Consider the following 49,196-nt stretch of genomic DNA (forward strand, 5'->3'; position numbering starts at 1 on the left):
CGTGTCGGCGCGGCTATGGTCGGGGCTGCTCGACCGGATGCGCGGCGGCCAGGCGCTCGCGGTGCTCAACGCGCTGCTCGGCGTCGCGACGCTGATGCCCGCGCTGTTCGTGCATCCGGCCGCCGCATTCGCATCGGGCTTGCTGTTCGGCGCGACGTTCCTGTCGGCGGTCGCGTCGACGACGGCCTTCGTGCGGCACAACCTGCCGCCCGACGGCTGGGCGAAGGGGATCAGCGCCTTCACGACGGTCTTCGCATTCGGGCAGATCGCGGGGCCGGTCGCGATCGGCTGGGTGTCGGACAGCGCGGGGCTCGCGCGCGGGCTCGTGTATTCGGCGCTCACGCTGTTCGCGGGCGCGGCATTCGCGGCCGGGCAGCGCGCGCTGCGCAGCACGTCCGCGTAGCCAAGCACCCGTCACCGCACGCATGCGGTGCGCGACACGCGATGAAACGCGCGGCTGAAGTAGATCAGGCTGTCACCGTCGTCGCGCACGCGGATCGACGTCGCCTCGATGAACATCACCGAATGCGAGCCGACTTCCTTCATCTCGGCGATCGTGCCCTGCAGGCTCGCGAGCGCATCGCGCAGCACCGGCACGTCCCGTTCGCCGCGATCCCACACGGGGAGAGCGAAGCGCTGTTCCATCGGCAGGTCGGTGAGCCCCGCGAAGTGTCGCGCGAGCAGCTCGTGCTCGGCCGGCAACACGTTGATGCAGACCTGACGGTTGCGCTCGAAGGTCGCATGCATCGCGCTCGACCGGTTCAGGCACACGAGCAGCGTCGGCGGCGCGTCGGTGACCGAGCACACGGCGCTCGCGGTGATCCCGCAACGGCCGTGCGGCCCCGCGGTGGTGATCACGTTGACGGCCGCGCCGAGATGGGCCATCGCCTGGCGGAAGGCCTTTTGCGCGTCGGTCGGTTCGACGCGCGCCGGTTGCGGGATATCGGTCGTGGCGGACATGGGCACTCCAGATTGGATGAAGGCGGCGATCGCGGGTGCTGTCGATGCAGCATCGCTCGGCCGACGATGACCCAAGCGTACGCCGCGAAAATGCGGCCGACCATTCGCACGAACGATGACGAAGATGGCGTTCGCGCCAACGCATCTAAAGGTTCTACCTAGATGCGCGGCACGCTGCGCGAAAAATGAGCGGTTGTGCGTTCACGCGGTACGTGAAGGGGTATTCAGCGGATTTTCGGCTCGCTATGATGTGCTGCATACCCCCGACGAACGACGCGGGCTTCACCCCTGCGTCGCGCGTGATACCGATACCGATATTTTGCGAGACACCCCGATGACGTCACCGGCACCGATCGTATACATCGTCGACGACGACGGCGGCATGCGGACGTCCCTCGCGTGGCTGCTCGAATCGGTCGGCATCGCGTCCGAAGGGTTCGCGAACGCGGCCGATTTTCTCGCGCGCTTCGACGTGAACCTGCCTGCGTGCCTCGTGCTCGACGTGCGGATGCCGGAGAAAAGCGGCTTCGACGTGCAGGCCGAACTGAATGCGCGCGGCGCGACGCTGCCGGTGATCTTCGTCAGCGGACACGGCGACATTCCGATGTCGGTGCGCGCACTGCAGAACGGTGCGATCGATTTCGTCGAGAAGCCGTACAACTCGCAGCAGATGCTCGAACGCGTGCAGCGCGCGCTGCGGCTCGCGCAGCAGCGGCATGCGGTGAGCCAGCGCCACCGCGAGCTGCGCCAGCGGCTCGACGCGCTGACCGCGCGCGAGAAGGAAGTGCTGCGCGGCGTCGTGGACGGCAAGGGCAGCAAGCAGATCGCGTCGGACCTGTCGATCAGCGTGAAGACCGTCGACGTGCATCGCGCGAGCATCAAGGAGAAGCTCGGCGCGACGTCGATCGCCGCGCTCGTGCGCGACGTGATGGTCGTGTGGGGCGACGATGGGGAGGCGTCTCGATAGCGGTCGGGGCTGTGCGCGGATCGGCTTGCGCATCCGGACCACGAGAAGCATGCAACGCACGCGACGCAGCCGACGCGCACGCACACCGCGCACACGCACCGCGCGCCCGATGCGTGCGTACCGTTCAGCGCATGTACAACCCGCCGTTGATGTCCCAGCATGCGCCGTTCGCGAAATGCGCGTCGCCCGACGCGAGCAGCACCGCGGCATCCGCGACGAAGCCGGCCGAGCCGAGCTTGCCACCCGGCAGGCTCGCGAGCACCTGACGCAGCTTTTCCGGCGCGACGCTTTCGTACACGATCGGCAGATCGAGCGGCCCCGGCGAGATCGCGTTGACGGTCACGCCCTGTGCAGCGAGATCGCGCGCGAACACCTTGGTCAGCGTCAGCGTACCGCCTTTCGCAGCCGCGTAATGGGCGCCCGTCGCCGAGCCGCCGTTCTGTCCGGCCAGCGACGCGATGTTGACGATGCGACCCGCGCCGCGCGTCGCGAAATACTGGCCGAACACCTGGCAGCCGAACAGCACGCTGCGCAGGTTCACGTCGATCACCTGGTCGAACTGCTCGGCCGTGATCTCCATCGCCGGCACGACCTTCGATGCGCCCGCATTGTTGACGAGCACGTCGATCGTGCCCCAGCGCGCGACGAGCGTATCGCGCGCGGCTTCGAAATCGCGTTTCGACGTGACGTCGAGCGGCAGCGCGATCGCGCGTTCGCCGCTCGGATCGAGCTCGCGTGCATGCGTGTGAATCGCGTTGGCGGCGATGTCGGCCAGCGCGACGCGATAGCCGGCCGCATGGAAGCGTTCGGCGATGACGGCGCCGAGCCCGCGCGCGGCGCCGGTGACGAGAGCGACTCGATCTGACATGGTGTGGGGTTCCGTGGTTCGCGGGCGCGCGACGGTGGCAGCGGCGCCCGTATCGTGGTTCATGCGGCGAGCGCCGCTTCGAAGTGTGCCGCGATTGCGCAGATCCGTTCGTCCGCGCCCTTGCGTCCGACGATCTGCAAGCCGGCCTTCAACGGCGAACCGGCGAGCGGCAGCGGCAGGCTGAGCGCCGGATGGCCGCTCAGGTTGAACGGGCGGATCAGCGACGACATCGCGATCACCGATACGCCGTCGCGGGCCTGCTGCAGCGTGATCGGCAGCGCGGGCAGCGTCGGCAGCACCAGCACGTCCGCGTGTTCGAGCGCGGCGTCGATCTGTGCGGTGAAGCGTGCGCGCACGGCTTCGGCTTCCTTCAATGCCGCAGGCGCGGTCGTTGCGGCCGCACGCAATCGCGCATCGAGGTCGGCGCCGAGCTTGCCGGTCGCGACCAGGTGACCGAACGCACGCGACGTTTCCGCGTTGATCACGGTGAGCCCCGCCGCGAACGCGGCCGGCATTGCATCGAGCACGATCGTATGCGAACGCAGGCCCGACGCGCGAACGGCCGCATCGAGCGCGGCGGCGATCGCCGGATCGGTTTCGACGGCGAGTTGGGCGACCGTGCAGCCTTCAACGGAAGCGGTCGCCTGCGCGCGATCGAAGTCCGGCGCGATCGCGGCCATCACCGCGACGAGCGTGCGGATCTCGCGCGCGAACGGCCCGACGCAATCGAGCGTGGTGTCCGCGGGCGCGACGCCGCGCCGCGACACGCGGCCGAACGTCGGCTTCAGCCCGGCCACGCCGCAGCACGCGGCCGGCCCGCGGATCGAGCCGCCGGTATCGGTGCCGAGCGCCGCGTCGACGGCGCCGAGGCCGACGAGCGACGCGGAGCCGCTCGACGAGCCGCCGGGAATGCGCGCGGCATCCTGCGGATTGACGGGCGTGCCGGTGTAGTCGTTGATGCCGGTCATGCCGAACGCGAGTTCGTGCATGTTCGCCTTGCCGGCGATCTGCCAGCCGGCGTCGAGCAGCAGGCGGACCACGTCCGCGTGTCGGACGGCCGGCGGCGCATCGGCGAGCGCGCGGCTTGCCGCGCGGGTCGGATAGCCCGCGATGTCGATCGTGTCCTTGATCGCGATCGTCGGGCCGGGGCCGCCGAGCGTGAAGGTGTCGATGAAGCCTGTCATGGTGCGATGGCGTGCGAATACGGTGGAAGGGTTCAGGACCGTGGCGCGGCGGCGAGCGGCCACGGGCCGTCGAGCACGCGTTCGGTGCGGAAATGGCGGATCAGCCAGGCGGCGCCGTCGGCGCACGGCGCGAAATCGATCGTGAGCCGCGCGGCGATCAGCTCGGCCGAATCGTCTGCGTAGCGCGACGCCTGGAGCATGATCCAGCGGCCGCGTGCGCTTGCATGGTCGACACCGATCTCGATCGACTCCGACGTCAGGAAGTGCAGGTTCGCCGAGAAATGCGGATCGGGCGGAAGATAGCGGCCGAGCATCGCGACGATCGCGGCCGGGCCTTCGAGACGGCCGAACTTCCGCGCGTACCGCGGGCCGATGCCTTCCCACACGGCGTCGGACGTGAACAGTTCCGCCAGCGACGGGCCTTCGCCCGCATCTTCGGGTACGTCGCACAGCGCCATGTAGCGCGTGATCGTCGCGCGCACCGCGCGCTCGGCGTCGAGCGCCGCGACGCGCTGTGCGAGCGCGTCGATCGCGGCCGGAGACAGATCGGTCATCGCGCGCCTCACGCCGCGGGCTTCGTGGCCGGCGGCACGGTCAGCGCGCGGCCGACGCGTGCCTCGATCTTGCCGTAGCGCCACAGGTTGTATTCGCCGACGGGCGTCGTGCGGTACAGGTTGCACACGGCGACCGTCGTGTCGAAATCGGCGACGTCGGCCATGATGTAGAAGGTCCACGGTGCGCCGTCGGCCTGGCCGACCACGAGGCGATCGTCGTCCATCACGCCGAGCACGCGCACGCCGGGCATCGCTTCGACGGCCGCGAGCATCGCACCGTACGCCTGCCACACCTCGCCGATTTTCTCGCGCGGCAGGTCGAAGAAATTCTGCGACACGCCGCAGCAGAACAGCACGCGCAGCGGCAGCGGATTCGAATCGGACATAATGGGTTCTCCAGAGGAATCGGTCGGGTGCATGAGCCGGCCGGCGACGGTGCGGCGGCTTCATGCGCGTTCATCGAAAGTTTCGGGCGATGCAGGTTACAGATAGCCGGGAAACGGCGTGACGCCGGTGAAGACCGCGCCCGCGCCGTCGAAGTTGCCTTCGGCGAGGAACGCGTGCTGCGTGACGACCATCGCATCGCGCAGCAGCCGCTGCAGCGGATGCGACCGGTAGATCGCGGCCGTGCCGCCGAGGCGGTACGCGCGTTCGACGACGCTCGCGCCTTCGCGCGCGATCTGCGTGGCCGCGAGCCGCAGCAGGCTGACCTGGTCGGGCGTCACCGGGTTGCCCGCGAGAATCGATTGCCACACCGAATCGGTCGCATCGTAGAAAAACGCGCGCGCCGAGCGCAGTTGCGCCTCGGCCTTCGCGAGCTCGATGCGGAAATACGCGCGATCGGCGAGACGCGGCGCGCCGGTCGTCGTCTGGCGGCCGCCCGACATCCGGTTCACGACGTCGAGCGCCGCGCGCGCGAGGCCGAGGTTGACGACGGCCAGCACCTGCGCCGCATACGCGACGGTCGGATAGCGGTACAGCGGCTCGTCGACGGTCGCTTCGCCGCCGCGCACGAAGGTCCACGCCTCCGGCACGAAGCGGTCGTTCACGCGCAGGTCGTGGCTGCCGGTGCCCTGCATGCCGACCACGCTCCAGTTCTCGACGATCTCGACATCCGCGGCGCGGAACACGGCGGTGCGCGGCTTGTTCGGCGCGGCGTCCTGCGCGCCCGGCACGGCGATGCCGACGCCGAGCCAGTCGGCGCCCTTGCAGCCGCTCGCGAATTTCCACGTGCCGTTCACGCGCCAGCCGCCCGGCGCGGCCTGCGCAGGCTGCACCGGGAACAGGCCGCCCGCGAACACCTGGTCGGGGCCGCTCGCGTACAGCTCGGCCTGCGTGTCGAGCGGCAGCGCGGCGAGATAGACGTTCGCGGAGCCAAAGCTTGCGACCCACGCGGCCGAGCCGTCGGCGGTCGCGATCCGTTCGATCATGTCGAGGAACGCGGTCGGCGCGAGCGCATCGCCGCCGAAGCGGCGCGGCGTGCCCGCGCGATAGATGCCGGCCTGCTTGAACAGCGCGATCACGTCGCGCGGTACGTGCGACAGCCGGTCGAATTCGTCGCGGCGCGCGGCGACGGTTTCGATCACCGCGTCGAGCGGCGACAACGGCGCGGCCGCGGGACGGGCCGCGGGCGGCGAGGTCGGCGCGGATTCGATGGCGAGGGCGGCTTGCGGCATGAAAGTCTCCTGGGGATGGGGCGATTCCGGCATTCGCATGTGCGTTTCATATGCAAACAGACCCTAGTCTAGAAACGCCGAAAACACGCAGCAATTGGTGCGTTGGGCCGCGCGACTGGTGACGCTCCGTGCCGGCCTAAAGAAATCTTCAGATGCGATCGGCGCGCGCCGGTGCTATGTTGGGTTTCCGGCCGCGCGATGCCGCGCGCCTTCCTCCGAATCCGATCATGAGTTTTCCCGACGAAGACGATTTCCACCGGCTGCTCGACGCGCTGACCACGTGCGTGCTGCTGCACGACGCGCGCACCCGGGCGATCGTGTGGGCGAATCGCGCCGCGTGCATCGCGCTCGGCTTTTCCGTCGAGGAATTGCTGCCGCTGAAGGCGCCGGACATGACGCGCCCCGAGCCGAAGTACCGGCGCGAGATCGCGGTGAGCGCGTGGGATCGTGCACTCGTCGACGGCCCGCAGGTGTACGAATGGTGCTATCGCTCGCGCACGGGGGTCGACATGCTGTCCGAGGCCACCGCGACCTACGTGCCGCTGCGCGGGCGCGACGTCGTGATGGTGCAGTTCCGCGACATCAGCGCGGAAGAGGCGGTCCGCCAGCAGTTGCGCCGCTACGAGGCGCGGCTGCGCGAGTTCATGCAGGATCTCGACGAAGGGATCGCGGTCGTGACGCCGCACGGCGGCGTGCAGTTCATCAGCGAGTCGGGCCGCCGCGTGCTGGGGCTCGCGCCCGACGAGCCGCTCGGCGAGGTGCTCGACTACTGCTCGGCGGCCGATCGCGACCGGCTCGTCGCGCAGTTGCGCGACGCGCCGTCCGCATGCCCGTCCGCGCCGCAGCGCTACCGGATCGTGCGGCGCGACGGCTCCGCCTGCTGGCTGCGCATCCTGTGCCGGCAGGTCGAGATCGAAGGCGATCTCGACGGGCTGCTCGTGCAGTTTCGCGACGTGAGCGACGAAGTCGCGATCGAGGACGCGCGGCGCGCCGAGGCGCGGATGCTCGAATACGCGGGCCGCTACAACGCGATGGGCGAGATGGCGACCGTGATCGCGCACGAACTGAGCCAGCCGCTCGCGGCCGTGCGCAATTTCATCGAAGGCGCGGTGCGGCGGCTGAACGGCAACGGCGCCGTCGACGACGCGATCTGGGGGCTGCGCAGCGCGGATCGGCAGGCCGAGCATGCGGCGCTGATCATCAAGAGCGTGCGCGAATTCATCGTGAAGCGCGAGCCGGTCGTCGCGCGCGCCGACCTGCGCGACATTCTCGCGGACGTCGCGTACTTCATCGAGCTGCGCGCGAAGGAGGCCGGCGTGACGGTCGCGATCGTGCAGGCCGACGCGCCGCTGCCGATCCGCTGCGAGCGCGTGCTGATCGGGCAGGTGATCCTGAATCTCGCGTTCAATGCGATCGAGGCGTTCGCCAGTTGCGAGCGCGCGCCGCGCACGCTGACGCTCGGCACCGCGAACGTGGCCGGCCATGCGGAGTTGCGTGCGATCGACAATGGCCCGGGCGTCGACGCCGGTGCGCACGACCGGCTGTTCGACGGCTTCTCGTCGTCGAAGGCGGGCGGCAACGGGATCGGGTTGTCGCTGTGCAAGAGCATCGTCACGCGCCACGGCGGGCGGATCGCCGCGAGCCCGGCCGCGGGCGGCGGGCTCGACTGCCGCGTGACGCTGCCGCTCGCCGACGGGTGAGCGCAACCGCGTCGGCGCGTGGCGGCGGGGCGGCGACGCGCGACGCATGGTCAGCGCCCCAGCGCCCGCGCGGTCTGGCCGCCAATGCCGAAGTCGGTGTTCGGAATGTCCTTGATGATCACGCGCGTCGCCTGCAGCGGCGCGTCGAGCACGTTCGCGCCCGCATCGGACAGCGCGGCGATCAGCGCGCGCTTCTGTGCGTCGGTGCGCCCGGCGATCAGGATCGCGACGATCACGGGCAGCGACGGCGGCGCGCCGTCCGCGGCGCTGCGGCCGCCGAGGCCGATATGCGTCGCGGGCAGTTCGGTGAGCAGTACGCGCACGGATTCGAGCGGTGCGCCGATCGCGTCGACGGTCGCGTGGCTGAGGCGCGCGATCAGCTCGGCCTTGCGCGCGTCGTCATGGCCGGCCGGCAGGAAAACTTCGAGTGTGGGCATGGTCGTCCGGAAAGGTGAAGGTGACTGGCTCACCGTTGCGCGAGCGACGGCGAAGCGGTCGCCGCTGAAAGGTGAAGGTGACCGGTTCACCTTTGCGCGGGCGACGGCGAACCGGCAGCCGTTCACAGGTGAAGGTGCCCGGCTCACCATTGCGCTGGCGACGGTGAACCGGTCGCGGCTTACAGCAGGAAGCCGATCGCGCTGAGCGCTTCGGTCGAGTCGATCAGGCGCACGACCTTCTCCGCAATCCGCATCTCGCCTTCGGCATCGACGTGCAGCTTGTGCGTGACGTCGGCCGCGAACAGCGTCGCGACGCCGCGCTTGTATGCGACCACCACCTGCGCCGATTTCAGCTCGACGGTATCGGCGCTGCCGCTTTCCAGCGTGAAGCGCGATACGGTGCGCACCGTGCGCGCCGCGTCGGTGGCCGACGCCGAATAGCCGGACACCATCCGCTGCACGCGCTTCTCGCGCATGTCCTGGTCGTCGAACACGTAGTTCAGCGTCGCCGCGAAATCGGTCGCGTCGGGATCGATCGGCACCACGTAGTGGCCGGTCGGATCCCACAGGTCGAGCCACGCGCGATAGTCGCGGCGGTCGAGCATCTCGGCTTCGCGCCACACGAATTCGACCGCGCGGGCGAAGGTCTGCTCGGAAAAGAGGGCGTTGCGGTCGTCCATCATTGCTGCTCCATCATGTTGCGCCATTGCCGGTAGGCTTCGCGCATGCCGGTCTCGTCGGTCGCATGCGCGGTCTTTTCGCCGTTCGCGGCGGTCGTCTCGCGGTTCAGCCCGCGGTTGACCAGGATCGGCACGTCGGGCCCCGCCTGCGCGCCGCGCTGCACGCGCTCCCACGCTTCCGCATCGTCGGGGCTACCGAAGCCGAACGGGCCCTGGAAGTGCTCGTGGATGCGCAGCCGCTCGCGGTTCGCTTCGTCGGGGCCGCCGTCCATCGCGAGCGCGACGTGGCGGATCTCGGTTTCGTTCGCGGAGATCGGCCGCAGCACGCGGAAGAAGGCCATCGACAGCGCGAGGTTCGGGAACAGGTTCAGGTTGAAGCCGACGCCCATCAGCGAGCGCACGATGCGGCGCACTTCGTCGGGCGAGTGACGTTCGGCGAGTTTCGCCGCGAGCGGCGCGAAGCGTTCGGCCAGCGGTGCGCCGTCGTCATCGTCGAGATCGATCAGCTCGGGCATCAGCACCGCGAGGCTGTGGCCGTTGCCGAGCGCGCGGCAGAACGCGTGCTCGCTCGTCATGAAGCTCGTGATCGCGGCGGCCGTCTCGTCGTCGATCGACTTCATCCACGACTTGTGCACGACCGGGAAGTGATAGAGGTCGGTCGTGTTCTCGAGCTGGATCTTCCAGTTGCCCTTGAACTTGAACTTGTGCTCGCCGTTCGCCTTGATCGGGTAGCCGGCGCCCTGTTTCACGAACAGGTCGATCCACGGCTTCGCGCCGCCGAGGAAATCCTCGAGCGGTTCGATGTCATCGTTGAAGCTCGCGAAGATCAGCCCCTGGTACACGCCGACGCGCAGCTTCACGAGCGGCAGGTCGCCTTTCTCGCACACGCCTTCGTAGCCGTCGCCGTACGGCAGCGCGCGCAGCGTGCCGTCGAGCGCGTACGACCAGCTGTGATACGGGCACGTGAAGCCCTTCGCGTTGCCCTTGTGCGATTCGCACACGGTCGCGCCGCGATGGCGGCAGCGGTTCTGCAGCACGTTCACCTCGCCGGTCTTGTCGCGCACGACGATTACCGGCTGGCGGCCGATCGTCGTCGTGATGAAGTCGCCCGGGTTCGGCAGTTCGCTGTCGTGCGCGACCCAGATCCAGGTGCGGTAGAAGATGCGCTCGAGCTCGGCTTCGAACAGCGCGGGATCGTGATACATCGCGGGCGCGATGCGGTCGGGCTGCGCGAGACCATGCAAAGCGCGGGTGTCGATCGTCTGGTAGGGAATGTCGCTCATCGTCGTCGTGGGGAAAGAGTCGCGAAAATCGGGCCGCGCTGGGCGCAGCGTCCGGAGACCAGTCTCGTCTTCTGCCGCATATCGGTCAAATTGATCTAAAATTGATAATCAAATAAATGTGGCAAATGATGGAGGTCACGATGACGTCGGTCGATCATCTCGATCTGAACCTGTTGCGCGTATTCCAGGCGATCGTCGAGGAACGCAGCCTGACGAAGGCCGGCGAGCGGCTCGCGCTGTCGCAGCCGGCCGTCAGCTATTCGCTCGGCCGGCTGCGCACGCTGTTCGACGATCCGCTGTTCGTGCGCACGCGCTCGGGCATGCAGCCGACGCCGGTCGCGCTGGAGCTCGCGGGCATCGTCGGCAAGGCGCTCGACATGGTGCGCGTCGCGCTGCGCTATGCGGAGCGCTTCGATCCGGCCACCAGCACGCGCACGTTCCGGGTGTCGCTGTCGGATGCGGGCGAGATGGCATACCTGCCGGCGATCTGCCAGGCGCTGCGCGAGCGCGCGCCGAGCGTGACGTTGAGCGTGCAGCCGCTGCCGGTGGAGGAGATCGAGGAGGCGCTGCGCGCGAGCCGGCTCGATTTCGCGATCGGCAACCTGCCTGAGCTGATGCCGCGCACGCGCCACCAGGTGCTGTTCGAGGAAACCTACGTGTGCATGACGGGGCGCCGGCGCGGGCTGCCGACGGCCGCCGCGCTGAGTCTCGAGCAGTTCGTGCGCGCCGCGCACGTCAACGTGAAATCGGTCGAGCACAGCCACCACGCGCTCGACGACGCGTTGCGCGCGCAGGGCGTGGGTCGCAACATCGCGCTGGAGGTGCCGCACTTCGTCGCGCTGCCGAGCGTGCTGTCGGTCACCGATCTGTATGCGACGCTGCCGAAGCGGCTCGCGCAGATCCTGAACCGCGACAACGCGTTCCGCCTGTATGCGCTGCCGGTCACGCTGCCGCCCGCGCCGGTGACGATGCATTGGCACGAGCACTTTCACGAGGACGAGGGCAATGCGTGGATGCGCGCGCTGCTCGCCGAGATCGTCGAGCGTTTCGACGAATGACGGTCGGGCGGCTCGTGCCCGACGCAACCGCGGTGGCGGAGTGTCCGTCGGCCGCGCATCTTTACATGAGTCGATCAGTAGATCGGCGCGGCAATACGGTGGCGCGTTCGGCGCATCAGAGATCGAGTACGAGCACCGCCGAGCGCGCGCGCGACACGCAGCAGCAGATCACCGTGTTGCTCGCGCGCTCGGCCTTGCTGAGGCAGTGATCGCGATGATCGGGTTCGCCGTCGATGACGGGCACCATGCAGGTGCCGCACACGCCTTCGCCGCATGAGGTATCGACCTCGATGCCGATCTTCGCGAGTGCGTCGACGATCGACGTATCGGGCGCGACGCGCACCGATTGGCCGCTGCGTTGCAGGCGCACTTCGAAGCCTTCCGCTGGAGCGGCATCCGCAGTGACCGTCGCGGAGGGTTCCGCCGCGAAGCGTTCGAGATGAATCGCGTCTTCCGGGATTCGCTTGGCCGCGGCTGCGACAACGGCATCCATGAACGGCCCGGGGCCGCACGTATAGACATGCGCTTCCAGATCAATCGACTCGATGCAGCGGCCGAGTTCGGCCGCGAGCGCATCGGGCTCGACACCGTAATGGAACGTCACGTGCGACGCGAACGGTTCGGCCGACAGTTCGTCGACGAACGCCGCATGGTCGCGGCTGCGCGCGAAATAGTGCAGTCGATAACGCGCGCCGCGCTGGTGCAGCGCATACGCCATCGACAGCAGCGGCGTGATGCCGATGCCGGCCGCGATCAGCACGTGCTCGCTCGCGTCATCGGTCAGACGAAACAGGTTGCGCGGCGTGCCGATCCACAATTCGGCGCCGACGCTCACGTCGTCGTGCAGCGAACGCGAGCCGCCGCGCGACTGCGCTTCCTTCTTCACCGCGAACAGATAGCTGCCGCGCTCGTCGGGGTTGCCGCACAGCGAATATTGCCGCGTGATGCCGGATGGCGCGGTGACGTCGATATGGGCGCCCGGTTCGTACGCGTCGAACGGCTGGCCGTCGACGCGCGAGACCCGGAAACAGCGGATGTCCTGCGCCGCGTCGATCAGTGTGTCGATCCGGACCTGGTGGCGGTTCGCTTGCATGGGAAATTCCGTGGGGTAGAGAAACGCGGCGCGGCGGAGCCCCGCGCCGTCATGCGATCGAGAATAGGGACGGGCATCGCATAAATCAAATCGATTAAAAATCGATGCCGGAATAAGCGGGATGGATGATGGTGGGCGTATGGATCGTCGCCGGTCAGCGGTGCGGCAATCGCGCGGCCGGTGCGCCGACCACGCGATCGGTGAACCGCGCGACCTCAGCGGGCGGCAATCGCGTTACCGCCGTCGACGGCAGCATCAGCCGAAGCCGATGCCGACGCGTGGCTGCGTTCGCGCTCGAGGCTGCGGCGATAGTGGCGGCAGCCGACGGCGAGCAGCAGCGCGGCGAGCGTCGCCGCCGCGACGTTGACGATCGACATCGAGTGCCCGACCGCGGCCGGCGCGCCGAACACGCGATCGGTAAACAGCGCGACGACGGTCGTGCCGATCCCGAGCGCGATCAGGTTCGACACGAGCAGGAACAGCGCGGAGATCTGCGCACGCATCTGGTTCGGCGCGAGCGTCTGCATCGCGGCGGTCGACGTCGGCATCGGGAACGACGCGAAGAACATCGCGACGACCAGCATCGCGAGCGACGCCGGCAGGCTGTCGAGCTGCGTGAACAGCGTCGCGGGAATCACCATGCAGGCGGCGCCGATCGCGCCGGCGCGCATCGGCGCATCGCCGCGGCCGCGCCGCAGCAGCCAGTCGTTGAGCCAGCCGCCGCAGAACACGCCGGCCGTGTTCGCGACCAGCAGCACGATGCCGAGCGTGTAGCCGGCTTCGACGGCCGTCATTCCGAAGCGGCGGATATAGAACGCGGGCGTCCAGCTCAGCAGGCAATACAGCGTCATCGCGTAGAACGAGAAGCCGAGATAGTGGCACGAGAAGGTCGCGCTGTGCATGCCGACGAAGCGCAGCGAATCGCGCATCGACACGCGCCGCACGGCGCCCGAGCGATCCTGCGCGAGCCCCTTGCGCTGCGGGTCGCGCACGGTCGCGGCGAACAGCAGCGCGACGAGGATGCCCGGCAGCCCGACGATCAGGAACGTGACCTGCCACGCATGCACCTGCCCGACCACCGGCAGCGTGAATGCGCTCGCATGCTTGAGCAGCGCGATCACGTAGCCGCCGATCAGGAACGCGATGCCGCCGCCGATGAACGAGCCGAGCGAATACACGGCGATCGCGCGGCCGAGCTTCTCCTTCGGGAAGTAGTCGGCGAGCATCGAATACGCGCCGGGGGACAGCGCGGCCTCGCCGACGCCGACGCCCATCCGCGCAACGAACATCTGCACGAAGTGCTGGCTGAGCCCGCACGCGGCGGTCGCGATGCTCCACAGCGCGATGCCGAGCGAGATGATGCGCGGGCGCGCATAGCGGTCGGCGAGATACGCGACGGGCAGCCCCATCACCGCATAGAACAGCGAAAACGCGAAGCCGTTGAGCAGGCTGAACTGCGTATCGGACAGGTGCAGGTCGCGCTTGATCGGTTCGATCATCAGCACGAGGACCTGGCGGTCGACGAACGAAAAGACGTACGCGAGCATGCAGATGACGACGACATACCATTCGTACGTATAGCGCTTGCCGTCGGCAGCGCGGGCCGTGGATGCGGACATGCGGGTTCTCCAGGAGCGGGCGGTGGAAAAGCGCGGCATCGGCCTCGCGGGCCGGGCGCCGTCGCGGCGCGAAAGCGTGCGGATGACACGATCGGTGACGCAGCGTAGTCGGCCAAATTCGGCCGCCATAGCCGGAGTGACAGCCGCGCCACACGGATATTTACCGACCCGGATAAAGAAAACACCGAGGCCGTGCGCGCGGGCCGCCGCGCAGCGCGCGCGCGGCGGGGCCCGTGCGCGTCATGCGGCGCGTCTATAAGCGTTATAGAGCGCATTGCGTCGACGTCCGAAATTGTCGTTCCTAGACTCGGGCCGGTTTTGATCGGCAGCGTTCGCATCCGAAAGCGAACGCGCTTCACATCAAGCGGCGCGATGCCGACAGGCGCCGCAACTTCTACGGGACGACGCAGATGAACCATTCGAACGGGCGAGCCTTCCGGCTTGCCGTACCGCTCGCCGCGCTGCTCGCGTGCAACGCGCTGCCTGCCGTCGCGCAATCGAGCGTGACGCTCTACGGCCGCATCGACACCGCGATCGAATACGCGAACGCCGGGCCGAACCACGTGACGCGCATGGGCAGCGGCAACCTGTGGGCGTCGCAGTGGGGGCTGAAGGGCGTCGAGGATCTCGGCGGCGGCTACGCGACGATCTTCAAGCTCGAGGACGGCTTCAACGCGGCGAGCGGCGCATTGTCGAACAGCAGCGCGCTGTTCGGCCGCGAAGCGTGGGTCGGCATCACGGGGCCGTTCGGCGGCGTGCAGTTCGGCGAGCTCTACACGATCCTGCATACGACGCTCGTCACGTACAGCCTGCCCGGCCTCGGCGCAGGGCTCGCATGGGGCAACGCGACCAACAACTTCGTCGGGCCCGCGTTCCTGCGCGTGCGCAACTCGATGCGCTACACGTCGCCGCGCTACGCGGGCTTCCTGTTGCGCGCGATGGCCGCGCGCGGCGCCAACGGCGCGGCCGGGCAGCCGGCGACGCTCGGCGATACGTATGGCGCCGGCATCAACTACGTGCGCGGCGGATTGTCGGTCGACGTCGACACCATGCAGCAGAAGTTCAGCCCGGTCGCCGCATCGACGCTCGGTGCCGCGAGCACGGCCGCGAACGGCAACTACACGCTCGGCGCGATTTCGTACGACTTCAGCGTCGTGAAGGTGGCCGCGCTGTACCTGCGCCATCGCGGCGGTCCCGACGTCGCGACCGCGATCGACAGCCAGAGCGCGTATCCGCACAGCGACATCATGGAGCTCAGCGCGACGGTGCCGATCGGGCGCGCGTCGCTGCTGCTGAGTGTCGGCCATTACCGGAAGGTCGCCGACAGCGACGGCAACGCCGATTCGTACGGCATCCGCTTCGACTATCCGCTGTCGAAGCGCACGGTGCTGTACACGGGCGCCGCGATGGTGCGCAACGGCGCGCATGCGCGCTTCGTCGTCAACGGCGCGGCGGGCGGCGGCGTCGCGGTCGCGAAGCCGGGCGCGACCGCGAGTTCGCTCGTCGCGGGCATCCTCACGTCGTTCTGAGCGTGCCGGCGGGCCCGTGCCCATGCTCGCTCGAGCCGCTACGCGCAAGCAGGCGGCTGCGGCGCGAGCCATGCATCGAACGGCGCCTGCTCGCCGATATTGAACAGCTCGAGCAGCAGCGCACGCAGCCAGCGATGGCCGGGGTCCGCATCGAAGCGCCGATGCCAGTACGCGTTGACGGCCCATTCGCCGGCGCCGGCGATCTCGTACAGCACGCACGGCTGGCGCGCCGCGAACGTGATCGCGATCGTCTCCGGCAGGATCAGCGCGTAATCGCCGTCCTGCAGCAACGCGGGCACCACCATGAAATCGGGCAGCGCGGCGCGCACGCGCGGCATCAGTTCGTGCCGTTCGAGCAGTTGCATCGACTGCGGATGCGACGTGACCGCGACGAAGCGCAGCGCGTCGGGCGCCGTGCTGTCGAGCACGAAATCGTCAGGCAGACCGACGCGTTGGGCGGTGCGGCGCGGCATCAGCAGCACGCAGCGCTCGTGCAGCAGCGCGGTGCGCTGGAAGTGGCTCGACGCATCGGCGAAATGCCCGAGCGCGAAGTCGATGCGCCCGGATTCGAGCGCGACGTTGAGCTGGCACTCGTCGACGTGCAGCGTCTCGATTACCGCGCCCGGCGCACGCCGGTCGAATGCGGCGAGCAGTGTCGGCAGGAACGCGCTCGCCGCGAAATCGCTCATGTGCAGACGAAACACGCGCTGCGTGCTGTCGGGCGTGAAGCGCGAGCCTTCGTCGAGCACGTGCTGCAGGATCGCGAGCGCCTTGTCGACCGAGATCGCGAGCCGTTGCGCGCGCGGGGTCGGCTCGACGCCGGTGCCGGTGCGCACGAACAGCGCGTCGCGAAACATCAGCCGCAGCCGGCCGAGCGCATAGCTGACGGACGGCTGCGTGACGCCGAGCCGCAGCGCCGCGCGGCCGACGTGCCGCTCTTCATACACCGCGCGAAACGTCTTCAACAGGTTGAGATCGAGATCCTGCACACGCAGGCCGTCGGCGGCGTCGCTGTCGTGCGGCGCGGGTTCGGGGCGGGCCGTCGGCCGACCGGGGGCGGAGTGCGTCATCGAGCTTGCCTCGCGGTGACGGAAGGCGCGTGGCCGTAACGCTGCGCATACGCCTTCGCGAAATGGCCGAAGCCATGGATGCCGTGCGCGAGCAGCACGTCGGTCACGCTGCGCGCGTCGCCGCGTTGCAGCGCCGCGTGCACGGCGACGAGCCGGCGCTCGCGCACGTACGCGGCCGGCGTGGTGTGCAGGAACGCGCGGAATGCATGCTGCAGCGTGCGCGGCGCGACGCCCGCGACGGCCGCCAGCGCGGCGAGCGCGAGCGGTTCGTCGAGGTGCGCATCGACGTGAGCGCACGCACGCCGCACATGGGCCGGCAGCGGCGGCGTGCCGCGCAGCAGCGTGTCGCTGTACGAATGCGGCAGGTGCGTGAGCAGCAGTGACATCAGCCACGCGGTGAGGTCGGTGCCGAACATCGGCGACGCGGTGCCGATGCCCGGCTGCGCGCCGATCCGGCACAGGTACTCGAAGGTCGGCAGCACGAGCGCGGCGCCCGTGCCGGCGCCGCCGGCCGCCACGTCGAATTGCAGCGGCCGCGCGAGCGGCGCGCGAAGCATGTCCTGCAGCTTGCGTTCGAGCGCGCCGCGTTCGAGCCGCAGCACGAGATTGCGGCAATCGGGGCTCGTGCGCAGGCGGCTCGCGAGCGCGGGCGACGACACGGTCAGCGCGCCGGGGCCGGCGTACGCGACGACGCTGCCGGCCTGCAGCTCGCACGCACCGGCGAGCGTCAGCCGGAACAGGAAGTGATCGGCGTCTTCGCCGAACTCGATGCGCGTTTCGCGTCCGTAGCTGAGTTCGAGCAGCGCGCCGTGATGCAGTGGCACCTCGTACAGCTCCGCGCGAAACGGATCGCGGCCGGACGCGGCCATCCGGTGCGGTCCGAGCCGATGCGCGACCGCGCGTTCGACTTCGTCGGGGGCGTGCAGCGTGCCGAGCCGGTTCGGTGCATGGCGGGAAAGGGCGATGTCCATTGATAGACCTCGTAGCGGATGCAGGGGCGCGTCGGCTTGCGCAGCGTCGCGAATGCGTTGCGCGAACGGGCGCGTCGTTGCGTGTTTTGAAGCGACGCGGCGCAGGCGGCCGCGTAGTCTCGGGCGTACTCGATCACCAGGAGAAGACGATGAAGGTATGTGTTCTGGGCGGCGGCCACGGCTGCCATGCGGCGGCCATCGACCTGCTCGAAAAAGGTCACGACGTGACGTGGTGGCGGCGCGATCGCGAGCCGCACGCGCGGCTGCGCGCGCTTGGCGTGTTGAACGTCACCGACTATCGCGGCAAGCGCGCGGTGCCGCTCGGCGATGCGCCGGGCGCGATCCACCTGACCGACGATCTGGCCGCCGCGCTGCACGGCGCGCAACTCGTCGTGGTGCCGTTGCCGGCCACGTCGCACGACGCGCTTGCCGCGCAGGTCGCGCCGCTGCTGGAGGACGGCCAGGTCGTGTTCCTGCCGCCCGGCACGTTCGGCAGCGCCGTGTTCGCCCGCGCGGCGGCCGATGCCGGCAACCGTTCGCGCGTCGCGTTCGCCGAAACGGGCACGCTGCCGTACCTGGTGCGCAAGTATCGCGACAACGACGTCGTGATCAGCGCGTACGCGACGCGCCTGCCGACCGGCGTGTGGCCGGTGAATGCAGCCGGCTGGGCGTTCGACGTGTTGCGCGCCGGCTATCCGTCGGTCGAGCCGGTCGAGGATGCGTTGTCCGGCGCGCTGATGAATGCGGGCCCGGTGATCCATCCGCCGCTGATCCTGATGAACGCCGGGCCGCTCGAACACTTCGACGCGTGGGACATCCACAACGAAGGCACGCAGCCGTCGATCCGCCGCGTGACGAACGCGCTCGATGCCGAACGCATCGCGGTGCGCGAAGCGCTCGGCTATCGCGCGCCGCATTTCCCGCTCGCCGATCACTACGCGACCGATGGCGACGAGTGGATGTACGGGCGCGGCGCGCACGGCAAGCTGACCGATAGCGGCGACTGGCGCGAGAAGATCGATCTGCGCACGCATCGCTACATGCTCGAGGATACCCGGCTCGGGCTGTCGTTCATCGTGTCGTGCGGGCGCTGGGCCGGCGTGCCGACGCCCGTCGCGCAGGGGCTGCTGAGCATCGCGAGCGCGGTCGCGGGGCGCGACCTGTATGCGGAAGGCCGCACGCTGGAGCGGCTCGGGCTCGCGGCGCTGTCGAAGGACGCGCTGCGCGCGCTGGTCGATGCGGGGTACGCGGCATGAAGGCGGCCGACGATGTGACGCGCATCCACGTGCTCGGCGCGGGACGGATGGGGCAGGGCATCGCGCTCGTGTTCGCGTTTGCCGGCCTCGACGTGACGCTGATCGACTTCAAGCCGCGCGATGCGGCTGGCCGTCGCGCGTTCGACGCGCGCACGCGCGACGAGATCGCCCGGCCGCTGCATGCGCAGCTCGCGCTCGGCCGCATCGATGCCGCACAGGCCGACGCCGTCGTCGCGCGCATCGCACTGGTGGCGCGGGACGGCGCGGCCGACGCGGTGCGCGATGCCGATATCGTGTTCGAAGCACTGCCCGAAGTGCTCGATGCAAAGGTCGACGCGCTGCGGTGGCTCGGCGAACACGTCGATGCGCACGCAACGATCGCGTCGACCACGTCGACGTTCGTCGTCACCGAATTGCAGCGCCACGTTGCGCACCCGGCACGAATGCTGAACGCACACTGGCTGAATCCCGCGCTGCTGATGCCGCTCGTCGAGGTCAGCCGCAGCGACGCGACCGATCAGGCCGTTGTCGACACCGTCGCAGCGCTGCTCGAACGCGTGGGCAAGAAGCCGGTGATCTGCGGGCCGGCGCCCGGCTACATCGTGCCGCGCATTCAGGCGCTCGCGATGAACGAGGCCGCGCGGATGGTCGAGGAAGGCGTGGCCAGCGCCGAGGACATCGATATCGCGATCCGCACCGGCTTCGGTCCGCGCTTCGCGGTGCTCGGGCTGCTCGAATTCATCGACTGGGGCGGCTGCGACATCCTGTACTACGCGTCGCAGTACCTGGCCGGCGAGATCGGCCCGCGCTTCGCGCCGGCCGCGAGCGTCGTGCGCAACATGGAAACAGGGCGCGACGGCGTGCGCACGGGCGCCGGCTTCCACGACTATGCGGCGGTCGACGTGCCCGCGTACATGCGCCAGCGGCTCGGCGAATTCTCGCGGCTGCTCGACCATCTCGGGCTGGCGCCGGCGTTCGACAGCGCGCGGCGCGGCCGGGACGCGTAGCCTGGACGTTGCGGCTGCGTGCGCTTGCGGCGCCGCGCAAGCGCGCACGTGGCGCCGTGGACCGGTGCGCCAATCGCCCACCGGCAACGCGGGTGCGGCGGCCGGCGCGGGCCGCGCGCTCATGCCGTGTCGCCGCGCGTGCCGGCTGCCGGCACGGCACGCGTCTCGCGCATCACGCACAGCGTCGCGACCGTGACGAGGCCGAGCGCAATGAGGAACAGCGACACGGGCCACGACGCGTGATAGCGCGCGAGCAGCGCGGTCGCAATCAGCGGCGACATCCCGCCCGCGAAGATCGACGCGACCTCATGACCGAGCGCGACGCCCGAGTAGCGCACTTCGGTGCTGAACAGTTCGCCGACGAGTGCCGGCAGCGTGCCGATCATCGCGCCGTGGCTCACCGCCGTGCCGACCGTCAGCGCGAGCCACACGAGCGGCGTCACGCGCGTGTCGAGCAGCCAGAAGAACGGAAACGCGCATGCGACGAGACTCAGCGCGCCGATCAGGTACACGGGCTTGCGGCCGATCCGGTCGGACAGCCGGCCCCATGCGAGCATCGCGCCCATCTCGACGATCATCGCGATCATCACGCCGGTCAGCATCGTGCCGTTCGGAATCCCGACGTATTTTCCATAGACGAGCGAGAACGCGAGGAAGATGTACGCGCCGCCGTTCTCGGCCACGCGCAGCCCCATCGCGAGCAGGATTTCCTTCGGATGACGGCGGATGCACTCGACGATCGGCAAGTGCGTGTGCGCGCCGCGCTTGCCGGCCTGCTCGAAGTCGCGGCTTTCCGGCAGATGGCGGCGGATATAGATGCCGATCGCGAAGATCGCGATGCTCGCGAGGAACGGCAGCCGCCAGCCCCACGTGCGGAACGCGTCGTCCGGCAGCGCCTGCGCGGCGAGAAACGCGGCCGACGACAGCACGAAGCCGCCGCCCACGCCGAGCTGGCTCCACGCCGCGTAGTAGCCGCGCTGCTCGGGCGGCGCGTTCTCGCTGATCATCAGCACGCCGCCGCCCCATTCTCCTCCGGACGCGATGCCCTGCAGCAGGCGCAGCACGACGAGTGCGGCCGGCGCCCACAAGCCGACCTGCGCATAGGTCGGCAGCAGGCCGATCGCGAACGTCGACGCACCCATGATCAGCAGCGTCCATACGAGCGAGGCCTTGCGCCCGTAGCGATCGCCGACGTGGCCGAACACGATCCCGCCGAGCGGCCGCGCGACGAAGCCGAGCGCGAACGCCGCGAACGCGGCGAGACTGCCGGCGAGCGGCGATGCGCCGGGCGGAAAGAACACGTGGCCGAACACGAGCGCCGCGGCCGTGCCGTACACGAAAAAGTCATACCATTCCATCGCGTTGCCGGCGACGGAGGCGATGACGATCCGGCGTAGCTGCCGGTCGGCGAGCGGCCGGGCGGCGCTCGGGGATTGCACGGTGTCGGTCGGGTACATGGCGGACTCTGAAGGGGGAGGCAGGCGCGTGCCGTCTTGTGCGGCACTGCGGGCTAGTGTTGTCGGCCCCGCCGGCCCCGGTCAAATCCGCAGAAAAAGGGGAGTGTCATCACTCCGGCAAATGATGGGTGCGTACCAGCCGTGCGATCAGGACCGGAAAAATCGTATTCATCCTATAGGCGACACAGCATTTCCACATTATCAATCTCGATCCACGTGAGATGTGAGATCGCTGATGAAGAATGCACAAGGCCACGAAATGGTTCGCCTGGGAGACGCCACCGATCATGGTGGCGAAGTCATCGAATGCGCGAACGACCTGAAACATCTCGGAGTCGGCGTGGCGCTTGACGGCCATAGTGTTCGTTGTCGGAAATGCGGCGGTGTTTTTCCGTTATCCCAGATGACACGCGTGTGATGGCGGGGCTACATCGCATGTTGATTTTCCATTATTACTGGATGATTTCGCACATGCAAAATCAGATGGGCGGAGCCTATATGAAACCCGCTGTGCCGATCGCACAGGCCGAGGTGTGCAAGCTGTTGAGAGCGTCACCGGAAACGGCGGCCAAGATGGTGAGTTTCGAAGAGGGATACCGGAGCCAGTTACATGAAGAAGATGCTTATGCGTGTGCGGAAGTGGTGCAAGCCTATTGGGACCGCCCTGATCGTGCTTTCGTGCGTAACCCCGGTACATGCACAGGAGGATACGATGCTTCACTTGACGCCATTGGGGGAGGGATTTGAAATGCAGGCGACCGACGAAGAGCAGCGCGTTGCGCTGCGCACCATCCTTAAAACAGCAATGGCAATCCTGCGCGATGATGCGTCATACGATCCGAAGAATATTATCTTTGGGACAAACTACACGACGTGGACGCACCCTCCGGCAAAAGGGCTTCTTTATAAATACAAAAATCGTGCGCTGTGGGGTACGAAGATTGAATTTTCCACTGGCGATGATCCGGAGGACTACAGTGAGGATCGCGATAAAGTGAAAATCGTTCCGGCTGGGGTAAGAATTGTCGTTGACGCAAGGGTTGCCAATCTGCCTGATACGGAAATCAAATCACTCCTCCAGTTAGAGGACTATTGGATTGACTCTCGAGGGAATCGTCGGTATGGGAATGAAATAACGACGCGCACCCCAGATGCCCCCAACTTGCAGTCCTTTCGCTATCGCTCAAAAGACGTCGCCGGGAGCAAATTTCCTATCGATGTCGATCTTGGTTACATCAACCCGGTGGATGGATCCTTTCCGCATCGACTGTGGATAGTTGAGATAAGCCGCATATACAGGATTTTGACACCGGAGGAACGCGAACAGCGCCGCTTGGAAGAGCAACAAGCGAAGCGCCACAAATACGGGTCGATGAATCTGTGTACGGGGATGCTGTGTCCTGAAACGGGGTGACCTTGCCCCTGTTTCACGAATCCCATAACCGAGGCAATCAGGCCGCTTGCCCTTGCTGAGCGGCGGCCCAGTTCTTCTCGAACGTCATGGGGCTGACGTAGTTCAATGTCGAATGGAGCCGACGGGCATTGTAGAAGCCGAGCCAGTCGATGACTTCGTCCATTGCCGCACGTCGCGTCGCAAAGTGCCGGCCGTGCAGCCGCGCCACCTTCAGCGAACCCCACAGGCTTTCGGTCGGTGCATTATCCCAACAATCGCCGCGCCGACTCATCGACGAACGCATGCCGTACGCCTTGAGCGTGTCCTGGAAGAGCCCGCTGCAATACTGGCTGCCACGGTCGCTATGCACAATCACGCCGGCGTCGGGACGGCGTCGGAACCACGCCATGCGCAGCGCATCCGTGACCAGCTCGGCCTTCATATGCGGCTGCATCGACCAGCCCACCACCTGCCGGCTAAACAGGTCGATAACGACGGCCAGGTACAACCAGCCTTCAGCCGTCGCCAAGTAGGTGATGTCGCTCGTCCAGACCTGATTCGGCGCCAGCGCCGTGAAGTTGCGCTCGAGCAGATTCGGCGCGACCGGCAGGCCATGATTCGAGTTCGTCGTCGCGATGTACTTGCGCTTGTGCCGAGCACGCACGCCATGCTGCACCATCAGCTTGCGAACGCGCTCCTTACCCACGCGTACGCCGCGCGCAACCAGTTCTTTCCACATGCGCGGCCAGCCGTACTCGCCTTTCACTTCCGCGTGAATCGCCTTGATGTGCGCCAGCAGTGCATCGTCACTCACGCGGCTGCGCTGCGGCTTGTCCTGGGCGACACGTTGCCGTCGCTGGTGAAAGCCGCTGGGGCTGACTTCCAGAACCTCGCATAACACCGAAATCGGCCAGTGACGGCGATTGCGTTCGATGAAGGCGTACTTCACGTTGAGTCCTTCGCGAAGTACGCACAGGCCTTTTTTAGGATGTCGCGCTCCATCTTCAGCCGCGCCACTTCGGCACGAAGTCTCGACAACTCCATCTGCTCCGGGCTTACCGGCTTCGTGCCAACTCCTCCGAGCTTGCCTTCCTGTTCAGCTTTGAACCAGTTGGAAATCGATTGCGCCGGCACGTCCAGCGTCGCGGCCACCGCCGCAACGCTCTGGCCTGCCTTGACCAGCCGAACGGCTTCCAGCTTGAATTCGAGCGTGTAGCGCGCTCGTTTCGCCTTGTTCATCTTCTTGACTCTCCTTGCTTGAGTTTAAACGCTCAGCAAGGGATTCGTTTTTCGGGAGCAAGCTCAGGTTGCCATGCACGTCGCGCGCGCGGGCGGCAAGGCGGCGCTGCTTATGGACGAAAAGCTTGCTGTCGCGCATAACGTGGCGCGCCATGCACTCTTGCCTGACGATGTGGCTAACTTGCACGGAAAGGCAGAGCGGCTGGCGCAGATTATGGGAAGCTTTGCTTCAAAGCGCCCGAAGTTTGTCGCATCTGACGCGCGCGGCCTGGACTTCAACGCAGCTAAGTATCGAGATTTTTTTCGCGGCGAGCAATCGGTGGTTGTGAACACGACTGGCTCGCCTGCCGTGCGCGACTTTTTCGCGAAAGCGAAATTTGACGCCCGTGTCATCGAGGGGGCTCTTGTCCATCATGGCGACGCAGCATTCATGACTGTGGAAGGAGCGGGCAGAAATCCCTCGACTGTCGACCTGCTGTATCACGCGTACGAGCGACTGCGCTCGCTTGGCTTTTTGCGCGATGCGGGCGTAACCGCGGCGGCGAACATTCTCGAAATCGGTATCGGCTGCCACTCGGTAACTATCCCCATGCCTGACGCTCGAGTCTCGCTCGTCGCAGCTGGTATTGGTCAGAAATTGCATCACTACGACGAGGCCGGCTTGCCAGCGACCGGCATGGCGTCCGTTGCTTCTGTGGATGACGATGGAATGTCCATCACGTGGGTTCACGATGAGGTTGGGGCAACGCACGTCGCGGAGGTGTTCGACGGGAAGACGTGGACCGTGCGCGTGCTCGATACGGCCCATAAGAAAATTGTCGCCGATGTTGCAGAGCATCCTACGGTCGAAACTGGCGGCATTATCGTGGGAAATGTCTCCGCGCTCACGAGAGATATTTATCACAGACGTCCTCCCTGCGTCGCCTGACAGCACGCGCTCGCCTGCGCGTTTCGTGCTCGGGGTCGAAGGAACTCTCGATACGATTCGCGGCTACGAAGCGTTTGGTGGACACACGCTCTGGTGTCTGGGGACATGGCATAGCCATTTGGCGGTGAGTGGTCCATCACAGATGGACAGGGATACCGCGAAATTGCTCGATGGACAAATACGTCACGCGGCGGTTCTACTCATTCGCCACCCGCAAGGTTACGCTGCGTTGGTTCGCGATGGCACGGCAACTTAAAAATCGCACGGCTTCGATACTCCACACGACGGGGAACCACATGGACGCTCTACAGCAGGTCGTACAAGTAGCATCACGGCATCGCCCATGCTTTCGGGCTGCATCGCGGCCAAACACCCGAGGAGATCTGGAATTCCACGTACGACCTCCAGAACGAGTCTATCCAGCGCGATCTCCAACTGGACCCGTCGTATTGCAACGATTACTTCACCACCGAGGCGAAGGATGGCCTGCTTTTGCTGGCCTTCCTGACCTACGTAATCCAGCGCGCCTCGCGCTACGAGCCGGCCGACGTCGACTATGCTGACGAGTTCTGCCGCTGGGGCGGCCCTGCGCTCGGTGGCCTGCTGAACTTTCGCAGCCCACCCGACCCGGACTGTGCAGCCGTCACGGTCCCGCAGGCTTGATCGCAGCCGGCCTGATGGCCGTGGTCATGTGGGAGCCGTCCGCCAAGCTCGACGATGAATTGCAACTACAACTGGAACGCCACGGCCTGGGGAATCCCGATGCGGGCGGGGACGGCGATGATGGACACCAGTGGCGTAGCGAGTACGACCGCACCGCGATCGTGGTGCTCCAATTCGGAGACGAACCTCGGTATAGTACGGGCGCCAGTTCCCTGACGTGACCACAACGACCGGCGGAGAGTCGGACGAGCCAAATTCTCAAGTTTCTACGTCGAAACTAGGAATACCCGAAGCGAGATATCGCTCATGTGGTTGAACCGACCGTGGGCCTTGTCGAGACTTCAATTCTTGAGAGAAATGATAGGAGCGCCTCTATCCCTCATCGTGAGGCACCAACCTTCGACTTGAGCCTATCCGATAGCACCTTTACCGAACCTGCGTGACCGATCGCGATATATTCCGACCGTTGATTCACTAGACAGGTCGGGCGCGACTTAGAGGACTATTTGGGCGGTTGTCGTCCAGCTACTACTGGCGGGTTCCGGCCACGAACGGCCGTTCGACACAGCTTTTTAGATCGTCGGCAATCGGTGCGGATAAGGGCGTAGCCTTTAGCGGTTACCGTCGATCAGATCGTTCAGCAGCGCATCGAACGCGGCCTGTGCGTCTTCAAGTTCCTGCAGGGCGGTATCAAACGTTTGCAGCGCGAACGGCGAAGGCTCGCCGCTGCCTTGCGGCGGAAATTGCTTCTGCATCGAGGCGAACGTACTCTGCACGCGCAGCGTGGCTCCACCACAGCACTTTGACCAGATCGCCACGCTTGCCGCGGAACACGAACACGTGGCCGCTGAACGGGTCTCGCTCCAGCACGGTCTGGACCTTCGCGGCCAAGCTATTGAAGCCGGAGCGCATGTCGGTCACGCCGGCGGCCAGCCAGATCTTCGTGTGGCTGGGTAGTCCGATCATGCTGTCGGTCCCGACGTGCCGCGCAACATACGAAGCACCAGCAACAGCGTGGCTTCATGCGGTGAGCCTTCGATGCGCACTCGGGTGTTGCCTGCGCTGATCTCGACGGCGCCCGCCGGAGCGGCACTGGCGACCGGCGCCGGGGCCGGTCGCTCGATCTCTTGCGCCGGTGCCTCCACGGTCACGGGCAGCAAATCCACCGGATCGTATTCGCCGGCACGCAATGCTCGACGCCATTTGAACACCAGGTTCGAATTCACCCCATGCTCCATCGCCAGACGCGCCACCGATACGTCCGGCTCGCAGGCCAGCTTGGCCAGATGCCGTCGAAATTCGATCGGGTGATTCGGGATTCCTTTGCGTGAAGTTTTCTTCGGCGTATCTGTTGCCACTTTGGTCCCCACTACTTTGGTGGGGACTACTCTGGCAACTTCCTTTCACATCGTCGAGACGGTGCTGAGGACACGCTTACCCGCCAGGAACCTGGCATGGCAGTTCTGATTCTTCAGAGCACGACGGCGACATTCATCTGAACGCGGTGGCGACGGACAGGGCTGCGAGCCTATTGCAGTTGCACCTGAACACCACTCGACCTTCGTGGCTCGCTTCCGGTGACAACATTGGTGCGCTGCGCGCGACTTCATGAATTCACGAGCATTTCGCATTTCCGGGCTGACAATGACTGGCGAAGTGATACTTTTACTTGTCAAACGGCGATAACTATATTTTCCTTCACGCCAAGGTGATCGGGTGGGTGTCAAGCACCACGAATTCTGGTGTTCCCTGCAAGATCGCCGCAAAATTATTATGATCCTGCATTTTTTGGCGACGGAGACTTGATGCGACAGGTCGGCTTGATTCTTGAAGACGGGTTCCAACTGATGGGGCTGGCTGCGCTGGCGGCCTTTGAGCTCGCTAATGCTGAACTTGGCGACGATGGCTACCGGCTGACTTTACTGTCCGAACATGGCGGCACGGTCCACTCCTCGATGAACGCTGGCATTGAAACCGTGCCGGTGGACATCGTGCCCGATACGCTTATGGTGGCTGGCGAACTGGTTCCCAAGCGCGTCTCGGCTGGACTGTGCGCCTATGTTGCCCACGCCGGTAGCGAAGCCAGACGGGTGGCAGGGGTTTGCACAGGTGCTTTTGTGCTGGCACAGGCGGGTCTTTTGGATGGGCGCACGGCAACGACCCATTGGGCACATGCGCGCGATCTGCAGTTGCGTTTTCCGAAGGTGCGGGTGGATGACGACCGTATCTTCATCCGTGACGGCAATATCTGGACCTCGGCGGGCATGTCCTCGGCGATCGACCTGACGTTGGCTTTGCTTGAAGATGATCACGGCTCAACTCTGTCCCGGTCCATCGCCCGCAAACTGGTCGTCTATCATCGCCGCCCGGGCGGGCAGTCTCAGTTCTCGGCGATGTTGGAGCTGGAACCGCGCTCCGACCGAATTAAGCGCGCCCTGACCTATGCGCGAGAAAACCTGCGCAATTCGCTGTCGATCGAGGAGCTGGCCGAAGCAGCCAGCCTGTCGCCGCGCCAGTTCAGTCGCGTGTTTCGCGAAGAGACGGGGCAGTCTCCAGCCAAAGCGGTCGAGCGGCTGCGCCTGGAGGCCGCGCGTGTGATGCTGGAGGATGGGCGCCATCCGCTGGACATCGTTGCACGCGACACCGGCTTTGTTGACCGCGACCGGATGCGGCGCGCCTTCCTGCGCAACTATGGGCAAGCGCCCACAAGCCTGAAGCGCGACTCGAAGCCAATGGAAGACGGCACAGTCCCGTGACCTGATTAGACGCCTTTACGTCATTCAAGCTTTCCTGTCTCGAGATAACCTGCCGGCATCACAACGGGATGGGGGAATGACATGGGCGACACCTCGCGTATCGGCTGGCTGAACACGCGCCATGGCAAACTCGCCACCATGCAGGACGGACCGGACGGTGGCATACCTCTAGTTTTGCTTCAGCGTTTCCGTGGCACCATGGACGACTGGGATCCGGCGTTCATCAAGGTCTTGTCGGCCGACAGGCGGGTGATTCGGTTCGACAGTGTCGGCATCGGTCGATCCGAAGGTCGAGTGCCGGAAACGATTGCCGAAATGGCGGTAGTCGCTGTCGAGGTCGTGGATGAACTGGGGCTAGGGCAGGTCGACGTCCTCGGTTGGTCTCTCGGCGGCGTTGTCGCTCAACAGCTTGCGCTGGACGCTCCACATCTCATCCGTCGCCTGATCGTCGCGGGGTCCAGTCCGGGTGGCATCACGGACGGCCCTCAGCCTCCCCCCCGTGTGCCGCAAGTCATGTCGCACAGCGTCAACGACGCTGCCGATTTCCTGTTCCTGTTCTACCCCGAATCCGAAACAAGTGTCGCTGCGGGCAAAGCTTCGCTGGATCGCATTGCCGAGCAGTCGCATGTGGGGCCAGCGGTCACGGCTGAGGCTTTCATGGCGCAGATCAAGGCCATCTCGACTTGGCCGGGCGTCTTGCACCGCGCAAAAGAATTGCGCATGCCGGTCCTGGTCGCCAACGGCGCGCATGACGTCATGTTGCCGGCCTATCGGTCCTATGTCCTGTCGCAGCAAGCGCCAGATGCCAAGCTGATTCTCTACCCGGACGCGGGTCATGCTTTCCTGTTCCAGGAAATCGACGACTTCGTGGCGCAGATAGATCTGTTTCTGGAGTAATGGTCCTTCTGCCGCTGCCTGGGGAGAGCGCAGGATTCTCATGGGAACCAGCCGACGACCGGGTATTCGTTCCCGTCACGAGGCTTGCATGACTGTTATCGCCGTTTATATGTCATTTGAGGTGCAACCCAACTCCCGCATAGTTCATACATCGAAAGCGCCATGGTGGCGCAAGGGAAATGAAGAATCATGCAGATGAGGGGCAATACCATTTTCATCACGGGCGGCACTTCCGGCATTGGTCGCGCGCTGGCCGAGCAGTTTCACGCACTAGGCAACAAGGTCATCATCGCCGGGCGCCGCAAGGCTCTGCTCGATGAGGTCACGACAGCCAATCCGGGCATGGAAGGTGTGGCGCTGGACATTTCGGATGCGGCCGACATCGACCGCGTCGCAGCGCAGTTAATTCGCGACTATCCGTCGCTGAACGTGTTGATCAACAATGCCGGGATCATGCCGTTTGATGATCCTTCCGGCCGGATCGATGATTCCGTCTCCCGCCAAATCCTCGACACGAATCTGCTGGGTCCGATTCGTCTGACCTCGGCGTTGATCGAGCACCTCAAGGCGCAGCCTCGCGCGACGATCATCCACAACACCTCGGTGTTGGCCTATGTGCCGATTGCGACCAACGCGGTATATTCAGCCTCGAAGGCGGCGCTGCATTCGTATGCATTGTCGCAACGCTTCATGCTCAAGGGCACGAGCGTGTCCGTGCAGGAAATCGCGCCTCCGTGGGTCGACACCGACCTCATCAAGAAGAGTGGCGACCCGCGCGCCATGCCGCTCGATGCATTCATCGCAGAAACGATGAAGGGCCTGGCGACCGAAGAGCCCGAAGTCTTTGTCGAGGCGATTCGCGCGCTGCGCGACAATCCCGGCCTGGGCGAACACGTGCTGATCGATGGCTTCAATGCCGAGATCGCCGCGAACCCTATCCCGGTCTGACGCATCCGGCCATACCATTGGGTCCGCACGGGTGCGGACCCACATCAACGAGACTCGCGTCATGAACGTGTCGCTCGCCGTGAACTCCCGAGCCGCGCTCATGCCGGCCGGGTTCCTTGCCCTCGGAACGTTCGCCATCGGCACCGAGGGCTTTATGATTGCGCCGCTGCTGCCGGTCATGGCCAAGGACTTCGGTTTGCCGGTCCCGACCGTTGCGGTGCTCGTCATCGTCTTCACCCTTGTGTTGGCGCTGTCATCACCGATCTCCACGGTTGCCACCGGCCGAATGGCGCGCAAGTGGGTCTTGCTCACAGCCATGTCGCTGTTCGCCATCGGCAACGTGACGGCGGCGGTATCCGCATCGTTCGCCTTGCTGATCGCAGCACGGGTATTGATGGCTATCGCTGCGGGCCTGTACGTACCAGCGGCCAATGGGCTCGCAGGTGTCATCGTGCCGCCGAGCATGCGAGGCCGCGCACTCGCCATCGTCAGCGCGGGCCAGACATTGGCCATCGCGCTCGGACTGCCGCTAGGCGGGATGATCGGTCACGCTTTCGGTTGGCGTGCGACCTTTCTGCTGGTCGGCGTAATGAGCGTCATCGCCATTGCGGGCATCTTCGCGGGTATTGCCCGCGACGCCGGAGAAGGAGTTGCCGTGGCGAGCCTGCGCGAACGTGTGTCCGTGATCCGCCAGGCTCCGATTCAGCACTTGCTTGGAGTTAGCCTGTTCTGGTCGATCGGCGCCTTTGCTGCCTATCCGTACATCGCGGAATACCTGGATGCCGTCCTTGCTTTCGGCCCGAATGCAATCACGGCGACGGTTTCTCTATGGGGGCTTTCTGCGGCAGCAGGGGTAATGACTGGAGGTGTGTTCAATGACCGCTTCGGGGCCAATCGGGTGGTGCACGGATCGCTGATGCTGCTGGGCCTGTCGTTCCTGGCGCTGGCTATCGCCTCGCGTCTGCCGCCGCAGGTTGCCCTGGTTCCGGTGCTTGTTGCAGTCGCTGTCTGGGGCTTTACTGTCTGGTCGTACTTCCCGGCCCAGATGTCGCGGCTCATCGCGGCCGGCGCGCCGGCGCAAGCGCCGGTTGCCCTCGCGCTCAATACGTCCACCATGTACTTCGGTTTTTCTGTCGGCAGTACCTTGGGCGCCGCAGTGTTGAGCTCAGGCGCTGTCTGGGGCATCGGAGCCGTGGCGGCGCTGGCCGAACTGATCGCCTTGGCTCTCAACGCGGTCCTTAGCAGAAACGCCCGTGCCTGAAACTGGACGATGCTTGTACGGTGCCCTTGGTGCCTGACCGATTCAATCAACAAGACTTCTATCAAATTTCGATGGCGAATGGCTCGCCCGCGAAGACAACCTCAAATGGAGCTGACCAAATGACTGCCCGGATCAATACGCCTGCCGCTGCTGCGGCCACTGACGCGACCGCCGAGGTTTTTGCCACCATCCGCAAGGCGGTGGGCATGGTTCCGAACGCTTATGCGGCCATCGGTGCTCTGAACACGCCTGCGCTGCAGGCGATTCTTTCCGCCGACGCGGTGCTCTCGAAGGGCTCGCTGTCCGCACAGGATTGCGAAACAATCAAACTCGTGGTCAGCGCCATTTCCGGTTGTGACTACTGCGTGGCAGCACATAGCCTGGCCAGCAAGGCATCCGGTATTGCGGTCGATGCCGTGCGCGCGATTAGGGCCCTGGAGCCCACTGGTGACGCACGTCGCGATGCGCTGATTCGGTTCATTCGGGTTCTTCAGGAAAGCCGCGGAACAATTGCGTCAGAGGAATTGGAGGCTTTCCGGTCAGCAGGATACTCGGACGAGTCCGTCGTTGATGTTGCTCTGGCCATCGCGCTCATCACGTTCACGAACGTATTCAATCGAGTGAATGACACGGTCGTGGATTTCCCCGCGTTGAAGTAGGGCATCCGCAACTAGGCAGGAACTCGATGCTCCGCAGGAGTGTCATTCGTCGTCGATCGGACTGTCGACAGTGTGCCGGGCGCGGCCACGCAATCGACGTTCCGGTGCCTGCGGCATGTGCGGCTGATGTTTGAGCTGCTGGACAGTGCAGTTGGTGAGCACATGCCGAAGCCGAATCGCTGACGATCGAATCGAATGATGATATCGACAGTTTCTTTCGTTTGATGTCTAAGGCGGCGCCCTTGAACTATGAGGTGATGCTAATGATTGGCATCGCGATGCAGGTTCAGGTGGCGCCGACTTTTCCGATCAGTGGGTGGGTCCACCTTGACGCTCGGCGTTCGCGGTCATTTGTCGGTCGAAGACCGATGTCCGCGACGGAAATCGTGATAGGCAATGTCGTCATATCTCCGCGCGACACAAGCGTGGCACCGGGCTATTGCGTGTCGTTCGTCGAGGGCGGTTTGACGTCGCCAGATTGGCGACTCGATTGGCCGTGGTGAGGACAGGATCAACGCCGCTCATGGAGGTTGATCGGCCGAGGACGCGAGATCAATCACTCGTCCCGCGCGTGCCAGTTGGTCAGGCAGCTTCGCTTAGTTCCTCGGGCTGATCTTCGATCGAATTGCGAACGGATCTTCTCACCGCCTGAGGAGTCAGGCCGTAACTGCGAACGAACGCTTCGCGGAGGTGATTGCGGTCGCGAAATCCCGTTTCGCGTGCAATGGTATCGAGCGTATGCCGGCCACGCTCGATCAGGACCCTTGCCGCTTCGAGTCGCAGCCGCTTGATCGCGTTGGCAGGAGACTCGCCAGTCTCCGCGAGGAAGATGCGCGCGAATTGCCGAGTGCTGATATGTGCGGCTCGTGCGAGATCGCTGACGCGCAAGGGCCCTGCCAGATTGGCGCGAGCGTATTCAAGCGCGAGTTGTATCCGGTCGGACTTGGGAGCTAGTGCCAGCAACTCGGATTGTTGCGATTGCCGGCCCGAACGTCGTTGATTCATCACGAGTGCACGCGCAACCGAGTTCGCAAACTCGGGGCCGATATCTTCTTCCACCATACCGAGCGCGAGATCCATGGCTGCAGTCAGCCCGGCGGACGTCCAAATCGGGCCATCGGTAATAAAGATCCAGTCGCGCACGACTTGGGCAAGCGGCAAGCGCCGTTGCAGTTCGTCTGCATAGGCCCAGTGGGTTGTGGCACGTCTTCCATTGAGCAGGCCCGCCTCGCCGAGGATGAACGCACCTGTACAGAGCCCGGCCACGCGCCGGGCACTGCTGCCAATCTCTTTGACGAATTGAAGTTCGGCGGCCGATGAGGTCCGGGTGCCCGGATTAATCACACCTCCGATCATCCATGTATCGGCTGCAGCGGCCGTGTTTGCGGGTTCAGTCAGAACCGAAAGACCGAGCGACGAACGAACCGGGCCGCCGGCGACGGAAACATTCGTTAGATGGTAAATCTGCTCTTTTGCTACGACGTTCGCAATCTCGAACACAGCCTGAGTCCCGATTGCCATCACCTGGAAACCTTCCGTCAGGAGAAAACCAATTCGATGCATTCTGCCCACCAAGTCTCTCATCAAAATGATGAATTATAGGGGGTGCAGTGAAGTAATGCAGAGGTCCGAAGTTATTTTTATAAGGTAACGATCATTTGTGCATGAACCAGAATTTTATTGCGGGAATTGACCACGGAACGTTGTGCGCCGACATCTCGCCGTCACATCCCAACATATGGAAAGGCCGTGCTTCGGTAGATGGATACGTTCTGATGGTGCCGAACCAAAATAGGGCTATTTGTAGACTCAATGTGACGCGTAGGACAGGGTCGATGTTTGTCTCAAATCATACTCATAAATGTCCTTTGAGAATTGGTAAGCAGCGTTGATCATAGGAGCCGCGGCAATGCAGCATCAGTCAGGTTGAGCATGAAGAAGGTTACGTGCGACGGTGCACCATGAACCGCGTGACAACAGTTCGTGCTCTTTCATAAGTTATCGATTTTTTGTCAGAAAGATGAGCAGGCACGCAAGCAACACGCGAGATTCAAGGGTGCGATATCGCGCCGGGAACCGAGTGGGCTGCAACGCCGGACTGATCAACAGAGATATCGGTACGATGCGAGACGACGAAATCGCCATTGCGAGTGCGGCCGATGCCGAACGGAAGCGTGATTGCTCACGCCTGCGCGACGATGCGCCTATTGGGGCATTGTCTGGTCTGAAGGCCGTGCTCAGCTTGCCGCTGAGTGTTTTGCAGGGTCCCGCGCGGAGTCTTCGTGATCTGGATTTCTCTATCACCCTGCCCGGGTCAAGCTACACGGTGCTCTGCTGTTGGTCGCAAAAGAACGAGGTTCAACAGAAGCTTTTTCAAAGCACCGAGCCGATTGATCCGGCGGTCGACAGCACGGGGATGAAGGTACGTAGTGAAGGCGTGCAGAGAGTTCGTACGCATGGTCGAGAATGGGGGGCAAGTGGCTACCTCATCGTTCGCTTGCCGAGGCAGTCACGTATCGGTATCAAGCACCTACTGGTCCCTGAATGCGGTCTCGGCGCGTCGACGTGCAGGCGTATGAACTGCCGATTAGGATCAATCAATCGCACGACTGAGATCGCAGGCTCACAGTCTGTCTTCGTTGAAAATCGTGAAAAAAATATCACATCGTCCGTGTGTTGGATTTGCTGGAGAAGTATATTGTCTCATTTTTTATAGATAGAAATATTTAATCTAGCATATCTGATTTATCGTATTTAGATGCGTATTGATTATATCGAATGTTGTACTTCTCCGTGGCCTATTTTTCGGGACTTATCTGTTTGTCTGGGCGATAAAACTATATATGGCATGGATTGGACGCGATATCGGTTTTTGAATTGATGTGGGGTTCAGAACGATTCTGTCTATGAACTATTTAAACTTTAGGGTGAAGAAATGAATAAAGTCGCTCAAAGCATTATCGATGCGCATGGCGGGATCGAGCAATGGCGGACATTTCGGGAGGTCCGTGCCGATCTGATTCAGGGCGGCGCGCTGTGGGGATTGAAAGGGCAGAGCGGCGTGCTGGATCGCACGCGTGTCTCGGTTGCAACGGATCGCCAGTGGGCATCGCATGGACCGTTCGCGACGGTGGCCGCGCGAAGCGAGTTCACTGGTGATCGCATTGCGCTCCTCGACGGCTCGGGGCGCGTCATTGAAGCCCAGGCGCAGCCGCGCGAATTGTTCGCTGGCCACACGCTGGAGACGCCGTGGAATGCGTTGCAGTTGGCCTTTTTTGCTGGATGTGCGATGTGGACGTATCTGAATTCTCCGTTCCTGCTTGCTTTCGATGGTGTCGAATGTGAAGACGTCGGACCGTGGTCGGAGCAAGGTGAACGGTGGCGGAAGATCCGTGTAGTGTACCCCGCGACGCTCGAAGTATTCAGCAAGGTGCAGGCAATGTATGTCGGGCCCGACAACTTGATTCGCCGTATGGATTATGACGTAGAGATTGCCGGAAACACGCCTGGCGCGCACTACGTGAGCGACTATGTGACCGTCTCGGGCATCCGAGTTCCTACGCGTCGTCGTATTTATCCGCGGATGCCTGACGGTACTTCGATATCCGAACCACTAGTCGTATCAATTGATCTGGAGAACATCGAACTCCTTTGAGTCAGTAGGGAGCGATATGGCTCGTCCGGCGGGGGCGTGTTGTCCCGTACGGAAACATTTGTGCGTCGACGTGTCACGGGCGATTGAAGCCAGGAAGGAAACTCGTGTCGATAGGCCAGCCGGCTCGACTGGACGCCATGCTGTCGAAGCCGATTTGCTCTCGCCGAATTGGGAGTTCAAATTCGCGAGATCGATGTTCCGCATCTGATCGATGCCAGCAGGTTCGGGACGACCGTGAGAAAGAATGCAAGTCAGGTCACCGAGAACGTCGGGCCTGCGCGCAAGATGGTCGCGAGCGACAAAGCCATCTGGAAGATCGTTACGGAAGGTGTTCCGCTTTTTTTACTTTGCGGATTTGCAGTGAGGAGTTCCGGGATCAGTGAACGCTCGGATATACGTTGATTTACTGAAGATTGCGTATTTGCAACACGAGGAGAATCCAGATGTCGAATGTGGGAAAGTGCCCGTTTAACCATGGAAAGCGTAACGGGACGACGAACCGCGACTGGTGGCCGAACCAGTTGAACCTCAAGATTTTGCACCAGCATTCGAGCGAGGCGGATCCGATGGATCCGGGCTTTGATTATGCTGAAGCATTCAATAGTCTGGATCTGGCGGCGGTCAAGGCCGACCTGCTCGCGCTGATGACGGCATCGCAGGACTGGTGGCCGGCGGACTTCGGTCACTACGGGCCGTTTTTCGTGCGCATGGCGTGGCATAGTGCCGGCACATACCGGACGGGGGACGGCCGCGGTGGTGCAGGGCGAGGTCAACAGAGATTCGCACCACTGAATAGTTGGCCGGACAACGTCGGGCTGGACAAGGCCCGGCGATTGATCTGGCCGGTCAAGCAGAAATATGGACGCAAGATTTCGTGGGCGGACCTGATCGTACTGACTGGCAACGTGGCGCTGGAATCGATGGGCTTCAAGACGTTCGGCTTCGCGGGCGGCCGGGAAGACTCGTGGGAGCCGGACGAGGACGTTTACTGGGGCATGGAATCGACCTGGCTGGACGACAAGCGCTACAGCGGCGATCGTCAGCTCGAGACGCCGCTGGCGGCAGTGCAGATGGGGCTGATCTATGTGAACCCGGAAGGCCCGAACGGCAACCCCGACCCGTTGGCGTCGGCGCGCGACATCCGTGAGACCTTCGCACGCATGGCGATGAACGATGAGGAAACCGTCGCCCTGATCGCGGGCGGCCACACGTTCGGCAAGACCCACGGTGCGGGTGATGCGTCGCACGTCGGGCCTGAGCCCGAAGCGGCACCGCTCGAACAGATGGGGCTGGGCTGGAAGAGTTCGTTCGGGTCAGGCAAGGCGGGCGATGCGATCGGCAGCGGCCTCGAGGTGATCTGGACGTCGACGCCGACGCAGTGGAGCAACAATTTCTTCTGGAATCTATTCGGCTACGACTGGGAGCTAACGAAGAGTCCGGCTGGCGCGCATCAGTGGCAACCGAAGGGCGGCGCCGGTGCGGACAGTGTGCCGGATCCGTTTGAACCAGGCAAACGCCGTGTACCGACGATGCTGACCTCGGATATTGCGCTGCGTGCCGACCCGACTTACGAGAAGATCTCGCGCCGCTTCTTCGAGAATCCGAACGAGTTCGCCGAGGCATTCGCGCGCGCGTGGTTCAAGCTGACGCACCGTGACATGGGACCGCGCGTGCGTTATCTGGGTCCGGAAGTGCCCAGCGAAGAATTGCTGTGGCAGGATCCGATTCCGATGCCGGATCATCCCCAGGTAGACCAACAGGATGTGAGCGCGCTGAAAACCAAGGTGCTCGCATCGGGTCTGTCGGTCTCAGAACTGGTTTCCACTGCGTGGGCGTCGGCTTCGACGTTCCGTGGTTCGGACAAGCGCGGCGGAGCGAACGGCGCGCGTGTGCGTCTCGCGCCACAGAAGGACTGGGAAGTGAACCAGCCGGCGCAACTGGCCACGGTGCTGGAGGTGCTGGGCGCGCTGCAGGTGGAATTCAACCGTGCGGCCACGGGGGGCAAGCAGGTTTCGCTGGCCGACCTGATCGTGATCGCGGGGAATGCGGGTGTCGAGCAGGCCGCAGCAGCAGCCGGGGTCGAGATCACGGTGCCGTTCACGCCGGGGCGCGGCGACGCAAGCGCCGAGCAGACGGATGTCGATTCGATGGCGGTTCTCGAGCCGATCGCTGACGGCTTCCGCAACTACCTGAAAGGTGCATATACGATCCCGGCAGAGAAGTTGCTGATCGACAAGGCGCAACTGCTTGCGCTATCGGCGCCGGAGATGACGGTGCTGATCGGTGGCCTGCGCGTGCTCGGCACGAACGTGGGCGATTCGAAGCACGGCGTGTTCACGAACCGTCGCGAAGTGCTGACCAACGACTTTTTCCGCAATCTGCTCGACATGGGCACGGAGTGGAAGCCGACCTCGGAGGCCAACGAAGCCTATGAAGGTCGGGATCGTGCTACGGGCGAGCTCAAGTGGCTGGCCTCGCGTGTCGACCTGGTGTTCGGTTCGCATTCGCAACTGCGCGCGCTGTCGGAAGTGTACGGCAGCGACGATTCGCAGCAGAAGTTCGTGCGTGACTTCGTTGCCGCGTGGACGAAGGTGATGAACGCCGATCGTTTCGATATCAAGCACAATTAACGGAAGTACGGTCGGATGGCGTGTCATGGTCCGATGCCGTTACGCGCCGTCCGCAGATACGCCGAACATGTATTCAATTCAAGACAAGTTTGGAGTTGCGCAATGAGTTACTTTAAGTCGGGTGACGATACCGAAATTTTCTACAAGGACTGGGGCCATGGCACGCCCGTTGTTTTCTCGCACGGCTGGCCGCTGACTTCGGATGCATGGGATGCGCAAATGCTGTTCTTCGGCCGTCGCGGCTACAGGGTCATTGCGCACGACCGTCGAGGGCATGGTCGCTCGGCGCAGCCGTGGGACGGCAATGATATGGATACCTATGCGGACGATTTGGCTGCGCTGCTCGATCACCTTGACGTGCGCGGTGCGATGCTGGTGGGCCATTCCACGGGTGGCGGCGAGGTGGCGCACTACATCGGCCGTCACGGCACGGCACGTGTAGCGAAAGTGGTGCTGATCGGTGCGGTACCGCCGATCATGCTGAAGACGGAAGCGAACCCGGGCGGCTTGCCGATGGAAGTGTTCGACGGTATTCGCGAAGGTGTTGTGAAGAACCGCTCGCAGTTTTACAGGGATCTGGCGGTGCCGTTCCACAACTTCAATCGTGAGGGTGCGACGGTTTCGCAGGGGACGATAGATTCGTTCTGGTCGCAGGGCATGATGGGCTCGATCAAGGGCCAGTTCGACTGTATCCGGGAGTTCTCGGAAGTGGATTACACCGAGGATCTTCGAAAGATCAACGTGCCGGTACTGGTGTTGCACGGAGACGACGACCAGATCGTTCCGATCGACGTGTCGGCGCGCCGGACGGCCGCGATTGCGCCGAATGTGACGCTGAAGGTGTATCCGGGCGGATCGCACGGGATCGCGATCACGCACGCCGATCAGGTCAATGCGGATCTGCTCGCTTTCTTCGAGAACACGACACGCAAGTAAGGCAGAACTTGGGCCGGATGCTGGCGATGACCGAGTTCGGCCCGGGACCTCCCGATGACCCGAAATGCCGATGGGTGAGCAAGATGGGTCATCGGTCATTGAATCAGCAGACGTAAATTCTAAACCGATTGGATGGTGAGGAGATGATTGGATTTTGACGGGCTTGATACTGCCATTCCTCAGAATTCGTTCGGAGAAAACCATGGAAATCACACTGCAGGCGATGTCGATTTTCACGTACATCGTGCGTGCGGGAAGCTTCACGGCAGCGGCAAAACTGCTTGGCATCAGCGCCGGAACGGCCAGTCGCCTGGTACGCAATCTCGAGAATCATCTCGGCGTGACCTTGTTGCAGCGCTCCACGCGATGCGTGCGCTTGACTACCGAGGGCGCGCAGTATTTTGAGCACTGCGAGCGGGTGCTGGGCGAGATCGAAGAAGTGAAGGCTCATCTCGCCGGCGCGCGGGATGTGGCGCGTGGCCGCTTGTCGGTGGACATCGATCAGGAGATCGCTCATACGGTGTTGCCGCTGATCCCGGAATTTCGCCTGACGTTTCCGGAAGTGGAACTTCGCCTAGAAATCGGTGGCGATCCGGGCGGCCTGGTCGAGCACGGAATCGATTGTGCGATCGCGGTAGGGCCGCTGCCGGATTCGTCGCTTCGCGGGCGACGCATTGGCGACTTCAACGCAGTGACGGTCGCGAGCCCGGCCTATCTGTCCCGACGCGGCGTTCCGCATGAGCTTGGCGATCTGGATCGCCACGACATCATTCATTATTTCCCCCGCCGTTTCGGCCCCGTGCGTGACTTCAGATATTGCGTGGACGGAGGCGAGGTGAGCTTGAAATTTCCCGAGCGGATCTCCGTGAGTGATGCGCGTTCGGCAGTTCAGTACGCTGTTGAAGGTAGCGGAATCGCACAGGTGTGCGGCCGAATGGTAGTGAACGAAATAGCCAACGGGCGTTTGGTGAGCCTCTTAGCCGAAAATCGTCCGACATCGCTGCAGATCTTTGCCCTTTATGTGGGCCAGCGCTACATTCCGAGGTCGATTCGTGCTTTCATCGACTGGCTCGAGATCCAGCTGCGTTGGAGGAATGCGAATGTGATTGCTCCCTCAATGATGGAGATTGGAAAATCGCGCGCATTGCAGTCGTGTTGTGGCACGGGCGCTTCGCGCGGCAACACGCAGTTTGCAGCGGAGTCTGAAGGGGCACAGGACCTCGTTCTCGGACCGGCGAAATCCGACGTGCACGTTGAACTGGATCTGACCGCTCTCCGTGCGACGCTTGAAATCTGACCGGGTGACGTGTTCTTGCCGGACGGTACTGCGCTTCTGCTTCCATGGAAAGCGTGAAAGACGGAGGTCGATGTGTTGTGCCTTATCGGCGGCTGAGCCCATTGCGAAGTCAACGCATCTGCAAGAGTCAATGTCGTGTGTTAACGGGCCACGACGGCTGCTTGCATTGCCGTCACCTATCCGGAATACGGGCGCGAAAAGTTGTTCGAGCACGGTGGTGACGCTCGACAATTCGTGTGTCTAGACAGCGCGGGACCGGTTGCATTGGACGCTGTCTCGGGTGATGGTGGCATCACCGTTGCCGCGCCTGTTATCGACGCTGTTTTATGCGGTCATGCTGGCAAGAAACTTGTGAAGCTGCGAGACGACCGCTGCTCCATCGCCGACAGCGGCCGCCACGCGCTTGGTGGAATCATGCCGCACGTCTCCGGCACAAAATACGCCACGGACACTGGTTTCATGCTCTCCAGCTTGTGCGGAAACGTCGGATCCCGTTAGCACAAAGCCAGATGTGTCGACGGTGACTCCACATCCATCAAGCCACGAGGTGTTAGGTGTCGCCCCGATAAACAGGAAGACGTGCTCGGTTTTCTTCGATGTGCGCTTTCCGTCGGAGCCGGTAATCTCGATCTCCTGCAGCTCATCCTCACCGCGAAACGACGCAATCTGCGTATTGAAGTGAATGTCGATGTTGTCCAGTGATTCGATGCGATCGATGAGATAGCGCGACATGCTGTCGGATAGATTCGGTCCCCGAACAAGCATGCTGAGATGTTTCGCGTGCGATGCCAGATAGACGGCCGCCTGTCCGGCCGAGTTTCCGGCGCCGACAAGCACGACATTTTTCCCAGCGCATAGTTTGGCTTCTACCGGCGAGGCCCAGTAATACACGCCTCGCCCCTGAAAACGCTCGATCCCTTCGATCGCAGGCTTGCGGTAAGCCGCGCCTGTAGCTATGACAACCGAATGGGCCCGCACCGCGCCATTATTGCCGAGCCGGAGGCGAAATGGAGATGTGTCACATTCCAGGGCTTCGACATCCACCGGGATCGCGACGCGCGCACCGAATTTCTGAGCCTGGATATATGCGCGTGCGGTCAGTGCATACCCTGATATACCAGCCGGGAAACCGAAGAAGTTTTCGATACGCGCGCTCGCGCCTGCCTGTCCGCCTGGTGCGTGGTTATCCAAAATGACGGCAGCTAGGCCTTCCGATGCTGCATACACCGCAGTGGCGAGGCCGGCAGGGCCCGAGCCGACGATCGCGACATCGAACACTTCGGCATCCTCAAAAACTGGAATGAGGTCGAGCGCTGTCGCCAGTTCTGTTTCGGTTGGCGCGCAGAGAACCTTTCCGTCCGGGCAGATAATGAGCGGATATTCTGCGGAATCGGTGGGGTATTGGTTGACGTAGCGCGCAATCTCGAGATCCGTACTATCGACTACGGTGTGGGGAATGCTGTTCCGTGTGAGAAAGTTCTGAAGTGCATTGAGAGTCGGCGAATTTGATTCCGTGACGATGATGATGCCGCTGCCGCCTTCGAGGAGTCCAGCTCGCCGCAGGATCAAGGCTCTCATGATGCGCTCGCCGAGCTCTGCTTCTGCGATCAACAATGCGCGCAGCCTGGCCGGTGTAACTTGAAGTGCGCGGACGTTGCCAGCTGCATCGCCGTCAACCAGGCATCTCGCTCCTGATATCTGGCCAACCTCGGCGACGAAATGATGATCCCCCAGTTCTTTGACAACAATCTGTCGGTTCAGTGCATCCCGGCGAGTGACGCGAATCGAGCCCGAAAGGATGACAAACATACCGAAGCCCGGCTCGCCCACACGGAAGATCTGATCGCCGTCGTTCCACTCGCGGATTTCACCGAATCGCGTGATTCGGTGTATTTCCGCTTCGGTGAGTAATGGGTATCGCTCCCGTTGGTAATCGGTGTCACCAATCGAAACCGGGCTGGACAGTGGGTTGGTATCGCCTTGCCTACCATCATCATTTGAACGCACGTGCATGGCTGAAGTAGAAAGAGAATTCTGGACAGTGTGCGAATTACGGATGTCGATCGCGCTGGGAGGAACATTGCTTGACTCGAGAGCAAAGTGTACGACGTCCGAGGCGGGAGTCCCACTATACGTGGGTATGTAGTCCCGGTGTGACAAGGTTACCGGGCCAGAAGCGGAGCGAGCGGAGTCGGCCAAGTTGGGGGCGCCCCGTCCGCTTGTCCGAAAGCCTAGCTGTAAATGTCGTTGTAGAGACTATGGGCGGAGGCGGATTTTCGGCATGATATTCGCGCCAATCGCGGGTGATTATGGTCGGCGGCGCGAGCAGCGTCAATGAGCTTGTCCGCACCCTCGCGGAGGTTTCTTGACCGCTGCGGACGCGCTTGCCAGGCAATGTCGGACTGAATCGATGCGATCCGGCTTTGCTGCTTCAGCGGCTGTCCGCGCCGGGTATGTGATACGCGAAATATTCGCCGGTGGCGTCGCGCTTCGTGGTATTGACGCACATATAGTGCGGACGCCAGGCTTATTCGGAGCTGCCATGCAGTGATGGCTCGCTCGGTGGCAGCAACAGAGGCGCGCGCCGGCGGCGCTTCCCCAATTACCGGCCCCGGAGGCTGAATGGTAAACCTCAACATCAACGGCGAAACCCGCTCGGTCGACGCCCCCGACGACATGCCCTTGCTCTGGGTGCTGCGCGACGTCGTCGGCCTGACCGGCACCAAGTTCGGCTGCGGGATCGCGCAATGCGGCGCGTGCACCGTGCATCTCGACGGCGTGGCCGCGCGTTCGTGCGTGCTGCCGGTCGCCGCCGTCGCGGGCCGCAAGATCACGACGATCGAAGCCGTCGGCGCGACGCCGGCCGGCCACAAGGTCCAGCAGGCGTGGCGCGAGCTCGACGTCGTCCAGTGCGGCTACTGCCAGTCGGGGCAGGTGATGGCCGCCACCGCGCTGATCGCATCGAACCCGAACCCGAGCGATGCCGACATCGACGCGGCCATGGCCGGCAACATCTGCCGCTGCGGCACGTACCACCGCATTCGCGCGGCCGTCAAACAAGCCGCGAAGGAGGCCTGACATGTCGCGAGGACTCCTCGAAGCAGGCAGGGTCGGCGCCGGTGTGTCGCGCCGCGGGTTTCTGAAACTCGGCATGTCGCTCGGCGCGGCGGCCGGCGGCGGCTTGCTGCTCGGCTTCAGCCTGCCGGCGGCGGGCGACGATGCGCGCCGCTCGGTGATCGGCGGCGACGCAGCCGAGCCCGCACCGTCGGGCGTGTTCGCCCCGAACGCATTCGTGCAGATCGACCGCGCCGGCAAGATCACGCTGGTGATGCCGAAGGTCGAGATGGGGCAGGGTGTCTATACGGCGCTGCCGATGCTGATCGCGGAAGAGCTCGAGGTGCCGCTGTCGAGCGTCACGCTCGATCATGCGCCGCCGAACGAGAAGCTGTTCCTCGATCCGCTGCTCGGCGGCCAGCTCACCGGCGGCTCGACGTCGGTGCGCTACGCGTGGGAACCGCTGCGCCGCGCGGGCGCCACCGCGCGCACGCTGCTGGTCTCGGCGGCCGCGAAGCAATGGAATGTCGATCCGGCCAGTTGCCGCGCGGCAAACGGCGAAGTGCAGCATCCGCCGACCGGCCGGCGCGCATCGTACGGCCAGTTGGCCGACGCCGCGGCGAAACTGCCGGTGCCGAAGGACGTCGCGCTGAAGCAGCCGGCGGATTTCAAGCTGATCGGCACGCCCGCGAAGCGCCTCGATTCGCCGGAGAAGGTCGACGGCACCGCGCAGTTCGGGCTCGACGTGCGCCTGCCCGGCATGCTGTACGCGGTGATCGTGAACAGCCCGGTGTTCGGCGGCACGGTCGCGAGCGTCGACGACACGGCGGCGAAGAAGATCCCCGGCGTGCGCCAGGTCGTGCGCGTCGACAACGCGGTCGCGGTGGTCGGCGACCACACGTGGGCCGCGAAGCGCGGCGCATCGGCGCTCGTCGTGAAGTGGAACGAAGGCGCGGGCGCGAAGGTGTCGACGAAGGACCTGTTCGCGGATCTCGCGCAGGCGGCGGCGAACGGCAAGGGCGCGGTCGCGCGCAAGGAAGGCGACGTCGGCAACGCGTTCGCGAACGCCAAGACGCGCGTCGACGCCGTCTACGAACAGCCGTTGCTCGCGCACGCGACGATGGAGCCCGTGAACTGCACGGTGCACGTGCGCGGCGACGGCTGCGATATCTGGGTCGGCACGCAGGTGCCAACCCGCGCACGGGACACGGCACAGCAGTTGACCGGCCTGTCGCCGGACAAGATCGTCGTGCACAACCATCTGCTCGGCGGCGGGTTCGGCCGGCGGCTCGAGACCGACATGATCGGGCAGGCCGTGAAGGTCGGCAAACAGGTCAATGCCCCGGTGAAGGTGATCTGGACGCGCGAGGAAGACGTCCAGCACGACATGTACCGGCCGTGCTACTACGACACGCTCTCGGCCGGCCTCGATGCGAACGGCAAGCCGCTCGCGTGGCGGCACCGGATCGTCGGCTCGTCGATTCTCGCGCGCTTCGCGCCGCCCGCGGTCAAGGACGGCGTCGATCCCGACGCGGTCGAGGTCGCGGCCGAGCTGCCGTACGACCTGCCGAACCAGCTCGTCGACTACGTGCGCCAGGAGCCGCGCCACGTGCCGACCGCGTTCTGGCGCGGCGTCGGGCCGACGCGCAGCACGTTCGTCGTCGAAAGCTTCATCGACGAACTGGCCGTGCAGACCAAGACCGACCCGGTGCAATACCGTCGCGCGCTGCTCGACAAGACGCCGCGCGCCCGCAACGTGCTCGACGTCGCGACGAAGGCGGCCGGTTGGGGCGCGTCGCTGCCGAAGGGGCAAGGGCGCGGCGTATCGGTGATGCATGCGTTCGGCAGTTTCTTCTCGATCGTCATCGACGTCGCGGTGGACGGCGGCGAAGTGCAGGTCAGGCGCGTCGTGTGCGCGGTCGATTGCGGGATGGTCGTGAATCCGAACACGATCGAGGCGCAGGTGCAGGGCGGCATCATCTTCGGGATCACGGGCGCGCTGTACGGCGAGATCACGATCGAGGACGGCCGCGTCGTGCAGACCAACTTCACCGACTACCGGATGATGCGAATCAACGAGGTGCCCCCGATCGAAGTCCATCTGGTGAAGAGCGCCGAGGCGCCGGGCGGGATCGGCGAGCCGGGCACGGCCGCGACCGCGGCGGCGCTGGCGAACGCGATCTTCGCGGCGACCGGCACGCGGCTGCGCAAGCTGCCGGTCGGCAACCAGCTGAAAACGGCCTGAGGAGGAGGGGACGACCATGCGACATCTCACCCTGAACCCGAATGCGCTCCGCGCGTCGCTGCTCGCGCTGTCCGCACTGCTGGCCGGCACGGCCGCGCAGGCCGCGCAAGCGGCGCCCGCCGACAGCGCACTCGTCGCGCGCGGCGCGTATCTCGCGAAAGCCGGCGACTGCGTCGCGTGCCACACCGCGCCGCGCGGCACGCCGTTCGCGGGCGGCCTGAAGATGGTCACGCCGATGGGCGCGATCTACACGACCAACATCACGCCCGACCCGGAGACCGGCATCGGCGACTATACCGAAGCCGAGTTCGCCGGCGCGTTGCGCAAGGGCGTCGCGAAGGACGGTCACAATCTGTATCCGGCGATGCCGTATCCGTCGTACGCGAAGCTGAGGGACGACGACGTGAAGGCGCTGTATGCGTACTTCATGCACGGCGTCGAACCGGCGAAGCAGGCGAACCGGCCATCCGACATCCCGTGGCCGCTCAACATGCGCTGGCCGCTCGCGTTGTGGAACAAGGTGTTCCTCGACACGACGCCATACGCGGACAAGCCGGCGAAGGACGCAATGTGGAACCGCGGCGCGTATCTCGTGCAGGGGCTCGGGCACTGCGGGTCGTGCCACACGCCACGCGGTGTCGGCTTCCAGGAGAAGGCGCTCGACGAAAGCGGCGCGGCGTTCCTGTCGGGCGCGTCGATCGACAACTGGTTCGCGTCGAACCTGACCGGCGAGCACAACACCGGGCTCGGCCGCTGGAACGAGGCCGACGTCGCGCAGTTCCTGAAGACCGGCGCGAACCAGCACGCGACCGCGTTCGGCTCGATGGTGAGCGTGATCAACCACAGCACGCAGGAACTGACCGACGACGATCTGGCATCGATCTCGCGCTACCTGAAATCGCTGCCGGCGGCAGGCGGCACGGGCGCGCCGCCGTACCGCTATGATCCGAAGGCGACGCAGGTCGCGCTGGGCCGGCCGGCAGCCGATCCGGGCGCGAAGGTGTATAACGCTTACTGCCTGCATTGCCACGGTGCGGACGGGCGCGGCTATGCACCGTTGCTCGCGCCGCTCGCCGGCAATCCGAATGTGCTCGAGGCCGATGCATCGTCGCTGATCAACGTGACGCTGAACGGCAGCGACACGCTCGTGATCGGTGGCGTGCCGTCCGCGTATCCGATGCCGGCGTTCTCGAACCAGTTGAACGACCGGCAGATCGCCGACGTGCTGACGTTCATGCGCGCCGGCTGGAACAACGGCGCGCCGGCCGTGCAGGCTGCGGACGTCGCGAAACTCCGCAAGGCGACGGCGAACAACCACTGAATGGCTGAGTCACTGTAAGGCGCCCTGAAGTGATCGGTATTCCCGTTGACCGAGATCGATGGGGCCGGTCACGAGACATAGTAATCGGACGCAATGCTAATGGATTGCAGCCAGACGAGATCCTGTACGCAATTCAGCATGTCCCCTTCGTAGGTGGCGTCGGTCTCATGCGAGTCGGTATGCCATGTCCGCAAGCGAATTCGGGGATGCACAGTGCTTCTACTCTCCGGGGGGCGATGGCGGCCGCGGGACTTCTACCATTCGCGGCAGCCGAGTGGGGTGATCACGTCGACCGCAGGTTGGCCCAATCACGGCCGAGAATATCGAATAGCCCGTCGTATATCGTTGAGCAGTTCGGCCGGACCGTTGCCATCAGCAACAACCTATACGCCGGTAGAATTCGAGTCGTTCTCTATAGGCTGATCAACGTGCGGCGGCCCCATTTCGGGTGGTACGGCTCGGTTGCCGTCAGCAATCTCGACCACGGATCGAGTTTTTACACCCGCCCGAGGAAACGCGGACACCGAGTCGCACGCATTCCTTTTGCGCAAAAAATTGGATTGCCGTTTCGTCGTCGTGGGCATGTTCCGTAAAACATCTCCGACAACGCTCTCGGCTTCGTCGGGGATGACTATCAAGCTAGGCGAATCGGTGCTTCATTAGTTTGGTGTTCTGTGGGCGTCGAGCGGTTGTGCACCGAACGAATCGGGATTACTGATCTGATGCAGCATGTAGATTCCGGTGGACGCTTTGATTACCACGCCAACGCACAGCACACCAGCGAGGACGGGAGAGATCGTCGCCAAGCATGGCAGTGAAAAACCAACGGTAATGGCGCTGATTCCGCATACCAATACAAGGATTCGGATCGCAACTACATACCTGGAAAACGCGCCGATGATCAGCGCAAGCCAGATTGCGCGCGCGACAATCATGGGAGCGAGTTCACTCTCATTCTGCATATAGATCACGTCGAGCAGAGATTCAACGCAGAAGAACAGCGTGAGCGCAATGAGTAACAAAATTTCGTATATGCGGAATACGGTCTTTGCGGATTTCATTCCCATGTCTGACAAGATGTTGGGATATGGCAAGGTACCAATAAGAATTGTGATTAACTATTGCGCAAATGTTCTGTTGAACATATCCTAAAGAATTGTGTGATATATACCTTCGTACATCCGTGAGAGAGGATGGTTGTGGACAATCGACTATCGACGCTGGTTTGGTTGTTGACGAATTGAGTTTTCGGCGTGGACGTATATAAATCGTGAGCAACGAATCTTATGATTCACGTGGTCAGCGAGAAAGCACTAGGAAGCTCGAAGGCTGATTTGTCTATCCATTGTCGAAACTAGGGAACCAGTATGAAAAATACATTTACCTCAATTCTCGCGATCACTTGCCTGGCATTTTGCGTCAACGCATCTGCAGAGAGAGGTCCGGATACGGGCTACGTTCCGGCTGTCGTGACGGGCACTTCGCATGCGGCAAATCCTCGGAAAGAACAGCGTGCAGCGGACCGCCTATTGGCCAAGAAGGTGCGGCGCGCTCTGTCGGCTACGCCGCATCTTGCGTCGTCAGACATTACCGTCCTTGCTCGACACGGCGTCGTGACGCTGATCGGCCACGTCGATGAGGAAGCTCAGATTCAGCTCGCAGAAGCGAGTGCGCGCCAAGTCGTCGGTGTCACGTCGGTAACCAACAATCTTAATATCGGCATCGAGACTCGGAATTGAACAACGTTTGCTTTTGCCAGTGATGTCGTTCAAAAACGACATCGTTGTATTCGAGACCGGGTCCGCGGGAGCGAACCCGGCTGCACGCCTGGCAGGTATTCAGTTCAAGACAGGTGAGCTTGCTCCCGAAAAACGAATCCCTTGCTGAGCGTTTAAACTCAAGCAAGGAGAGTCAAGAAGATGAACAAGGCGAAACGAGCGCGCTA

General features: G+C 63.9%; 44 protein-coding genes and 1 pseudogene (1 of these 45 only partly in view). 25 read left to right on the forward strand and 20 right to left on the reverse strand.

All coding sequences use genetic code 11. The features are described from left to right. On the forward strand, positions 1-403 hold the final stretch of the coding sequence (locus tag HWX76_RS24485; RefSeq protein WP_050014403.1) for a YbfB/YjiJ family MFS transporter. 851 nt of this gene lie to the left of the window's left edge; the window shows 403 of its 1,254 coding nt (coding positions 852-1,254); its start codon lies off the left edge, out of view; its stop codon occupies positions 401-403. 11 nt (positions 404-414) lie between these two features. On the opposite strand, the gene hpaC is transcribed toward HWX76_RS24485, so the two are convergent. Next, the gene (hpaC, locus tag HWX76_RS24490) at positions 415-960 is read right to left on the reverse strand and encodes a 4-hydroxyphenylacetate 3-monooxygenase, reductase component (RefSeq protein ID WP_089489033.1); all 546 of its coding nucleotides are present in this window, start codon (positions 958-960) and stop codon (positions 415-417) included. 334 nt (positions 961-1,294) lie between these two features. On the opposite strand from hpaC, the gene HWX76_RS24495 reads away from it, so the two are divergent. After that, a complete protein-coding gene (locus HWX76_RS24495) occupies positions 1,295-1,927 on the forward strand; it encodes a response regulator (protein ID WP_050014407.1) in 633 nt (210 codons plus the stop codon). 124 nt (positions 1,928-2,051) lie between these two features. Here HWX76_RS24495 and HWX76_RS24500 read toward each other — a convergent pair whose 3' ends face one another. The 5 genes from HWX76_RS24500 to HWX76_RS24520 form a co-directional block, all read right to left on the reverse strand. Continuing rightward, positions 2,052-2,795 carry an SDR family oxidoreductase gene (locus HWX76_RS24500; RefSeq protein ID WP_176016479.1) on the reverse strand — a complete coding sequence of 248 codons (744 nt, stop codon included), beginning with the start codon at positions 2,793-2,795 and terminating at the stop codon, positions 2,052-2,054. A 59-nt stretch (positions 2,796-2,854) separates the two neighbouring features. Then, a complete protein-coding gene (locus tag HWX76_RS24505) occupies positions 2,855-3,979 on the reverse strand; it encodes an amidase (RefSeq protein WP_176016480.1) in 1,125 nt (374 codons plus the stop codon). A gap of 32 nt (positions 3,980-4,011) precedes the next feature. Further along, the gene (locus HWX76_RS24510; protein WP_050014412.1) at positions 4,012-4,533 is read right to left on the reverse strand and encodes a nuclear transport factor 2 family protein; all 522 of its coding nucleotides are present in this window, start codon (positions 4,531-4,533) and stop codon (positions 4,012-4,014) included. An 8-nt stretch (positions 4,534-4,541) separates the two neighbouring features. After that, a complete protein-coding gene (locus tag HWX76_RS24515; protein ID WP_050014413.1) occupies positions 4,542-4,919 on the reverse strand; it encodes a hypothetical protein in 378 nt (125 codons plus the stop codon). Positions 4,920-5,015: 96 nt separating this feature from the next. Beyond that, positions 5,016-6,209, reverse strand: a complete 1,194-nt coding sequence (locus HWX76_RS24520) for an acyl-CoA dehydrogenase family protein (protein ID WP_089489036.1) — start codon at positions 6,207-6,209, stop codon at positions 5,016-5,018. A gap of 152 nt (positions 6,210-6,361) precedes the next feature. Here HWX76_RS24520 and HWX76_RS24525 point away from each other — a divergent pair, with 152 nt between their 5' ends. Continuing rightward, positions 6,362-7,909: an ATP-binding protein gene (locus HWX76_RS24525; protein WP_050014416.1), complete on the forward strand. Its 1,548-nt coding sequence runs from the start codon at positions 6,362-6,364 to the stop codon at positions 7,907-7,909. Positions 7,910-7,959: 50 nt separating this feature from the next. Here the strand turns inward: HWX76_RS24525 and HWX76_RS24530 are convergent, their stop codons facing one another. The 3 genes from HWX76_RS24530 to HWX76_RS24540 form a co-directional block, all read right to left on the reverse strand. Beyond that, positions 7,960-8,346: a tautomerase family protein gene (locus tag HWX76_RS24530; protein ID WP_050014418.1), complete on the reverse strand. Its 387-nt coding sequence runs from the start codon at positions 8,344-8,346 to the stop codon at positions 7,960-7,962. A gap of 179 nt (positions 8,347-8,525) precedes the next feature. Next, the gene (locus HWX76_RS24535; RefSeq protein ID WP_089489037.1) at positions 8,526-9,029 is read right to left on the reverse strand and encodes an aromatic-ring-hydroxylating dioxygenase subunit beta; all 504 of its coding nucleotides are present in this window, start codon (positions 9,027-9,029) and stop codon (positions 8,526-8,528) included. Then, on the reverse strand, positions 9,026-10,309 hold the full coding sequence (locus HWX76_RS24540; protein WP_089489038.1) for an aromatic ring-hydroxylating dioxygenase subunit alpha: 1,284 nt from the start codon (positions 10,307-10,309) through the stop codon (positions 9,026-9,028). Before HWX76_RS24540 ends, HWX76_RS24535 begins: the two co-directional genes overlap by 4 nt. A gap of 140 nt (positions 10,310-10,449) precedes the next feature. Between HWX76_RS24540 and HWX76_RS24545 the strand changes: the two genes are divergently transcribed. After that, positions 10,450-11,367 (forward strand): LysR family transcriptional regulator, encoded by a 918-nt coding sequence (locus HWX76_RS24545; protein WP_089489707.1) that lies wholly within the window; start codon positions 10,450-10,452, stop codon positions 11,365-11,367. 115 nt (positions 11,368-11,482) lie between these two features. Here the strand turns inward: HWX76_RS24545 and HWX76_RS24550 are convergent, their stop codons facing one another. Together HWX76_RS24550 and HWX76_RS24555 are read right to left on the reverse strand one after the other, a co-directional pair. Then, positions 11,483-12,460, reverse strand: a complete 978-nt coding sequence (locus HWX76_RS24550) for a PDR/VanB family oxidoreductase (RefSeq protein WP_050014422.1) — start codon at positions 12,458-12,460, stop codon at positions 11,483-11,485. 215 nt (positions 12,461-12,675) lie between these two features. Next, on the reverse strand, positions 12,676-14,079 hold the full coding sequence (locus HWX76_RS24555; protein ID WP_089489040.1) for an MFS transporter: 1,404 nt from the start codon (positions 14,077-14,079) through the stop codon (positions 12,676-12,678). A gap of 410 nt (positions 14,080-14,489) precedes the next feature. On the opposite strand from HWX76_RS24555, the gene HWX76_RS24560 reads away from it, so the two are divergent. After that, positions 14,490-15,608, forward strand: a complete 1,119-nt coding sequence (locus HWX76_RS24560) for a porin (protein ID WP_176016481.1) — start codon at positions 14,490-14,492, stop codon at positions 15,606-15,608. A gap of 38 nt (positions 15,609-15,646) precedes the next feature. Here the strand turns inward: HWX76_RS24560 and HWX76_RS24565 are convergent, their stop codons facing one another. Together HWX76_RS24565 and HWX76_RS24570 are read right to left on the reverse strand one after the other, a co-directional pair. Beyond that, positions 15,647-16,678 carry a LysR family transcriptional regulator gene (locus HWX76_RS24565; RefSeq protein WP_176016482.1) on the reverse strand — a complete coding sequence of 344 codons (1,032 nt, stop codon included), beginning with the start codon at positions 16,676-16,678 and terminating at the stop codon, positions 15,647-15,649. Continuing rightward, on the reverse strand, positions 16,675-17,649 hold the full coding sequence (locus HWX76_RS24570; RefSeq protein ID WP_176016483.1) for an AraC family transcriptional regulator: 975 nt from the start codon (positions 17,647-17,649) through the stop codon (positions 16,675-16,677). Before HWX76_RS24570 ends, HWX76_RS24565 begins: the two co-directional genes overlap by 4 nt. A 149-nt stretch (positions 17,650-17,798) precedes the next feature. Here HWX76_RS24570 and HWX76_RS24575 point away from each other — a divergent pair, with 149 nt between their 5' ends. Both HWX76_RS24575 and HWX76_RS24580 read left to right on the forward strand, forming a co-directional pair. Beyond that, a complete protein-coding gene (locus HWX76_RS24575; RefSeq protein ID WP_176016484.1) occupies positions 17,799-18,905 on the forward strand; it encodes an NAD/NADP-dependent octopine/nopaline dehydrogenase family protein in 1,107 nt (368 codons plus the stop codon). Continuing rightward, positions 18,902-19,912 (forward strand): 3-hydroxybutyryl-CoA dehydrogenase, encoded by a 1,011-nt coding sequence (locus HWX76_RS24580; protein WP_050014429.1) that lies wholly within the window; start codon positions 18,902-18,904, stop codon positions 19,910-19,912. The genes HWX76_RS24575 and HWX76_RS24580 overlap by 4 nt, the downstream gene beginning before the upstream one ends. Positions 19,913-20,031: 119 nt before the next feature. On the opposite strand, the gene HWX76_RS24585 is transcribed toward HWX76_RS24580, so the two are convergent. After that, positions 20,032-21,369, reverse strand: coding sequence for an MFS transporter (locus tag HWX76_RS24585; protein WP_050014430.1), 1,338 nt, complete (start codon positions 21,367-21,369; stop codon positions 20,032-20,034). Between the two features lie 235 nt (positions 21,370-21,604). On the opposite strand from HWX76_RS24585, the gene HWX76_RS24590 reads away from it, so the two are divergent. The 3 genes and pseudogenes from HWX76_RS24590 to HWX76_RS24600 all read left to right on the forward strand — a co-directional run. Further along, positions 21,605-21,787, forward strand: coding sequence for a PAAR domain-containing protein (locus HWX76_RS24590; RefSeq protein ID WP_239468954.1), 183 nt, complete (start codon positions 21,605-21,607; stop codon positions 21,785-21,787). A gap of 17 nt (positions 21,788-21,804) precedes the next feature. Beyond that, positions 21,805-22,116: a hypothetical protein gene (locus HWX76_RS24595; protein ID WP_089489708.1), complete on the forward strand. Its 312-nt coding sequence runs from the start codon at positions 21,805-21,807 to the stop codon at positions 22,114-22,116. Between the two features lies 1 nt (position 22,117). Next, positions 22,118-22,780, forward strand: a pseudogene (locus HWX76_RS24600) (hypothetical protein); the annotation flags it as partial. Between the two features lie 40 nt (positions 22,781-22,820). Here HWX76_RS24600 and HWX76_RS24605 read toward each other — a convergent pair. Next, positions 22,821-24,001, reverse strand: a protein-coding gene (locus HWX76_RS24605; protein WP_124595681.1) for an IS3 family transposase whose coding sequence is annotated in 2 segments (ribosomal slippage) — positions 22,821-23,737 and positions 23,737-24,001 — 1,182 coding nt in all. Because the reading frame shifts where the segments join, the coding sequence is not laid out codon by codon here. A 112-nt stretch (positions 24,002-24,113) separates the two neighbouring features. Here HWX76_RS24605 and HWX76_RS24610 point away from each other — a divergent pair. Next, positions 24,114-24,929 carry a hypothetical protein gene (locus HWX76_RS24610; RefSeq protein WP_176016485.1) on the forward strand — a complete coding sequence of 272 codons (816 nt, stop codon included), beginning with the start codon at positions 24,114-24,116 and terminating at the stop codon, positions 24,927-24,929. A gap of 492 nt (positions 24,930-25,421) precedes the next feature. Beyond that, positions 25,422-25,592 (forward strand): hypothetical protein, encoded by a 171-nt coding sequence (locus tag HWX76_RS24620; RefSeq protein WP_176016487.1) that lies wholly within the window; start codon positions 25,422-25,424, stop codon positions 25,590-25,592. Positions 25,593-26,282: 690 nt separating this feature from the next. Here HWX76_RS24620 and tnpB read toward each other — a convergent pair. Both tnpB and HWX76_RS24630 read right to left on the reverse strand, forming a co-directional pair. After that, entirely contained in the window at positions 26,283-26,558 is a 276-nt protein-coding gene (gene tnpB / locus HWX76_RS37035; protein WP_176016488.1) for an IS66 family insertion sequence element accessory protein TnpB, read from the reverse strand. Next, on the reverse strand, positions 26,555-26,962 hold the full coding sequence (locus HWX76_RS24630) for a transposase (protein ID WP_176016489.1): 408 nt from the start codon (positions 26,960-26,962) through the stop codon (positions 26,555-26,557). The genes tnpB and HWX76_RS24630 overlap by 4 nt, the downstream gene beginning before the upstream one ends. A gap of 435 nt (positions 26,963-27,397) precedes the next feature. Here HWX76_RS24630 and HWX76_RS24635 point away from each other — a divergent pair, with 435 nt between their 5' ends. The 5 genes from HWX76_RS24635 to HWX76_RS24655 all read left to right on the forward strand — a co-directional run bounded on the left by HWX76_RS24635 (position 27,398) and on the right by HWX76_RS24655 (position 32,113). After that, entirely contained in the window at positions 27,398-28,348 is a 951-nt protein-coding gene (locus HWX76_RS24635) for a helix-turn-helix domain-containing protein (protein ID WP_176016490.1), read from the forward strand. Positions 28,349-28,429: 81 nt separating this feature from the next. Continuing rightward, positions 28,430-29,245 (forward strand): alpha/beta hydrolase, encoded by an 816-nt coding sequence (locus HWX76_RS24640; RefSeq protein WP_176016491.1) that lies wholly within the window; start codon positions 28,430-28,432, stop codon positions 29,243-29,245. Between the two features lie 189 nt (positions 29,246-29,434). Beyond that, complete coding sequence (locus HWX76_RS24645) at positions 29,435-30,193, forward strand: SDR family NAD(P)-dependent oxidoreductase (protein WP_057929927.1); 759 nt, start codon at positions 29,435-29,437, stop codon at positions 30,191-30,193. A gap of 61 nt (positions 30,194-30,254) precedes the next feature. Next, positions 30,255-31,454, forward strand: a complete 1,200-nt coding sequence (locus HWX76_RS24650; protein ID WP_176016492.1) for an MFS transporter — start codon at positions 30,255-30,257, stop codon at positions 31,452-31,454. A 119-nt stretch (positions 31,455-31,573) separates the two neighbouring features. After that, positions 31,574-32,113 (forward strand): carboxymuconolactone decarboxylase family protein, encoded by a 540-nt coding sequence (locus HWX76_RS24655; RefSeq protein WP_057929941.1) that lies wholly within the window; start codon positions 31,574-31,576, stop codon positions 32,111-32,113. A 582-nt stretch (positions 32,114-32,695) separates the two neighbouring features. Here HWX76_RS24655 and HWX76_RS24660 read toward each other — a convergent pair. Beyond that, positions 32,696-33,676 (reverse strand): GlxA family transcriptional regulator, encoded by a 981-nt coding sequence (locus HWX76_RS24660; protein WP_057929942.1) that lies wholly within the window; start codon positions 33,674-33,676, stop codon positions 32,696-32,698. A gap of 1,372 nt (positions 33,677-35,048) precedes the next feature. Between HWX76_RS24660 and HWX76_RS24670 the strand changes: the two genes are divergently transcribed. The 4 genes from HWX76_RS24670 (at position 35,049) to HWX76_RS24685 (ending at position 40,631) form a co-directional block, all read left to right on the forward strand. Next, the gene (locus HWX76_RS24670) at positions 35,049-35,768 is read left to right on the forward strand and encodes a hypothetical protein (protein WP_124615998.1); all 720 of its coding nucleotides are present in this window, start codon (positions 35,049-35,051) and stop codon (positions 35,766-35,768) included. Positions 35,769-36,211: 443 nt separating this feature from the next. After that, positions 36,212-38,398, forward strand: a complete 2,187-nt coding sequence (gene katG / locus HWX76_RS24675) for a catalase/peroxidase HPI (RefSeq protein WP_176016494.1) — start codon at positions 36,212-36,214, stop codon at positions 38,396-38,398. Between the two features lie 102 nt (positions 38,399-38,500). Beyond that, a complete protein-coding gene (locus HWX76_RS24680; protein ID WP_057929932.1) occupies positions 38,501-39,334 on the forward strand; it encodes an alpha/beta hydrolase in 834 nt (277 codons plus the stop codon). A 202-nt stretch (positions 39,335-39,536) separates the two neighbouring features. After that, positions 39,537-40,631 (forward strand): LysR family transcriptional regulator, encoded by a 1,095-nt coding sequence (locus HWX76_RS24685; protein WP_176016495.1) that lies wholly within the window; start codon positions 39,537-39,539, stop codon positions 40,629-40,631. Positions 40,632-40,955: 324 nt separating this feature from the next. On the opposite strand, the gene HWX76_RS24690 is transcribed toward HWX76_RS24685, so the two are convergent. Next, entirely contained in the window at positions 40,956-42,644 is a 1,689-nt protein-coding gene (locus HWX76_RS24690) for an FAD-dependent oxidoreductase (RefSeq protein ID WP_176016496.1), read from the reverse strand. Positions 42,645-43,253: 609 nt separating this feature from the next. Here HWX76_RS24690 and HWX76_RS24695 point away from each other — a divergent pair. From HWX76_RS24695 to HWX76_RS24705, 3 genes are read left to right on the forward strand one after another with little or no spacing between them, the layout of a single operon-like run. Continuing rightward, positions 43,254-43,709 (forward strand): (2Fe-2S)-binding protein, encoded by a 456-nt coding sequence (locus tag HWX76_RS24695; RefSeq protein WP_176016497.1) that lies wholly within the window; start codon positions 43,254-43,256, stop codon positions 43,707-43,709. Between the two features lies 1 nt (position 43,710). Continuing rightward, positions 43,711-45,930: a xanthine dehydrogenase family protein molybdopterin-binding subunit gene (locus HWX76_RS24700; protein WP_176016498.1), complete on the forward strand. Its 2,220-nt coding sequence runs from the start codon at positions 43,711-43,713 to the stop codon at positions 45,928-45,930. Between the two features lie 16 nt (positions 45,931-45,946). Then, a complete protein-coding gene (locus HWX76_RS24705) occupies positions 45,947-47,251 on the forward strand; it encodes a cytochrome c (RefSeq protein WP_176016499.1) in 1,305 nt (434 codons plus the stop codon). A 659-nt stretch (positions 47,252-47,910) separates the two neighbouring features. On the opposite strand, the gene HWX76_RS24710 is transcribed toward HWX76_RS24705, so the two are convergent. Then, on the reverse strand, positions 47,911-48,312 hold the full coding sequence (locus HWX76_RS24710; protein ID WP_244138013.1) for a hypothetical protein: 402 nt from the start codon (positions 48,310-48,312) through the stop codon (positions 47,911-47,913). A 306-nt stretch (positions 48,313-48,618) separates the two neighbouring features. Between HWX76_RS24710 and HWX76_RS24715 the strand changes: the two genes are divergently transcribed. Further along, positions 48,619-48,990 (forward strand): BON domain-containing protein, encoded by a 372-nt coding sequence (locus tag HWX76_RS24715; RefSeq protein ID WP_082664950.1) that lies wholly within the window; start codon positions 48,619-48,621, stop codon positions 48,988-48,990. Positions 48,991-49,196 lie beyond the last annotated feature (206 nt).

This window comes from Burkholderia sp. BCC0398 (assembly GCF_902833245.1).
Lineage (GTDB): Bacteria > Pseudomonadota > Gammaproteobacteria > Burkholderiales > Burkholderiaceae > Burkholderia > Burkholderia sola.

What these genes read in the sequence shown, in the direction of transcription:
- hpaC (WP_089489033.1), bottom strand. Translation starts at nt 960, where the DNA reads ATGTCCGCCACGACCGATATCCCGCAACCGGCGCGCGTCGAACCGACC.
- HWX76_RS24495 (WP_050014407.1), top strand. Translation starts at nt 1,295, where the DNA reads ATGACGTCACCGGCACCGATCGTATACATCGTCGACGACGACGGCGGC.
- HWX76_RS24500 (WP_176016479.1), bottom strand. Translation starts at nt 2,795, where the DNA reads ATGTCAGATCGAGTCGCTCTCGTCACCGGCGCCGCGCGCGGGCTCGGC.
- HWX76_RS24505 (WP_176016480.1), bottom strand. Translation starts at nt 3,979, where the DNA reads ATGACAGGCTTCATCGACACCTTCACGCTCGGCGGCCCCGGCCCGACG.
- HWX76_RS24510 (WP_050014412.1), bottom strand. Translation starts at nt 4,533, where the DNA reads ATGACCGATCTGTCTCCGGCCGCGATCGACGCGCTCGCACAGCGCGTC.
- HWX76_RS24515 (WP_050014413.1), bottom strand. Translation starts at nt 4,919, where the DNA reads ATGTCCGATTCGAATCCGCTGCCGCTGCGCGTGCTGTTCTGCTGCGGC.
- HWX76_RS24520 (WP_089489036.1), bottom strand. Translation starts at nt 6,209, where the DNA reads ATGCCGCAAGCCGCCCTCGCCATCGAATCCGCGCCGACCTCGCCGCCC.
- HWX76_RS24525 (WP_050014416.1), top strand. Translation starts at nt 6,362, where the DNA reads ATGCGATCGGCGCGCGCCGGTGCTATGTTGGGTTTCCGGCCGCGCGAT.
- HWX76_RS24530 (WP_050014418.1), bottom strand. Translation starts at nt 8,346, where the DNA reads ATGCCCACACTCGAAGTTTTCCTGCCGGCCGGCCATGACGACGCGCGC.
- HWX76_RS24535 (WP_089489037.1), bottom strand. Translation starts at nt 9,029, where the DNA reads ATGATGGACGACCGCAACGCCCTCTTTTCCGAGCAGACCTTCGCCCGC.
- HWX76_RS24540 (WP_089489038.1), bottom strand. Translation starts at nt 10,309, where the DNA reads ATGAGCGACATTCCCTACCAGACGATCGACACCCGCGCTTTGCATGGT.
- HWX76_RS24545 (WP_089489707.1), top strand. Translation starts at nt 10,450, where the DNA reads ATGACGTCGGTCGATCATCTCGATCTGAACCTGTTGCGCGTATTCCAG.
- HWX76_RS24550 (WP_050014422.1), bottom strand. Translation starts at nt 12,460, where the DNA reads ATGCAAGCGAACCGCCACCAGGTCCGGATCGACACACTGATCGACGCG.
- HWX76_RS24555 (WP_089489040.1), bottom strand. Translation starts at nt 14,079, where the DNA reads ATGTCCGCATCCACGGCCCGCGCTGCCGACGGCAAGCGCTATACGTAC.
- HWX76_RS24560 (WP_176016481.1), top strand. Translation starts at nt 14,490, where the DNA reads ATGAACCATTCGAACGGGCGAGCCTTCCGGCTTGCCGTACCGCTCGCC.
- HWX76_RS24565 (WP_176016482.1), bottom strand. Translation starts at nt 16,678, where the DNA reads ATGACGCACTCCGCCCCCGGTCGGCCGACGGCCCGCCCCGAACCCGCG.
- HWX76_RS24570 (WP_176016483.1), bottom strand. Translation starts at nt 17,649, where the DNA reads ATGGACATCGCCCTTTCCCGCCATGCACCGAACCGGCTCGGCACGCTG.
- HWX76_RS24575 (WP_176016484.1), top strand. Translation starts at nt 17,799, where the DNA reads ATGAAGGTATGTGTTCTGGGCGGCGGCCACGGCTGCCATGCGGCGGCC.
- HWX76_RS24580 (WP_050014429.1), top strand. Translation starts at nt 18,902, where the DNA reads ATGAAGGCGGCCGACGATGTGACGCGCATCCACGTGCTCGGCGCGGGA.
- HWX76_RS24585 (WP_050014430.1), bottom strand. Translation starts at nt 21,369, where the DNA reads ATGTACCCGACCGACACCGTGCAATCCCCGAGCGCCGCCCGGCCGCTC.
- HWX76_RS24590 (WP_239468954.1), top strand. Translation starts at nt 21,605, where the DNA reads ATGAAGAATGCACAAGGCCACGAAATGGTTCGCCTGGGAGACGCCACC.
- HWX76_RS24595 (WP_089489708.1), top strand. Translation starts at nt 21,805, where the DNA reads ATGTTGATTTTCCATTATTACTGGATGATTTCGCACATGCAAAATCAG.
- HWX76_RS24610 (WP_176016485.1), top strand. Translation starts at nt 24,114, where the DNA reads ATGGACGAAAAGCTTGCTGTCGCGCATAACGTGGCGCGCCATGCACTC.
- tnpB (WP_176016488.1), bottom strand. Translation starts at nt 26,558, where the DNA reads ATGATCGGACTACCCAGCCACACGAAGATCTGGCTGGCCGCCGGCGTG.
- HWX76_RS24635 (WP_176016490.1), top strand. Translation starts at nt 27,398, where the DNA reads ATGCGACAGGTCGGCTTGATTCTTGAAGACGGGTTCCAACTGATGGGG.
- HWX76_RS24640 (WP_176016491.1), top strand. Translation starts at nt 28,430, where the DNA reads ATGGGCGACACCTCGCGTATCGGCTGGCTGAACACGCGCCATGGCAAA.
- HWX76_RS24645 (WP_057929927.1), top strand. Translation starts at nt 29,435, where the DNA reads ATGCAGATGAGGGGCAATACCATTTTCATCACGGGCGGCACTTCCGGC.
- HWX76_RS24650 (WP_176016492.1), top strand. Translation starts at nt 30,255, where the DNA reads ATGAACGTGTCGCTCGCCGTGAACTCCCGAGCCGCGCTCATGCCGGCC.
- HWX76_RS24655 (WP_057929941.1), top strand. Translation starts at nt 31,574, where the DNA reads ATGACTGCCCGGATCAATACGCCTGCCGCTGCTGCGGCCACTGACGCG.
- HWX76_RS24660 (WP_057929942.1), bottom strand. Translation starts at nt 33,676, where the DNA reads ATGCATCGAATTGGTTTTCTCCTGACGGAAGGTTTCCAGGTGATGGCA.
- HWX76_RS24670 (WP_124615998.1), top strand. Translation starts at nt 35,049, where the DNA reads ATGAATAAAGTCGCTCAAAGCATTATCGATGCGCATGGCGGGATCGAG.
- katG (WP_176016494.1), top strand. Translation starts at nt 36,212, where the DNA reads ATGTCGAATGTGGGAAAGTGCCCGTTTAACCATGGAAAGCGTAACGGG.
- HWX76_RS24680 (WP_057929932.1), top strand. Translation starts at nt 38,501, where the DNA reads ATGAGTTACTTTAAGTCGGGTGACGATACCGAAATTTTCTACAAGGAC.
- HWX76_RS24685 (WP_176016495.1), top strand. Translation starts at nt 39,537, where the DNA reads ATGGAAATCACACTGCAGGCGATGTCGATTTTCACGTACATCGTGCGT.
- HWX76_RS24690 (WP_176016496.1), bottom strand. Translation starts at nt 42,644, where the DNA reads ATGCACGTGCGTTCAAATGATGATGGTAGGCAAGGCGATACCAACCCA.
- HWX76_RS24695 (WP_176016497.1), top strand. Translation starts at nt 43,254, where the DNA reads ATGGTAAACCTCAACATCAACGGCGAAACCCGCTCGGTCGACGCCCCC.
- HWX76_RS24700 (WP_176016498.1), top strand. Translation starts at nt 43,711, where the DNA reads ATGTCGCGAGGACTCCTCGAAGCAGGCAGGGTCGGCGCCGGTGTGTCG.
- HWX76_RS24705 (WP_176016499.1), top strand. Translation starts at nt 45,947, where the DNA reads ATGCGACATCTCACCCTGAACCCGAATGCGCTCCGCGCGTCGCTGCTC.
- HWX76_RS24710 (WP_244138013.1), bottom strand. Translation starts at nt 48,312, where the DNA reads ATGAAATCCGCAAAGACCGTATTCCGCATATACGAAATTTTGTTACTC.
- HWX76_RS24715 (WP_082664950.1), top strand. Translation starts at nt 48,619, where the DNA reads ATGAAAAATACATTTACCTCAATTCTCGCGATCACTTGCCTGGCATTT.